Origin of the sequence: Paraburkholderia lycopersici (assembly GCF_900096975.1) — a bacterium.
GTDB classification, from domain to species: Bacteria; Pseudomonadota; Gammaproteobacteria; order Burkholderiales; family Burkholderiaceae; genus Paraburkholderia; species Paraburkholderia lycopersici.
On the sequence record NZ_FMYQ01000012.1, the window covers coordinates 114251 to 171470 of the forward strand.

General features: G+C 66.0%; 47 protein-coding genes, 2 pseudogenes and 2 riboswitches (1 of these 51 only partly in view). Of the genes and pseudogenes, 19 read left to right on the forward strand and 30 right to left on the reverse strand.

Going from position 1 to position 57220, the window contains the following annotated elements; all coding sequences use genetic code 11:
• Window positions 1-36: 36 nt before the first annotated feature.
• From capA to BLU17_RS15195, 10 genes are all read right to left on the reverse strand, one after another.
• Window positions 37-2136, reverse strand: coding sequence for a caprolactamase subunit alpha (capA, locus tag BLU17_RS15150; RefSeq protein WP_091997804.1), 2100 nt, complete (start codon window positions 2134-2136; stop codon window positions 37-39).
• A gap of 21 nt (window positions 2137-2157) precedes the next feature.
• A complete protein-coding gene (gene capB, locus BLU17_RS15155) occupies window positions 2158-3909 on the reverse strand; it encodes a caprolactamase subunit beta (protein ID WP_091997805.1) in 1752 nt (583 codons plus the stop codon).
• A gap of 248 nt (window positions 3910-4157) precedes the next feature.
• The gene (gene lhgO / locus BLU17_RS15160) at window positions 4158-5354 is read right to left on the reverse strand and encodes an L-2-hydroxyglutarate oxidase (protein ID WP_091997807.1); all 1197 of its coding nucleotides are present in this window, start codon (window positions 5352-5354) and stop codon (window positions 4158-4160) included.
• A gap of 11 nt (window positions 5355-5365) precedes the next feature.
• Window positions 5366-6310: a glutarate dioxygenase GlaH gene (glaH, locus tag BLU17_RS15165; protein ID WP_091997808.1), complete on the reverse strand. Its 945-nt coding sequence runs from the start codon at window positions 6308-6310 to the stop codon at window positions 5366-5368.
• A 235-nt stretch (window positions 6311-6545) separates the two neighbouring features.
• Window positions 6546-6908 carry a DUF3870 domain-containing protein gene (locus BLU17_RS15170; RefSeq protein ID WP_091997810.1) on the reverse strand — a complete coding sequence of 121 codons (363 nt, stop codon included), beginning with the start codon at window positions 6906-6908 and terminating at the stop codon, window positions 6546-6548.
• 192 nt (window positions 6909-7100) lie between these two features.
• A complete protein-coding gene (locus BLU17_RS15175; RefSeq protein WP_091997811.1) occupies window positions 7101-8231 on the reverse strand; it encodes an ABC transporter permease in 1131 nt (376 codons plus the stop codon).
• 23 nt (window positions 8232-8254) lie between these two features.
• Window positions 8255-9391 carry an ABC transporter permease gene (locus BLU17_RS15180; protein ID WP_091997813.1) on the reverse strand — a complete coding sequence of 379 codons (1137 nt, stop codon included), beginning with the start codon at window positions 9389-9391 and terminating at the stop codon, window positions 8255-8257.
• A complete protein-coding gene (locus tag BLU17_RS15185) occupies window positions 9388-10356 on the reverse strand; it encodes an ABC transporter ATP-binding protein (protein ID WP_091997921.1) in 969 nt (322 codons plus the stop codon). Before BLU17_RS15185 ends, BLU17_RS15180 begins: the two co-directional genes overlap by 4 nt.
• Before the next feature lie 44 nt (window positions 10357-10400).
• Window positions 10401-11339: an ABC transporter ATP-binding protein gene (locus tag BLU17_RS15190; RefSeq protein ID WP_091997814.1), complete on the reverse strand. Its 939-nt coding sequence runs from the start codon at window positions 11337-11339 to the stop codon at window positions 10401-10403.
• The gene (locus BLU17_RS15195; protein WP_342713828.1) at window positions 11336-12331 is read right to left on the reverse strand and encodes an HlyD family secretion protein; all 996 of its coding nucleotides are present in this window, start codon (window positions 12329-12331) and stop codon (window positions 11336-11338) included. The genes BLU17_RS15190 and BLU17_RS15195 overlap by 4 nt, the downstream gene beginning before the upstream one ends.
• A 164-nt stretch (window positions 12332-12495) precedes the next feature.
• On the opposite strand from BLU17_RS15195, the gene BLU17_RS15200 reads away from it, so the two are divergent.
• The 3 genes from BLU17_RS15200 to BLU17_RS15210 all read left to right on the forward strand — a co-directional run bounded on the left by BLU17_RS15200 (window position 12496) and on the right by BLU17_RS15210 (window position 15456).
• Entirely contained in the window at window positions 12496-12726 is a 231-nt protein-coding gene (locus BLU17_RS15200) for a hypothetical protein (RefSeq protein ID WP_091997818.1), read from the forward strand.
• Window positions 12681-14246, forward strand: a complete 1566-nt coding sequence (locus tag BLU17_RS15205) for an efflux transporter outer membrane subunit (protein ID WP_091997819.1) — start codon at window positions 12681-12683, stop codon at window positions 14244-14246. The genes BLU17_RS15200 and BLU17_RS15205 overlap by 46 nt, the downstream gene beginning before the upstream one ends.
• A gap of 64 nt (window positions 14247-14310) precedes the next feature.
• Entirely contained in the window at window positions 14311-15456 is a 1146-nt protein-coding gene (locus tag BLU17_RS15210; RefSeq protein ID WP_091997821.1) for an alkene reductase, read from the forward strand.
• Window positions 15457-15668: 212 nt separating this feature from the next.
• Here the strand turns inward: BLU17_RS15210 and BLU17_RS15215 are convergent, their stop codons facing one another.
• Window positions 15669-16184 carry a flavin reductase family protein gene (locus tag BLU17_RS15215; protein ID WP_245746876.1) on the reverse strand — a complete coding sequence of 172 codons (516 nt, stop codon included), beginning with the start codon at window positions 16182-16184 and terminating at the stop codon, window positions 15669-15671.
• Window positions 16185-16553: 369 nt separating this feature from the next.
• Here BLU17_RS15215 and BLU17_RS15220 point away from each other — a divergent pair, with 369 nt between their 5' ends.
• The 7 genes and pseudogenes from BLU17_RS15220 to BLU17_RS15250 all read left to right on the forward strand — a co-directional run bounded on the left by BLU17_RS15220 (window position 16554) and on the right by BLU17_RS15250 (window position 25025).
• A complete protein-coding gene (locus BLU17_RS15220) occupies window positions 16554-17054 on the forward strand; it encodes a universal stress protein (RefSeq protein WP_091997824.1) in 501 nt (166 codons plus the stop codon).
• A 226-nt stretch (window positions 17055-17280) separates the two neighbouring features.
• On the forward strand, window positions 17281-17649 hold the full coding sequence (locus BLU17_RS15225) for a DUF2784 domain-containing protein (protein ID WP_091997825.1): 369 nt from the start codon (window positions 17281-17283) through the stop codon (window positions 17647-17649).
• Window positions 17650-17743: 94 nt separating this feature from the next.
• A pseudogene (locus BLU17_RS15230) lies at window positions 17744-18094 on the forward strand (arginine-ornithine antiporter); the annotation flags it as partial.
• 552 nt (window positions 18095-18646) lie between these two features.
• On the forward strand, window positions 18647-19627 hold the full coding sequence (locus tag BLU17_RS15235) for an HlyD family secretion protein (RefSeq protein ID WP_091997829.1): 981 nt from the start codon (window positions 18647-18649) through the stop codon (window positions 19625-19627).
• 3 nt (window positions 19628-19630) lie between these two features.
• The gene (gene rbbA, locus BLU17_RS15240) at window positions 19631-22426 is read left to right on the forward strand and encodes a ribosome-associated ATPase/putative transporter RbbA (RefSeq protein ID WP_091997831.1); all 2796 of its coding nucleotides are present in this window, start codon (window positions 19631-19633) and stop codon (window positions 22424-22426) included.
• Between the two features lie 3 nt (window positions 22427-22429).
• Window positions 22430-23557 carry an ABC transporter permease gene (locus BLU17_RS15245; protein WP_091997832.1) on the forward strand — a complete coding sequence of 376 codons (1128 nt, stop codon included), beginning with the start codon at window positions 22430-22432 and terminating at the stop codon, window positions 23555-23557.
• Window positions 23558-23564: 7 nt separating this feature from the next.
• Window positions 23565-25025 (forward strand): efflux transporter outer membrane subunit, encoded by a 1461-nt coding sequence (locus tag BLU17_RS15250; RefSeq protein ID WP_091997834.1) that lies wholly within the window; start codon window positions 23565-23567, stop codon window positions 25023-25025.
• A 24-nt stretch (window positions 25026-25049) separates the two neighbouring features.
• Here BLU17_RS15250 and scpC read toward each other — a convergent pair whose 3' ends face one another.
• The 6 genes from scpC to BLU17_RS15280 form a co-directional block, all read right to left on the reverse strand.
• Complete coding sequence (scpC, locus tag BLU17_RS15255; RefSeq protein ID WP_091997836.1) at window positions 25050-26558, reverse strand: succinyl-CoA:acetate CoA-transferase ScpC; 1509 nt, start codon at window positions 26556-26558, stop codon at window positions 25050-25052.
• A 213-nt stretch (window positions 26559-26771) separates the two neighbouring features.
• Window positions 26772-27839, reverse strand: a complete 1068-nt coding sequence (locus BLU17_RS15260; RefSeq protein WP_091997837.1) for a purine-nucleoside phosphorylase — start codon at window positions 27837-27839, stop codon at window positions 26772-26774.
• A gap of 319 nt (window positions 27840-28158) precedes the next feature.
• Window positions 28159-29991 carry an allophanate hydrolase gene (gene atzF, locus BLU17_RS15265; RefSeq protein WP_091997839.1) on the reverse strand — a complete coding sequence of 611 codons (1833 nt, stop codon included), beginning with the start codon at window positions 29989-29991 and terminating at the stop codon, window positions 28159-28161.
• Complete coding sequence (gene uca / locus BLU17_RS15270; RefSeq protein ID WP_091997841.1) at window positions 29988-33572, reverse strand: urea carboxylase; 3585 nt, start codon at window positions 33570-33572, stop codon at window positions 29988-29990. The genes atzF and uca overlap by 4 nt, the downstream gene beginning before the upstream one ends.
• Window positions 33569-34228: an urea amidolyase associated protein UAAP2 gene (locus BLU17_RS15275; RefSeq protein ID WP_091997843.1), complete on the reverse strand. Its 660-nt coding sequence runs from the start codon at window positions 34226-34228 to the stop codon at window positions 33569-33571. Before BLU17_RS15275 ends, uca begins: the two co-directional genes overlap by 4 nt.
• Window positions 34229-34237: 9 nt before the next feature.
• Window positions 34238-34999 (reverse strand): urea amidolyase associated protein UAAP1, encoded by a 762-nt coding sequence (locus tag BLU17_RS15280; RefSeq protein WP_091997844.1) that lies wholly within the window; start codon window positions 34997-34999, stop codon window positions 34238-34240.
• A gap of 60 nt (window positions 35000-35059) precedes the next feature.
• A riboswitch (guanidine-I (ykkC/yxkD leader) is annotated at window positions 35060-35202 on the reverse strand.
• Between the two features lie 211 nt (window positions 35203-35413).
• Here BLU17_RS15280 and BLU17_RS15285 point away from each other — a divergent pair.
• Window positions 35414-36106, forward strand: a complete 693-nt coding sequence (locus tag BLU17_RS15285) for a cysteine hydrolase family protein (protein ID WP_091997846.1) — start codon at window positions 35414-35416, stop codon at window positions 36104-36106.
• Between the two features lie 24 nt (window positions 36107-36130).
• On the opposite strand, the gene BLU17_RS15290 is transcribed toward BLU17_RS15285, so the two are convergent.
• The 6 genes from BLU17_RS15290 to BLU17_RS15315 all read right to left on the reverse strand — a co-directional run bounded on the left by BLU17_RS15290 (window position 36131) and on the right by BLU17_RS15315 (window position 41612).
• Window positions 36131-36973 (reverse strand): ABC transporter ATP-binding protein, encoded by an 843-nt coding sequence (locus tag BLU17_RS15290; protein ID WP_091997848.1) that lies wholly within the window; start codon window positions 36971-36973, stop codon window positions 36131-36133.
• Window positions 36970-37827, reverse strand: coding sequence for an ABC transporter permease (locus BLU17_RS15295; protein ID WP_091997849.1), 858 nt, complete (start codon window positions 37825-37827; stop codon window positions 36970-36972). Before BLU17_RS15295 ends, BLU17_RS15290 begins: the two co-directional genes overlap by 4 nt.
• On the reverse strand, window positions 37814-38698 hold the full coding sequence (locus tag BLU17_RS15300; protein WP_091997851.1) for a hypothetical protein: 885 nt from the start codon (window positions 38696-38698) through the stop codon (window positions 37814-37816). The genes BLU17_RS15295 and BLU17_RS15300 overlap by 14 nt, the downstream gene beginning before the upstream one ends.
• Window positions 38699-38721: 23 nt before the next feature.
• Window positions 38722-39507, reverse strand: coding sequence for a creatininase (locus tag BLU17_RS15305; RefSeq protein ID WP_091997853.1), 786 nt, complete (start codon window positions 39505-39507; stop codon window positions 38722-38724).
• 84 nt (window positions 39508-39591) lie between these two features.
• Window positions 39592-40602: a fatty acid desaturase family protein gene (locus BLU17_RS15310; RefSeq protein ID WP_091997855.1), complete on the reverse strand. Its 1011-nt coding sequence runs from the start codon at window positions 40600-40602 to the stop codon at window positions 39592-39594.
• 5 nt (window positions 40603-40607) lie between these two features.
• The gene (locus tag BLU17_RS15315; protein ID WP_091997857.1) at window positions 40608-41612 is read right to left on the reverse strand and encodes an ABC transporter substrate-binding protein; all 1005 of its coding nucleotides are present in this window, start codon (window positions 41610-41612) and stop codon (window positions 40608-40610) included.
• A gap of 57 nt (window positions 41613-41669) precedes the next feature.
• A riboswitch (guanidine-I (ykkC/yxkD leader) is annotated at window positions 41670-41782 on the reverse strand.
• 286 nt (window positions 41783-42068) lie between these two features.
• Here BLU17_RS15315 and BLU17_RS15320 point away from each other — a divergent pair.
• The 3 genes from BLU17_RS15320 to BLU17_RS15330 all read left to right on the forward strand — a co-directional run bounded on the left by BLU17_RS15320 (window position 42069) and on the right by BLU17_RS15330 (window position 45203).
• Window positions 42069-42836: an SDR family NAD(P)-dependent oxidoreductase gene (locus BLU17_RS15320; protein WP_218137015.1), complete on the forward strand. Its 768-nt coding sequence runs from the start codon at window positions 42069-42071 to the stop codon at window positions 42834-42836.
• A gap of 55 nt (window positions 42837-42891) precedes the next feature.
• Window positions 42892-43809, forward strand: coding sequence for an NAD-dependent epimerase/dehydratase family protein (locus BLU17_RS15325; RefSeq protein WP_176929107.1), 918 nt, complete (start codon window positions 42892-42894; stop codon window positions 43807-43809).
• Between the two features lie 269 nt (window positions 43810-44078).
• Window positions 44079-45203: a hypothetical protein gene (locus BLU17_RS15330; protein WP_143189261.1), complete on the forward strand. Its 1125-nt coding sequence runs from the start codon at window positions 44079-44081 to the stop codon at window positions 45201-45203.
• Between the two features lie 117 nt (window positions 45204-45320).
• Here the strand turns inward: BLU17_RS15330 and BLU17_RS15335 are convergent, their stop codons facing one another.
• Window positions 45321-47465, reverse strand: a complete 2145-nt coding sequence (locus tag BLU17_RS15335) for an EAL domain-containing protein (protein WP_091997863.1) — start codon at window positions 47463-47465, stop codon at window positions 45321-45323.
• 518 nt (window positions 47466-47983) lie between these two features.
• Between BLU17_RS15335 and BLU17_RS15340 the strand changes: the two genes are divergently transcribed.
• Together BLU17_RS15340 and BLU17_RS15345 are read left to right on the forward strand one after the other, a co-directional pair.
• Window positions 47984-49573, forward strand: coding sequence for a sensor domain-containing diguanylate cyclase (locus BLU17_RS15340; RefSeq protein ID WP_091997865.1), 1590 nt, complete (start codon window positions 47984-47986; stop codon window positions 49571-49573).
• 340 nt (window positions 49574-49913) lie between these two features.
• Complete coding sequence (locus tag BLU17_RS15345) at window positions 49914-50870, forward strand: LysR family transcriptional regulator (RefSeq protein ID WP_091997867.1); 957 nt, start codon at window positions 49914-49916, stop codon at window positions 50868-50870.
• Window positions 50871-50922: 52 nt separating this feature from the next.
• On the opposite strand, the gene BLU17_RS34255 is transcribed toward BLU17_RS15345, so the two are convergent.
• Window positions 50923-51057, reverse strand: a complete 135-nt coding sequence (locus BLU17_RS34255) for a hypothetical protein (protein ID WP_281247827.1) — start codon at window positions 51055-51057, stop codon at window positions 50923-50925.
• Window positions 51058-51100: 43 nt separating this feature from the next.
• Between BLU17_RS34255 and BLU17_RS34545 the strand changes: the two genes are divergently transcribed.
• On the forward strand, window positions 51101-51466 hold the full coding sequence (locus BLU17_RS34545) for a DUF3331 domain-containing protein (protein ID WP_425434094.1): 366 nt from the start codon (window positions 51101-51103) through the stop codon (window positions 51464-51466).
• Between the two features lie 542 nt (window positions 51467-52008).
• On the opposite strand, the gene BLU17_RS32395 is transcribed toward BLU17_RS34545, so the two are convergent.
• Complete coding sequence (locus BLU17_RS32395) at window positions 52009-52194, reverse strand: hypothetical protein (protein ID WP_143189262.1); 186 nt, start codon at window positions 52192-52194, stop codon at window positions 52009-52011.
• A 187-nt stretch (window positions 52195-52381) separates the two neighbouring features.
• Here BLU17_RS32395 and BLU17_RS15355 point away from each other — a divergent pair, with 187 nt between their 5' ends.
• A complete protein-coding gene (locus BLU17_RS15355) occupies window positions 52382-54013 on the forward strand; it encodes a GGDEF domain-containing protein (protein WP_091997871.1) in 1632 nt (543 codons plus the stop codon).
• Between the two features lie 39 nt (window positions 54014-54052).
• Here BLU17_RS15355 and BLU17_RS15360 read toward each other — a convergent pair whose 3' ends face one another.
• From BLU17_RS15360 to BLU17_RS32400, 3 genes are read right to left on the reverse strand one after another with little or no spacing between them, the layout of a single operon-like run.
• Window positions 54053-54418 (reverse strand): glycosyltransferase, encoded by a 366-nt coding sequence (locus tag BLU17_RS15360; RefSeq protein WP_218137016.1) that lies wholly within the window; start codon window positions 54416-54418, stop codon window positions 54053-54055.
• A 1-nt stretch (window position 54419) separates the two neighbouring features.
• Window positions 54420-54674 carry a hypothetical protein gene (locus BLU17_RS33510; protein WP_218137017.1) on the reverse strand — a complete coding sequence of 85 codons (255 nt, stop codon included), beginning with the start codon at window positions 54672-54674 and terminating at the stop codon, window positions 54420-54422.
• A 42-nt stretch (window positions 54675-54716) separates the two neighbouring features.
• The gene (locus BLU17_RS32400; protein ID WP_143189263.1) at window positions 54717-54863 is read right to left on the reverse strand and encodes a hydantoinase B/oxoprolinase family protein; all 147 of its coding nucleotides are present in this window, start codon (window positions 54861-54863) and stop codon (window positions 54717-54719) included.
• On the opposite strand from BLU17_RS32400, the pseudogene BLU17_RS15370 reads away from it, so the two are divergent.
• Window positions 54842-55117, forward strand: a pseudogene (locus BLU17_RS15370) (acyl-CoA thioesterase); the annotation flags it as partial. The gene BLU17_RS32400 and the pseudogene BLU17_RS15370 sit on opposite strands and share 22 nt — an antisense overlap.
• A gap of 127 nt (window positions 55118-55244) precedes the next feature.
• Here BLU17_RS15370 and BLU17_RS15375 read toward each other — a convergent pair.
• Window positions 55245-57220 carry the 3' portion of a winged helix-turn-helix domain-containing protein gene (locus tag BLU17_RS15375; protein WP_091997876.1) on the reverse strand. It continues 667 nt past the right edge of the window, so the window shows 1976 of its 2643 coding nt (coding positions 668-2643); the start codon falls outside the window, past its right edge — the gene reads right to left on this strand; its stop codon occupies window positions 55245-55247.

The window sequence follows — 57220 nt, forward strand, 5'->3', positions numbered from 1 at the left end:
GACCGCGCGGCGCACGGTCCGCCAGGCCGTTACGCGTCAGGCCGCGTCGCCCGCGTCCGTCAGCACGTAGACGCCCGTCGAGTCGAGACGCGCACTCCACCGCGGCGGCAACACGATCGACGTCGTCACTTCCTCGATGACCGCCGGCCCCGCAATCACATCGCCCGCGCCCAGCAACGTACCGTCGTATACCGGCGCATTCACCGTTTCGATGTCCTGCCCCCGCCCGAAGATCATCTCGCGCCGCGCCTTGACCGCAATCTCAATGTCGCCGGACCCGGCTTCGATGGTTTGTTCCGGCGGCTGGTCGAGCACGCCATACACGGTGCTTTCGATGTTCACGATCTCCACCTGGCTTTCCGGCTCCGCGTAAGTGAAGAGCTGCTTGTGGCGATCGTCGAACAATTCGCGGATGCGGCCGATGGTCTCGCCGCTCACCTCCATCGCGCCGATGTTGACCGAGCACTCGTGCACCTGCCCGCAGTAGCGCATGTCGAGTTGACGCTCGACCTGAATGCGATCGCGCGGGAAGCCCTCGCGCTCGAGCGCGGCCACCGCGTCGGTTTCGAGCCGCTCGAACTGCCGCTGCACACGCTCGAACGACGTGTGCGGCTCGATGCGCATCGGGCACGCTGCCATGTAGTTGTATTTGACGTCGGAGAGCAGTTGTCCAAACGCGCACAGCCCGGAGGCCAGCTTCGGCACCAGCACCGTCTTCACGCCGATCTCGCGCGCGAGGCCCGCGATGTGCAGCGAGGTTGCACCGCCGGCGGCAATCAGGACGAAGTCGCGCGGATCGTAGCCGCGCTCGATCGAAACCCGCCGGATGCCGTTTATCATGTTCACGTTGACGATGTTGTAAATGCCGTATGCCGCCTTGCCCACGCCGAGCCCGAGCGGCTTCGCGATCTGCGTTTCGATTGCGGCGTGCGAAGCCTTGCCGTCGATCTTCACGCGGCCGCCGAGCAGCGACTCCGGGTTCAGGTAGCCGAGCACCACGTTCGCGTCGGTCACCGTCGGCTCCACACCGCCGCGCATGTAGCACGCGGGGCCCGGCACCGCGCCCGCGCTCTGCGGGCCGACCTTCAGCAGCCCCATCGCGTCGATCCACGCGATCGAGCCGCCGCCCGCGCCAAGCGTCTCGACCTGGATCATCGGCGTGCCAATGCGGTAGCGCAGAAAATCGATGTCCTTGCTCACGTTCGTCGCGCCGTCTTTCGTCAGCGTGATATCGAAGGACGTGCCGCCCATGTCGACGGTGATGAGGTTGCGATAGCCGAATGGCCTGGCGACGAACAGCGCCGCGCGCGGCGCGGACGCCGGCCCCGAGTTGATCGCATTGACGGCGCGCGAGGCCATCGCGGTCGGCGACGCCATGCCGCCGTTCGATTGATAGAAGCGCACGGGCGAGGCAACGCCGTTATCGAGGTAGAACCGTTCGATACGGTTCACGTAGCGCGACAGCACGGGGCCGAGGTAGGCGTTCACGACGGTCGTGGAGGTGCGCGTGTACTCGCGCATCTGCGGAAATACCTCAAGGCCGGCCGATACGTAGACATCGGGCAGCATTTCGCGAACGATCTGCGCCGCGCGCCGTTCGTGAGCGCCATTGGCGACGGACCATACGAACGAAATCGCGACGGCTTCCACGCCTTCGCGGCGGAAGAGTTCGCACGCGGCGCGCACGTCGTCCTCGTTTAGCGGCGTATGCACGGTGCCGTCCGCCAGGACCCGCTCGCGGATCGGCCTGCGCAAATAGCGTTCGACGAGCATTTTCGCGGCCGGATAGCAGGCGTCGTAGCGGTGTCCTTCCTCCTTGTGCCCAAGGCGAATTTCGAGAGAGTCTTCATGGCCCGCCGTGCAGATGAGGCCGGTCTTCACGCCCTTGTGCTGAATCAGCGCGTTCAGCGCGACAGTCGTGCCATTGACGCACAGGTCCAGATTCGAAAGGATTTGCCCGACCGGCTGGCCAAGCGCCTGCGCGATCTGTCCGAGGCCGTCGGCAATGGCGCGGGTGCCGTCCTCGGGCGTCGAGGTGGCCTTGAACAGGCGCATCTGGCCTGCGCCGTCCGCGAGAACGAAATCGGTAAATGTGCCGCCTGCATCAACGCCCAGGCGATATTGCTTGCTGTTCATGTCGTCTCCTTCGTCTTGCGGTTAGCGGCGGCTGGCGCGCAGCACGTCCGTGGCGGCGTGGTCCACGCGCAGGCCCTCTTCGTCGATCACCACGCCGTACTCGGCGCGCGCCGCGCCGACCGACACGATGCCGTTGCGCACGTCCGCCGCTACGCGCTCGGGATCGCGCAGCAGCGGCGAGCCCCAACCGCCTCCACCGGGGTTGCAGGTGGCGAGGCAATAGCCGTCGCGCACGGTCATCACCGCATTTTCCTGATGCGATTCGATCACCTTGCCGTGGCGCTTCAGATCGACCCGGCCAAGCTTGGTCTCCGGCAAGGCGCTCGATGCACCGTTGGCGCCGATCGCGGGCAGCTTGCGTCCTTCCCCGAAGCTCACGACCGTCATCTCATGGCCGATCGGCTCGACTTCCCAGACCGTGCCGCAGCCGCCGCGGTACTGGCCCGCGCCGGCGCTGTCCGTGACCAGCCCGTAACGATGGATCAGGATCGGATATGAATATTCGAGCGTCTCGATGTCTCCGGAATAAAGCGCCCCGAAGCAGGACTGCGGACCGCACGCGTGCCAGCCGTCCATGTAGCCGGTCGCGCCGGCACCCGACACCAGCGACGCCAGCACCATCGTGACGTACTCCTCATCGTTTCTCTGATCGTGACCTGCGATGTTCACCCCGCTGGAATGCCCCCACGAGCCTACCGCACGCTCGGGCTGCGCCTTTTCCAGCGCGAGACGCACCGCGTCGGCGAGCGTTTCCATCGGCGTCGTCGTGCAGTTCACGTGCGGCGCGGGTTCGCGTGCGTTGCACAACGTCCCCTGCGGGCCGAGATCGACGCTCACGCAGCGATACAGCCCCTCGTTATAGGGCGGATCGAGCTGGGCGAACATCATCAGGCCAAGGTAGACGCCCGAAATCGAATTGCCTTCGTAGGAGTTGATGAAGTAGGGAATCTGCGGCGGACTCTCGATACGGATATGGCATGTATCGGCCATGATGTCGACGGTCGCCTTGATCTCGATCTCGCCGAATCCGTGCCCGGAGTCTTCCAGCGTCGCACGCGCCTCATAGGTGCCGTCCGGCACCGCGCGGATGATCTGGCGCATGTGGCGATCCGCCATGTCCATCAGCTCGTCGATACACGCACGCACCGTCTCGACACCGTATTTGTCGAGCAGTGCGATCAGGTTGCGCGCGCCGACGTTGACCGCGCCGAGCTGCGCCTTCAGATCGCCCTCCTGGTCGCGACGCGAACGCATGTTGCTCAACATGAAATTGATCATGTCGTAGCGCTCCACGCCGCGGTCCCAGAGCTTCACCGGCGGTATGCGAAGGCCTTCCGCGTAGATCTCTTTCGCGTCCGGGTTGTAGCCCGCGGGCACCGGGCCGCCGATGTCGGTCACGTGGCCCTTGCACACGGTCCAGAACGCGAGCTCGCCTTTGTAGAACACCGGCTTGTACATACAGCAGTCGACGATGTGGCTGCCTTTGTAGACGGGGTCGTTGTGGTAAATGATGTCGCCGTCGTGCAGGTCGTCGCCGAAGAAGCGCGCGACTTCCTTCATGGCAGGAATCAGCCCGCCGAGGTGAATCGGAATATCCTGGCCTTGCAGGACCATCTCGGGACGGTCGTTGAAGATCGCATTGCTGTAGTCGTGTGCAACATTGAACACACTCGAGCGCGCGGTCTTCTCCAGCGTCATGGTCATCTCGCGCTGCGTGGTCTCGAGCACGCCGCGCACGACGGCAAGCGTAATCGGATCGACATCTCGTGCCATTACTCTCTCCACTTGATAAGCGTTTGTCCGGACGCCTGGCGAGGCGCCCGATCCGTAACGGATGGAACGAGAGTAGGCAGGCAAAATTGGCACCACAATGCACAGCGCCGCGGCTACGCGCCCATGCTGTGTTGCTTCCTGGGGCCATACACGCGCACTGGACGGCCGGCACGCGCGGGACGGCCCGAGGGCCGCCGGGGCACGGCGGCACACGCGGCGGCCCGCCGTGCCCCGCCGGAACAACGCGATCACACCGCCGGCACGCACTGCGCGATATGCCGGCCGATAGCGATGGACGCCGTCGCGGCTGGCGATGGCGCATTGCAGACGTGCAGCGCGCGCGGCGTCTGAACGAGCCGAAAGTCGTCGACGAGCCCGCCATCGGACTGCAATGCCTGCGCGCGCACGCCCGCCGCCGCCGGCTCGAGATCGTCGCCGCCGATTTCGGGAATCAGCCGTTGCAGGCTGCGCACGAATGCGCGCTTGCTGAACGAGCGATGCATTTCTTGAGCCCCTTCGCGCCAATGCTTCGCACACAGTCGCCAGAAGCCCGGAAAGGCGATCACCTCGGACAGGTCGCGCATGCTGACGTCGCGTTTGGTGTACCCTTCGCGCGCGAACGCCAGCACCGCGTTCGGACCGGCCTCCACCCCGCCGCCGATCATCCGCGTGTAGTGCACGCCGAGGAACGGAAACGCCGGATCCGGCACCGGATAAACGAGGTGCCTGACGAGATGCTGCCGCTCGGGCCTGAGCATGTAGTATTCGCCGCGGAACGGCACGATCCGCACTTCGGGATCGACGCCGGCCAGCCGCGCGACGCGATCGCTGTGCAAGCCCGCGCAGTTGACGAGATAGCGTGCGAAGTGCGCGCCGCACGGCGTCTCGACCACTACGCCGTCACGCTCGCTCCGGATGCCTGTGACACGCGTTTCGAGCCGCAGCGTCACGCCATGCTCCGCAAGCTGCCCGGCGAAGCTCTCGCAGACGCGCGCGTAATCGACGATCCCCGCGTCCGGCACGCGCAGCGCGCGCAGACCGAGCACGTGCGGCTCGATTTCGCGCAGCGCCTGCGGACCGATCGCTTCGACGCCAAGGCCGTTCTCGCGGCCGCGTGCCGCGAGCGCCTCCATGAGCGGCACTTCCTCGGGCTGCGTGGCGACGATCACCTTGCCGCACAGCTCGTATGCAATGCCGCGCCGCTCGCAGTAGTCGATCAACGCACGCCGCCCCTCGCGCGCGAACTTCGCTTTCAGGCTGCCCGGCCGATAGTAGATGCCGGAATGAATCACGCCGCTGTTGTGGCCGGTCTGGTGGCGCGCCCAGGCCGCTTCTTTTTCGAGCAGCAGGATCGAGGCGTCGGGAAACCGCCCGGCCAGCGCGACACCCGTTGCCAGCCCGACGATGCCGCCGCCCACGATCGCAAAGTCGTACGTCTCGCTCATCGCCGCCGCCCTCACTGCGATGAAAAGCGGCCGCGCTGGCGCATCAGTTCCCGATGCAGTTGCGCATCGGGCTCGAACGGCGCGCGGCCGTGCAGCCAGAACTGATTGTTCAGCACGACGAGGTCTCCCGCCGGCAGCGGCAGTGCCGCCGTGCCCGCGGAAGTCTCCATCGAATCGGAGAGCGCCTGCAGCCACGCGGCGTGCTCGATGCTTTCGGGACAAACGAACTGATCGATATAGCAGATGCACTCGCGGTCGTTGACCTTGAAAAACGTCGGCCGGGCAACGCACTGCGCGACGTTCTTGCTCGCAGGCGAGCGGTAGGTGAACGGATACGCACCGAGCGGATGTTCGCTGAAACGCTTGAGGTCCCGCCAGTCATCGAGATGCAGCAGCCTCGATTCGCCACCGCGCGCATGATGCTCGGAGAACTTCATCATCAGCAGCCAGTCCGTTGCTTCGTCGACGAACGTGCCGTCGGTATGCAGCGTGAAGAGGCGATAGGCCTGGCGAAGATACGAATCGCTGGCGTCGGTGGACTTGACCACGAAGCGCGCATAAAACGTCCCGGACATCGCGTCGTGATTCGCGGGACCGATAAGGTGGCCGATGGCCGTGCCGAACTTCACGTAGTCCTCATGATCCGCCGTCACGCCCTGAACGCCGATCGTGAAGCCGCCGGTGTCGCGCTCGTGCAGGATCGCGCGCAGCGTCTGCCTGAAACCGATGCCCAGGCGCTCGTCCAGCGCCTGGGCGAGCATGAAGCGCGCGGTCGGCACGTATTCCAGATGCTGGCTGCTCATTTTCCGGTGCGACTCGAAGAAATCGGCAAGCACGTGCTCGTCGATCTCGATGTGATGAAGCCGCTGATGGTGCGCATGAGCGTGGATGCGAAACCCGGCGTCGCCGGCAACGTTGCTGAACGCGGGACGCGTGAAAAGCTGCTCTCGTTGCATGATCTGTCCTTGAGTGACGGTGCTGGACGAGAGCAGACGAAATGGCGCCCGTAACGGTGTTCGTCCCTGCCGGCTCGCGCCGGATGGCGCGTCACGACAGCTCGCAGCGAATGGCGATGGGAGAACCTGTGCTGTCGGTGCAGGCGAGAGCCCGCGCGGAGCAAGGTGTAGAGGCGGCGGCGGCGCGCATGCGAGGCGAGCCGCCGCGGCACAGGCAGGACGCCTGTGAACTGCGTTACCTGTCCTGGGACAAAACACTGCCCAAGCGCGGTTCTGGCGCTTCGGACAGGCTGCGTTCGTACTGGAGGTGCAAATCCTTGAGCGCCGCGACGAGCGCGAGCCCGGCGCGGCCAATGTAGCATCGCTGAACGCGCTCGACGACCGGCGCCGCGCCGTCGCGCAGGCTGTGCCCGCGCAACAGGTCGCGAATGAAGGTCCGGCCGTGTTCCGTAGCTAGCGTGCAGGACGCTTCGAGAATGACCGCATATTTCGCGTCGATCTCAACCGTCACGCTCAGCGACTCGAAGAGGTGCTGCGCCGCCATGCCTTGGGGCAGCCGCGCATGCCCCGCCACGAAGCGTGTCTGTGCCCGGCTCATGACCGGACGTCCCGCGTCGCGGCGGCAAGGCTGCGTGGTTCATTGTCCTGCATCGCTCGCTCCGTTCGATATCCGGAATCCAGTTTAGGAACCGCGATATCGCAGGGCAACGTACAGCCGGCAGCGAGCGGTTCCGATACTGTCCTGCATCTGCGGGCAGTACAGGTCGCGCCGCGCCACGCTTCGCTTTCCTCAATCAAGCGACTTGCGAAACCGCAGGATGCTGAGGCCCAGCAGAACCGTGCCGAGCACAGCCAGGGCCGCGAGTTGCTGCCACAGCACCTGAGCATCGACGCCCTTGAGGAATTCGGCGCGCAACACGACAAGAAAATAGCGCAGCGGGTTGAGGTAGGTAAGCCATTGCAGAACGGCCGGCATGGACGAAATCGGAAAGGCGAACCCGGAGAGGATGAAAATCGGGTTCACGAAAAAGAAGTTCAGCGCGAACGCCTGTTGCTGCGTGCGGGAAAACGTCGAGAGCAGCAGGCCGAACCCGAGCGTGGCAAGAAGGAAGAGCGACACGCCCGCCAGCATCACGAACCCGTTTCCGACGAACGGCACGTGGAACCACCACACGCCGACGGCGGTCACGATCGCAACGTCGCCGAGCCCGATCAGAAAGAACGGAACGGTCTTGCCAAGAATGAATTCGTACGGCCGGATCGGGCTCACCATGATCTGTTCGAGCGTGCCGATCTCGCGCTCGCGCACGACGGCAAATGCCGTGAGGCTCACGACCTGGATCAGCGTGAGCGTGCCCACCACGCCGGGAATGAAAAACCATCTGTCGTCGATGTCCGGATTGAACCATGGCCGGTCCCGCAGCGTAACCGTGACCGAAGGCGGCGCGGCGCCGGCCGCGACGGGCCATGCGCGCGACATCCAGTCGCTCTGGAACTGCGCGACGATCTGGTCGACGTAACCGAGCGCGATCAGGGCCGTGTTCGAATTGGAACCGTCCACGATCACCTGGAGCGGCGCCGTCTCGCCGTCCTGCAGGAATTGGGCGAAGCCTGCATGGATGACGAGCGCGAGCGTCGCGCGGCCGGTGTCCACGTCGTGCGCCATCTCGCGCTCGGTCGCGGCTTCGTCGACGAGCTCGAAGCGGCCCGTGGCGAGGAAATGGGAAACGAGGTCGCGGCTTGCCTCGCTGCGGTCGAAGTCGAGCAGCACGACGGGAACGTGATTGACCGTGAAGGTCGCGGCGTAGCCATAGATCAGCACCTGAATGATCAGCGGCACGACGAGCCGGAACATCGCCCACCGGTCCCGCTTGAGCTCGAGAAACTCCTTGACCAGCATCGACCGCACGCGTTCGGACATTGCGCTCCCCTCGGCCTCGTGGCTCAGTCAAGACGCTTCCTGAACGCTCGCACGCTCAGGACGACGATTACGAGCGCGTAGAGCGCGAGCGCGCCAAATGGCGCGGCGATATCCGCCAGCGGACTGCCCTTGAGAAACACCGCGCGCAGGATCGTCACGTAGTAGCGCGCATAGACGAGCAGCGTAATGGACTGGACCGCGCGCGGCATCTGGTCGATCGCGAACGTATAGCCCGAAAGCATCGTGGTCGGCATCATCGTGAGCAGCAGCGCGACCTGGCTCGCGCCGACCTGGCTGCGGATATGCACCGACATCAGATAGCCGATGCCGAGCACGACCAGCGTGAACAGCGCGGTCGTGACGAGGAGCGTCGGGATGCTGCCGCGAAACGGCACGTGAAACCAGTACACCGCGCCGAGCAGGCAAAACGACGCATCCGCGAAACCGATCACGAAGTAAGGCACCAGCTTGCCCAGCATGACTTCGATCGGTTTGACCGGCGTGGAGATCAACTGCTCCATGGTCCCGCGCTCCCATTCCCGCGCCACGGTGAGCGACGTGAGCTGGGCGCCCACGAGCGCGAGGATCACGGCCACCACGCCCGGAATGATGAAGTTGCGGCTGTCGAGCCCCTCGTTGTACCAGACGCGCGGCTCCAGATCGACGGCGCCATACTGCTGCGGCAGCACGCCATGCGCGCGGGCCCAGCGCGTGGCAAAGTCGGCCGCCACCTGCGCGACGATCCCCTGTGCGTAGCCGATGGCGATGTTGGTCGTATTCGTGTCGCTCGCGTCGGCGATGGTCTGCACGGGCGCCGTGCCCGTCGTCGTGAGAACGCGCGAGAAGTCCACCGGGATCGTCACCGCCATCCGGCAGAGGCCGCGGTTCATCGCGTCGCGTACGTCGCGCTCGCTCCCGCTCAACGCGACCGCCGAAAACCAGCCCGACGCGACGAAGCTCTGCACGAGCTCGCGGCTCGTCTGACTGTGCTCTTCGTCGTGCACGCAGAGCGGCACGCGCTTGATGTCGAGGCTCACGCCATAGCCGAGCAGCGCCATCTGCATGAGCGGCATGAGCAGCGCGATGGCGAGGCTGCGCCGGTCGCGCCAGATCTGCAGCGACTCCTTGTAGGCCATCGCGATCAGGCGCCGCAGGCTCATGCGTGCCCCCGCTCGCGCGCGGTGCGCGTGACCAGTTGGACGAACACGTCTTCGAGCCCTGGCTCGATCCGCACAGGCGCGGCTGCCTCGATGCCTGCGCGAGCGAGCAGCGCCGGCAATCGCGACGCATCGCCGCCATGCGCGATCAGAACGTGCAGACGATCGCCGAAAATGGCCGCCTCCAGCACGTCCGGCGCGGCGCGCAGCACCGCGACCGCTTCGCCGGGCGCCGCGCACGAGAGCTCGTAGAGCGTGCCGCCCAGTTCGCGCTCGCGCAGGTCGCCGGGGCTGCCGATGGCGATCAGGCGCCCCGCGTCGATCAGGGCGATGCGGTTGCAGTATTCGGCTTCGTCCATGTAGTGGGTGGAGACGAGCACCGTCACGCCTTGCGCGGCCAGATCGTGAATGAGATCCCAGAAGCGCCGGCGCGCCTGCGGCTCGACGCCGGAGGTCGGCTCGTCGAGAAACAGCACCGGCGGCCGGTGCAGGATCGCGCAGCCGAGCGCAAGGCGCTGCCGCCAGCCGCCCGCGAGCGTGCGCACGAGCGCATCCTCGCGGCCTGCCAGCCCGGCCATGTCGATCACGAAGCGGATGCGCTCTTCGAGCGACGCGTGCGGCACGCGGTAGATGCCGCCGAAAAAGCGCAGATTCTCGCGACAGGTCAGGTCGCCGTACAGCGAGAACTTCTGCGACATGTAGCCGATATGGGCGCGCAGGTCTTCCGCTTGCGTGGCGACGTCGAAGCCCGCGACGCGCGCCGTGCCGGCGCTCGGCGTGAGCAGCCCGCAGAGCAGGCGTATGGTGGTGGACTTGCCGGCGCCATTGGGGCCGATGAAGCCCACCACTTCGCCGCGCGCGATGGCGAGGTCGAGCGAATCGACGGCCGTGAACTTGCCGAAGCGCTTCGTGAGCCCGCGCGCCAGCACGACCGGCTCCGCCGCCGCGGCGGCGCTCGCAGCGGGCATCGGGGCGGGCGCCGGGCCCGGATCGTCGCGCATGGCGGGCGAGCTCACACCGTTGCTCCCACGAGTGCCACGAAGACGTCTTCGATGCCGGGCTCGACCGGCACGACCGGCGCATGCGCCAGTCCGCGCTCGTCGAGCCGCGCCGCGAGTTCGTCCTTGCGCCGTGCCGCCTCGTCGACACGCACGTGCACGCGGTCGCCCATCAGCAGCACGCCGGCGACGCCGGGCGCGTCGGCCAGCGCCGCGCCGTTGCTGCGCGGGTCGCCGCCCGCCACCGAGAGCAGCGAGCCGCGCACGATGTCCTTGAGCCGCTGCGGCGTGTCGCACCGGCGCACCTGCCCTTCGTGCAGCAGTGCGAGCCGCGAGCAGCGCTCCGCCTCGTCCATGTAGGCCGTGGACATCACGATCGTCACGCCCTGCTCGCGCAGCCGGTACAGGATCGCCCAGAAGTCGCGTCGCGACACCGGATCGACGCCCGTCGTCGGTTCGTCGAGCAGCAGGACGCGCGGCGTATGGATCAGCGCGCACACGAGGCCGAGCTTCTGCTTCATGCCGCCCGAAAGCTGCCCGGCCAGCCGCCTGCGGAACGGCGCGAGCCCGGCGGCTTCGAGCAGCTCCGTGCTGCGCTGGCGAAACTGCGCCCTCGGCACTTCGAACAGTTCGCCGTAGAAAAAGATGTTCTCGTCGACCCTGAGGTCCTCGTAGAGGCCGAAGCGCTGCGGCATATAGCTGAGCACGGCCTTCGCGCGCTCGGGCGCTCCCACCACGTCGATGCCGTCGAGCGCGATCGTGCCGGCATCCGGGCGCAGCACGCCGGCCAGCATGCGCATGACGGTGGTCTTGCCCGCGCCGTCCGGCCCGACGAGCCCGAAGATCTCGCCGCGCGCCACGCTCATGCTCACGTCGCGCACCGCCTCGACCGCCCCGAAGCGGCGCGCGAGACCTTCCGCGGCAATTGCCGGCTGGGCGGACGGCGTGCTCATTTTCCGCTGGCCACGAGGGGAATCGACGCATCCGCGGGCATGCCCGGCAGCAACTCGTGCGTGGGATTGTCGATGTCGATGCGAACCCGGTAGACGAGCGTGACGCGCTCGGCGTGCGTCTCGACGGTCTTGGGCGTGAATTCGGCCTGCGGGGAGATGAAGCTCACGCGCCCGCGATAGACGCGCGACGGCCAGGCGTCCGTGGTGACGTCGGCCGCTTCGCCGAGCCGGACGCGCCCGATGTCGGGCTCGTTCACATAGGCGCGCAGCCAGACGTGGTCCAGCTCGTCGAGCGTGAACACGGCGACGCCCGGCCCCGCCAGTTCGCCCAGTTCGGCCTCCCTCACGGCAATCACGCCGTCGAACGGCGCGCGCAGCTCGGTGTAGGAGAGCATCGTCTCGTCGAGCTGCAGCTTCGCGCGGGCGGCTTCCACGTTGGCCTGCGCGAGCGCCACGGCGTTTTGCGCGGCCACTTCCATGGCGTGGTCGTGGGCCAGCGTCGCCGCGGACTGGCGCTCCGCGGTGCGCGCGAGGTCGCGCGCCTGCAGCGAAACCGCTTCGTGCTGCGCAAGCACTTCGGCGCGCCCGTAGTCGGTTTTCTTCTCAGCGAGATCGAACTCGTCGCTCTTGACGCTGTTCTGCGCGGCGCTCTGGCTGTTGATGTTCGCCTGCACCTGGGCGAGCTGCACGTTCAGGTTGGCGCGGTCGATCTCCGTCTGACGCTGGTAGAGGCGGTCGTCCACGCGCGCGAGCACGGTGCCGCGCTTGACGTAGGCGCCTTCGTCGAAGGGCAGATAAACGATCGGCGCCTGCACCTGGGTGACGCTCAGCACGCTCTGATGCGCCTCGATATTTCCCGAGACCATGACGTGCTCCGCCACCTGATGCCGGCCGAAGAGCGAGGGCAAGCGCAACGCGGCGAAGCCGGCTGCGGCCACGCCGAGCAGCACGCATCCGAGCGCGATCCTGATCCGCATTGATTTGCTTGCCATGGTGTAAATGCGTGCTCCGCGATGAACATCGCCACTGTAGGAGCCGCCTTCCCAACTCGATTGACACATATCAATCGGGAGGCATCCGTGCCGGCCGAACATGACTCGGAGCGCGGTGCGGGCGTCGAGATCGCGCGCCGCCCCATCGCGAGGAGATTGCAGCCGTGCCAGATACCGTCGTCGAGCCGAACGGCAAGCGGGCCGCGGCAACGTGGAGCGCGCCGTTGCCGCGGGGCACCGCCGGTCTCCGCTACGCAAAGCTCGCGTCCGGCCGCGACGGCATGCTGCTCGAACGCGGCATCGTCTCGCAGGACACGGACGGCGCCGCGCGCAGCGCCTGTAACGAGGCGTGCGCCGCCTGCGCGTGCCGCTGCGGTTTCCCGGCGAGGCCGTGATGCTCAACGTGAACGGCGGGCAAGCGGGCATTCTCTGCGGCGTCGCCGTTTCGGCCACGGCACGCCGCATCGTGCCGCTCCTCCTGGTTTTCCTGAGCATGCTCGGCGGCTGCGCGGTCGGCCCCGACTTCGCGAGGCCCGCCACGTCTGCCGAGGCCGGTTACCGGACCGCGCCCGTCACGCTGCCGTCCGCCGGCTCCACGGACCCGCAGCAGCATCTGCAGGCCGGCGGCGAGATCGTCAGCCAGTGGTGGACGCTCTTCCGCTCCGACGAACTGGACTCCACGCTTTCGCTCGCCATCGCGCAAAACCCGACGCTCGACACCGCGCGCGCCACCCTCGCGCAAGCCCAGCAGGCGATTCTCGTTGCGCGCGGCGGCTACTTTCCCCAGGTCGATCTCGGGGCCGGCGCGGAGCGCGCTCGCGTGAGCACCGGCGCGTTCGAGAAAGCCGTGCATGCAAGCGGCACGCTGTTCTCGATCGGTCCCACTGTTAGCTACAGCGTGGACCTGTTCGGCCGCGTGCGGCGCGAGGTCGAGGAAAACACGGCGCTCGCGGACGTGCAGCGCTACGCGCTCGCCGCCGCCTGGCTCACGCTCACCGGCAATGCGGTCAACACGGCGATCACGAGCGCAAGCGCGCGCGAGCAGCTTCGGGCGGTGCAGGACATCATCGCCGTGGATCAGCGCAACGTCGATCTCGTCGAGATCGAGCGCAGCGCCGGCAAGGCCGCGCGCACCGATGTGCTGGCCGCGCAGAGTCAGCTCGCCGCCGACGTCGCGCTGCTGCCGCCGCTCAAACAGCAACTGAGCGCCGCTCACGACGCGCTCGCGATCCTCGTGGGCAAGACACCGGCGCAATGGGCCGCGCCGCGTTTCGACTTCGACATGCTGGCCTTGCCCGTGGCGGTGCCGGTAACGCTGCCGTCCGACCTCGTGCGGGCGCGACCCGACATCCTCGCCGCCGAAGCGCAGCTCCACGCGGCCAGCGCCGCGATCGGCGTCGCGACCGCGCAGCTTTATCCCAGCATCACGCTCAGCGCATCGTGGACGCAGGAGGCCGGCAGCATGGGCCCGCTCTTCGACGAAGCGAATGGCCTGTGGAGCGTGGCGGCAGGCCTCACCGCGCCGCTCTTTCACGGCGGCGCGCTGAAGGCGCAGCGGCAGGCGGCCGTCGACGCATTCGACGCCCAGCTCGGCATCTACCGCGAGACCGTGCTCGCGGCGTTCGGCCAGGTGGCCGATACGCTCAAGGCGCTCCAACACGATGCCGAGGAACTCGCGGCGCAGCGCACCGCGCTCGATGCGGCGCAGGCCTCGCTCGCGCTGTCACAGGAAAGCTACAAGGTAGGCGCGGCGAGCCTGCTCGACGTGTTGCAGGCCCAACGCCTCTATGCCCAGGCGCGGCTCGGATACGCGAAGGCCAGGGGACAGCGTTACCTCGATACCGCGCAACTTTTCGAGGCCACGGGAGGCGGATGGCAAGCCTCGGTGGCAAGCAGCACCGCACCCGCGCCATGACCGCCGCAGCCGAAGCCGCGGGCGGTTCGCGCCATTTCTTCACGTCAGTCAGGAGAGCCGATCCATGTCACCTGCCAACCCTTCTTCCTCTTCGCTCGCCACCCGGGAGCGCGGCAGCCTCTTCGAACCTGTGCAGCTCGGCGCCATCACGCTCGCGAACCGCATCGTGATGGCGCCGCTCACGCGTTGCCGCGCGCTGCCCGGCGGCGTGCCTGGCCCGCTGATCGCCGAACACTATGCGCAACGCGCGAGCGCGGGGCTCATCATCACCGAAGGCGTGAACATCTCGCCGTCCGCGCGCGGCTACGACCTCACGCCCGGTCTCTACACGGACGAGCAGGCCGAAGGCTGGCGCCGCGTCACGCAGGCCGTCCATGCGCGTGGCGGGCGTATCTTCCCGCAGCTCTGGCACGTGGGGCGTATCTCGCACCCGGACCTGCAGCCCGGCGGTGCGCTGCCGGTCGCGCCCTCGGCAATCCGCGCCGAGGGCGCCACGTCCTATACGCCCTCCGGATTCAAGCCGTGCCCGACGCCGCGCGCGCTCGGCACCGACGAAATTCGCGGCATCGTCGAGGACTACGCGCGTGCCGCGCAGCGCGCGCTCGACGCCGGGTTTGACGGCGTCGAGATTCACGCGGCCAACGGCTATCTGCTGGAACAGTTCCTGCGCGAGCACACCAACCGGCGCACGGACTGTTATGGCGGCAGCCTCGAAGACCGCGCACGGCTCGTGCTGGAAGTGGCCGGGGCGGTGGCCGCCGTTTGCGGCGCGGGGCGCACGGGCATCCGGCTTTCGCCGGTGAGTCCGGTCAATGCCTCCGAGCCCGATCGCGACCCGATGAAGACCTATCGCCATGTCGTCGAGCGGCTCGATGCGCTCGATCTTGCGTATATCCACGTCATCGAAGGCGTCACGCAAGGACCGCGCGACGTGCCGGGCGACTTCGACTACGCCGCGTTGCACGAGGCGTTCCGTGGCCGCTATATCGCCAACAACGGCTACGACCGGGGCCTCGCCATCGAAGCCTGCGCGCAGGGTCGCGCCGATCTGGTCGCTTTCGGGCGGCTCTTCATCGCGAACCCCGATCTGGTCGAACGGCTGCGGCTCGACGCGCCGTTGAACGAACCCGATCCCGCCACGTACTTCGGCGGCGGCGCGGAAGGCTACAACGACTATCCGCGTCTGGCCGCGCATCAGGCGCTCAAATGAGACGGCGCGACTGACGGACATGGATCGGCCAGCGCGCCGCGCCCCGATCCATCGGGCCTACGGGCGTCGCGTTTCCGCGCATTCAGGCGGTCGCGGCGGCGCGAGGTCGTACCTGCTTACGCGGCCGTTCGACGTGGCGGCCGTCACCGCAGGCCCGCCGGAACGGGTATCGACACCGGGCGTTTGCGGCATGCTCCGCTCCCCGGCAAGATTCAGCGTTTTCCGGATTCGAGCCGCAACTCCTCCCCGTCGACGACGAAGACACCGTATCCGCAGTGGTGCAGCAGCCTGGGCGTCCGCCTGGCGCGCCGGCCCCATGCGCACACGACCTCCAGCACGAAGAGTTCGTGGCGCGGCACGAGCCGCGTATCGATCACCCGGCATTCGAGGTTCGCGAAACACTCGGCGACGACAGGCGCGTCGACTTCCTGTGCGGCGAGAGGCGTCAGGCCCGTCAGCGCGAACTTGTCGACGTCGCGACCGGAACAATTGCCCACCTCGACCACTTGCTGCGCGAGCGACACGTCCGGCACCGCGATCACGCATTCCCCGCTCGAGCGCAGCGCGGCGAAGCTGTAGTCGGCACGGCTCACGACGCAGGCGATGCGCGGGGGCTCGAACTCGACCATCATGTGCCACGACATCGTCATGACGTTGCAACGCCCTTCGCTCGACGTTGTCAGCAACACCACGGGACCGGGCTCGATCAACTGATAAACGTCGGACATCGGGATCGGCTCGAAACCGGCGGTCCGACGAGCACGCGCCGATTGCGCACCACGCTTCAGCTTCATATTCCCCGTTGCCATAGTCACGACCCCTCCTGGTGTTCTGTGAGCCTCGCGTCAGCCCGTTGGTGCCGAATCCCGCGCACGGAAACCGCCGGCCGTGCGTTGAAGTGCCCGGACCGGAAAAGCAGCAGCCCTCGATGCGCGACAACGGCAGTCCGGCACAATGGAATCGATTTTCCGGCGAGCAGAGGCCGGCCGTTTGACATGTATCAAGCCCCGTCTCGTCTGCGGCGACAGGATCTGAAATGCGCGCTGAGTCCCGTTGAACAACCGCAGATCCAACCCGCATTGAGGCCGGAGGACACCATGTATTCCCGTATTCTCGTCGCACTCGACGGCAGCGAAACCGCCGCCGCCGCGCTCGATGCCGCGATCCGGCTCGCGCACGGCACCGGCGCGGAACTGCTGCCCCTTTACGTGATCGACATCCCGGCTATCGCGTACGAAGTACCGGGCTTCGATCCTTCGATCGCACGCGATGCGTATGTCGAAGAAAGCCGGATCGTCTGCGCCGATGCGCAAACGCGAATGACCAGCGAGGGGGTGAAGGGCACACCGCGTTCGGCCGAAGTCGAGCTGGGCGGCGAAGACGTCGCGCAGTGCATCGAGCGCATCGCCGCTGACTGGCGTGCGGACCTGATCGTCATGGGCACGCACGGTCGCCGCGGCGTGCGCCGGCTCGTGCTCGGCAGCGTGGCCGAGCGCGTGCTGCGCAGCGCGCGGTGCCCGGTGCTCCTGATCCCGTTACGGGCGGCGGCGTTTCAGCAACGAGCCCCCGACGATCGCCCCGCCAGCATTCCGGCCTGACGCCCCGCAACGCTGCGCGCCGCGACCGGGCCCGCCGATCCGGCATTGGCGTTGGCAGGTGCGGCAAGCGCTCCTCGTGCAGCGACTGGCGCCCGATTGGCGCTCGACTGGCGCCGATTAGCGCTCGACTGGCGCCGATTAGCGCCGCCAGCCGCTCGCGCGAATCGTTCTACGGGCAGTCGAAACCCGGCCGAAGTCGCCCTCATGATCGCTCAGGCGGACACCCATGCTCTGGCTCGCCAACGTGGTACTCGTGTTGCACGCTTTGATCGTGGTGTTCATCGTCGGCGGACTGATCGCGATCTGGATAGCCGCCGCACTGAAACGCGCATGGGCACGCAATCGCGCGTTCCGCACGGCGCACCTCGTCGCCATCGGCATCGTCACGACCCTAGCCGTGCTCGATGTGCCGTGCCCGCTCACCGTTATGGAAGACTATCTGCGCACCGGAACGGCAGGCCCGCAAGGCTTCGTGCAGCGCTGGGTGAGCGCCTGGCTGTATTACGACTTTCCCGGCTGGGTATTCACCGTAGCCTATGTCGTGTTCCTCGCGGCCGTGATCGCTACCTGGCGCCGTGTTCCGCCACGGGCGTAAGCATGCCCGGTCCTCGACAGACGCTGATCCAGATCAATCTCGCCGTGCGATACCGTGACGTAATGAGCGGACGCTCGTTTACGAGGAGTTCGTCATGGGTCACCCCGCAGGATATTTCCACGAAGCCCGGCAGCCGTCGAAGGACGGGACCAGGGCTTCGTCCGGGCCGCGTAAGCTGTGCCTCGGGCTGCTGAGCACGCTCGTCGTCGGCTTGATGATCGGCGGCATCTTTTCCCTTCCGCAAAACATGGCATCCGGCGCGGAGGCCGGCGCCGCCGCGCTCGGCTGGCTGATTGCCGGCATCGGCATGCCGATGCTCGCGCTCGGCTATCAGACGCTCGTGTTGCGCAAGCCCGCGCCCGGCAACGGCGTCTACGCGTATGCACGGGTCGGCGCGGGCGAATTCGCCGGCTTCCGCTCCGCGCGGGGCTATCGGGCCAGCGCGCGGGTCGCCGCCGCGACACGCTGATCGGCGCGCTCGCCACCGACTACCGCGCCTCGCTCCAGTACGCAGTCGGGCCGAAGCCTCCGCTGCCGGGCGCCCGGCTTCATGTGCCCGGCTTCATGCGCCCGGCGTGTTGCTGCATGGCCCGGCGCGGCGCGTGCAGCGCGCGATGGTGCAAGCCACACGAAGCCCACGTGCTGCCCGGCATCGCCGTGCGCGCGGCATGGCCGCTCGTCACCGGCCGCCCTGGCCTGCGGGCCGCGCGAAAGCATGCGGGTCGCGGTCCGCGCCACGGCAGGCGACCTGCGCAAGATGCCCGTTTCGCGACCGGGCGCTCGCGGGCGCGTCCCATGCGCGCCGGACGCCAGCGTTGCTGCTCGACATCGCGCCCGACGTCTCGCCCTCTCCGACTGCGACCGGCGCAGGTGCCGCCTGCCTGCCCCGATCGGGACGTGTCGCGCGTGCGCGCACCAGCCGCGCATCTTGCCGCTCTCCTGCGGCGGGCCGATGCAGGAACTCGCGGCAAGCCTTGAAGTGAACAACAGGTCGAGAATGAAAAAAAAGCTCATCGGGATCGGCGCCGTAGCCGCCGCCGTCGCGCTGCTCGCAGCGGGCGGCGCCTGGCTGCACAGCCGCGAAGCGGCATTGCCCGCGAACGTCGCGCATGCAAACGGAAGGCTCGAGATGACGCGCGTCGACGTGGCGGTGAAGTACGGCGGCCGCATCGTCGCGTTGCCGGTACACGAAGGCGATCTGCTCGCGGCGGGCGCCGTCGTGGCGCGCGAGGACGATGCCGAACTGCGCGCCCAGCTCGACGCGGCCAGCGCCGCTCGCGAGCGTGCCGCGGCCGCCCGCCAGCGCGCGCAGGATGAAGCCGACGCGAGCGCAACACAGGTGCGCCTTGCACGCCTCGAATGGACCCAGGCGTCGAATCTCTTCGCCGCCGGACAGATATCGGCTGTCGAGCGCGAGCGCCGTCAGCTCGCACTCGACGGCGCACAGGCAACGCAGGACGCCGCGCGCGCCGCACAAGGCGAGGCGCTTGCCGCCGTCGCGGAAGCCGACGCGCAGATCGCGCGTCTGCAAACCGTGATCGCGGAAACGACCATTCGCGCGCCGCTCGCGGGCCGGGTGGAGTACCGCGTCGTGGAAGTCGGAACGGTGTTGCCGGCGGGCGGCCGCGTCGTCTCGATGCTCGATCCCGAAGACATCTACTTCACGATATTCCTCCCCGGCCCGCAAGCGGGCCGCCTCGCGATCGGCGAAGAAGCGCGCATCGTGCTCGACGCCTTTCCCGGCGAACCGGTCCCCGCGCGCGTGGGCTACGTGGCAAGCGACGCGCAGTTCACGCCGAAGTACGTCGAGACCCAGGGCGAGCGCGCGAAACTGATGTACCGCGTGAAGCTGCAGTTGTCGCCCGAGGTGGCGCGCCGGCTCTCGCCGCGCCTGAAGGGCGGCATGACGGGCGAGGGCTATGTGCGCCTCGATGCGTCCCAACCGTGGCCGCACGGCCTCGCCGCGCGCGGAGACTGAGCGATGCGCGATCAGGAATCCGAAGCGGCACCCGGGACGAACGCGGACGCGATCCGTGTCGAAGGCCTCTCGCACCGCTACGGCGCGGCCCTCGCGCTCGACGATGTCTCGCTCTCGCTGCCCGCCGGCACCACGATCGGCCTGATCGGTCCCGACGGCATCGGCAAGTCCACGCTGCTTGCGCTCATCGCGGGCGTGAAGCGCATTCAGGATGGCGAAGTCGTCGTGCTCGGCGCCGATCTGCGCATACGGAGTGCGCGCGAACGCATGCTGCCGCGCATCGCCTACATGCCCCAGGGGCTCGGGCGCAATCTCTACGCCTCGCTCTCCGTCCATGAGAACGTGGATTTTTTCGGCCGTCTGTTCGGCCTGCCGGCGCGCGAACGCGCCGCGCGCGTGGCGCGGCTGCTGGAGGCGACCGGCCTTGCGCCCTTCAGGGAGCGCCCCGCCGGCAAGCTCTCGGGCGGCATGAAGCAGAAGCTCGGCTTGTGCTGCGCGCTGGTGCACGATCCCGACCTGCTGATCCTCGACGAGCCGACGACGGGCGTCGATCCCCTCTCGCGCCGCCAGTTCTGGACGCTCGTGGACGACCTGCGCGCCTCGCACGGCGCGATGACCGTGCTCGTGGCCACCGCCTACATGGAAGAGGCGCAGCGCTTCGCGCATCTGGTGGCGATGGACGCCGGGCGCGTCCTCGTGAGCGAGCGCACCGACGCAGTGCTGCAGCGCGCGGGCACCACCAGTCTCGAAACGGCCTACGTTTCCCTCTTGCCGCCGCAACGGCGCGGCGACGCGGGCCAGTTCGCGATCGGACCGCGCATCCGGACGGACGGCGCGCCCGCGATCGAAGCGCATGACCTCACGCGCCGCTTCGGCGCGTTCGTCGCGGTCGATCACGTGAGCTTCCGGATCGAGCGCGGCGAAATCTTCGGCTTCCTCGGCTCGAACGGCTGCGGCAAGACGACCACGATGAAAATGCTGACCGGCCTGCTCGACGCCAGCGAAGGCACGGCCACGCTGCTCGGCCAACGCGTCGATGCGGCCGATATGCGCACGCGCATGAGGATCGGCTACATGTCGCAGTCGTTCTCCCTCTACGAAGAACTGAGCGTGCGCCAGAACCTCGACCTGCACGCGCGGCTTTATCGCATGGAGGGCGAACGGGCGCGGCGCGCCGTGCGCGAGGCGCTCGCGGGCTTCGACCTCGAAGCCTGCGCCGACGAGCGCCCCACGAGCCTGCCGCTCGGCATCCGCCAGCGCCTGCAGCTCGCGGCGGCCTGCCTGCACAGCCCCGAGGTGCTGATCCTCGACGAGCCGACTTCCGGTGTCGATCCCGCCGCGCGCGACATGTTCTGGCGGCACCTCGCGCGGCTTTCGCGGGAACAGGCGGTCACGCTGTTCATCTCCACGCACTTCATGAACGAAGCCGAACGCTGCGACCGCATCTCGCTGATGCATCGCGGGCGCGTGCTCGCGCTCGGAAGTCCCGAGGCGTTGCGCGAAGCGCGCCACGCGCCGACGCTGGAAGAGGCGTTTATCGCGTGGCTGGAAGAAGCGCAGGTGCAGGACACGCCGCCCTCGCCGCCCTCGCCGCACGAGTCGCACGAGCCGCGCGATGCGCCCGCCGCCATGACCGCCTCCACGACAGGCGCGGCCAGGCGCGCATGGTCGCCGGTGGCCGCGCTGGCGCGCGTATGGGCGTTCACGCGGCGCGAATCCATCGAACTCGCCCGCGACCGCCTGCGGCTCGCCTTTGCGCTGCTTGGCCCCGTCGTGCTGCTGCTCGCGGCCGCGTGGAGCGTCTCGTTCGATGTCGAGAACGTGCGCTTCGCGGTGCTGGACCGCGACCAAAGCCTCGCGAGCCGCGAACTCGTCGAGCAGTTCACGGGCTCGCGCTACTTCGAACCGGTGGGCGCCGCGCAGAGCGAGCGCGACGCCGACCGCCTGCTGCGCGCGGCACAAGCGCAACTCGTCGTGGAGATTCCGCCGGATTTCGGACGCAACCTGCTCGCGCAGCGCCGCCCCGAAATCTCGTTTCACGTCGACGGATCGAGCCCATTTTCCGGCGCGACGATCGCGACCTACGTGGACGCCGTGCTGCTCGGCTTCGTGCAGACGTTGCAGGCGCGCGCGCCGAGCCCCCCACCCGCGCTGCCGATGCGCGTGGAGACGCGCTTCGTCTACAACGAGTCGTTTCGCAGCATTTACGCGATCACGCCCGGCATCGTCATGCTCGCGCTGATCCTGATCCCGGCCATGCTCACGGCGCTGGGCGTCGTGCGCGAAAAGGAGATGGGCTCGATCACGAACCTGCACGCTTCGCCGGCCAGCCCCGGCGAATACCTGCTCGGCAAGCAGTTGCCCTACGTCGCGCTCGCGATGCTCAGTTACGCCGTGCTCCTGCTGCTCACCGTCAGCGTGCTGCGCGTGCCGCTCAAGGGCTCGCTCATCGCGCTCTCATTGGGCGCGCTGCTCTTCGTATTCGCCACGACGGCGCTCGGCCTGCTCGTCTCCACGTTCGTGCGTTCGCAGGTGGCGGCGATCTTCGGCACCGCGATCCTGTGCCTGATCCCGTCCGTGAACTTCTCCGGCCTGCTCTATCCCGTCTCCACGCTCACGGGCAGCAGCTACTGGGCCGGGCTCGCATTTCCGTCGTCGTGGTTCCAGCTCGTGAGCCTCGGCGCCTTCACGAAGGGGCTCGGCGCGGGCAGCTTCGGCGCGATGTACGGCGCGCTGCTCGGATTCGCGTTCGTCTACCTGGTCGCGGCGTACTGCCTGCTGCCGAAACAGGAGGCCTGAACGATGACGCAATGGCTCAAGAACGTCGCACGCCTCGCGCGCAAGGAGCTGTTCAGCCTCCTGCGCGACGCCACGCTGATGGCGCTGATCGGGTTCGCCTTCACGCTCGCCGTCTACTCGGTCGCGAAGGGAATCAAGGCCGAGGTGTCCAACGCGTCGGTCGCGATCGTCGACGCCGACCATTCCGACCTGTCGCGCCAGTTGCGCGCCGCGATCCTGCCGCCATACTTCAAGCCTCCTGTCGACGTGGACCGGCGCGGCATCGACGCCGCCCTCGATCGCGGCGCGTATATCTTCGCCCTGGAGATTCCGCCGCGCTTCGAAGCCGACGTGCTCGCCGGACGCGCGCCGGCCATCCAGGTGCTCGTCGACGCGACCGCCATGACCCAGGCGGGGCTCGGCGCCGCCTATCTGCAGGCGATTTTCACGCGCGAGACGCTTGCCTTCCTGCACGCGCGCGGCGTCGAAACGGCCATGCCGGCGAACGCCGTCGTGCGCGTGCTGTTCAACCCGAACATGGAGTCGTTCTGGTTCAGCTCGACCATGCAGATCGTCGTGAACATCACGGTGCTCTCGATCATTCTCGTCGGCGCGGCGGTGATCCGCGAGCGCGAGCACGGCACGATCGAGCATCTGCTGGTCATGCCCGTGCGCGCGAGCGAAATCGCGGCCGCGAAAATTCTCGCGAACGGCTTCGTCATCTTCGCCGTCTCGCTCGTCTCGCTCGCGCTCGTCGTCCATGGCTGGCTCGGCGTGCCGCTGCAAGGCTCGCTCGCGCTTTTCGCCTTCAGCACGGCGCTCTACCTCTTTTCCGTGACGGCGCTCGGCATGTGGCTCGCGACGCTCGCGCCCGCCATGCCCCAGTTCGGACTGCTCGCGGTCCCGACCTACGCGGTCGCCTATCTGCTCTCCGGCGCGGCCACGCCGGTCCAGAGCATGCCGCAGGCGATGCAGCCCGTCGTGAAGCTCTTGCCGACCACGCAGTTCGTTTCGTTGACCCAGGCCATCCTGTTTCGCGGCGCGGGGCTCGATATCGTCTGGCCGCAGCTTGCGGGCGTGAGCGCGGCGGGCGCGCTCTTTCTCTTGCTGGCGTTGACGCGCTTTCGCTCCATGCTCGCGCAACAGGACTGATCCTCCGATGAATCGCACTTCCGTTCCCATGCGCCCGGCGCGTCTCGCTTCGATACTCCCGATCGTGCTCGCGGTGGCTGCCTGCACGTCGCTCGTCGAAGTGCCGGTCCCGCCGCAGCGCGACGTGCCCGCCGCCTTCACCGAGGTTCCCGTCGCCGGCGCCCTCGCCGCCCCGGATCTCGCGCATTGGTGGCGTGCGTGGCAGGACCCCGGGCTCACCGGCTACGTCGAGCAGGCCCTGCTCGCCAATACCGATCTGCGCATCGCCCAGGCACGCGTGCGGGAAGCCCGCGCGCTCGCAACTGTCGCGCAGTCGGCACGCTATCCCACGCTCTCCGCCCAGGCAGGCGCCGCACACGCGTTTGGCGACCTGCGCGAGCCCGCCATCGCGCCGGACCACTCGCCGGACCTCGATGCCTACGCGGGCGGCGTGACGGCCGCGTGGGAAGCGGACCTGTTCGGCGGGCGCGCAAGCGACGCGCAGGCGGCCTCGGCCCTCGCGGACGCCGCGCAGGAAAAGCTGCGCGGCACGCGTATCGCGATCGCGGCGGACGTCGCGCAGAACTATCTCGAAGCGCGAGGACTCCAGCGGCGGCTGGCCGTGCTCGAACGCAGCCTCGACACCTTGCACGCCATGGAGCGCTATGCGGCGGCCCGTTTCGACGCGGGCCAGGCGCCGCGCGCCGACGTCGAGCGCGTGAGCGAGCGCATCGCGCAACGCGAGGCGGAACGCGGTGGGCTCGTGAGCCAGATCGAGGTACGCGAGCGGCGGCTTGCCGTGCTGAGCGGCAAGCCCGCCCAGGAGGCCGAACGGCTTGCCCCGCCCGGCCCGCTGCGCCTGCCGGCGCCGCCTTCGGGCGAAGTGCCGTCGGGTGTGCTGGAGCGCCGCCCGGACGTGCGCGCGAGCGCGGCGCTCGTGCGCGCGGCAGCGGCGCGGCTTGGCAGCGCGAAAGCCGACCTGCTGCCGCGCTTCTACCTCACGTTCGTCGGCCTCGACGGCCATCTCCGGCTCGACGGCCTGCCCGGCCTCGGCGGCACGGGTGGCCTGGTCGGCATTGGCGCCGATCTTCCGCTCTTCAACGCGGGACGCCTGCGCGCAAACGTGGACGCCAACGACGCGCGCCTGCAAGCCGCGCTCGCGCTGCACGACAAGACGCTGCTCCAGACGCTCGAGGAAGTGGACAGCGCCTACGGCGTGCGCTGGGGACTCGACCAGCGCCGCGCGCAGCTCGCCGCCGCGCACGAACTTGCCATGCGCCATGCCGCGCAGGTCCAGCAGCTTTACGAAGGCGGTCAGCGCACGCTGCAAGACGTGCTGGATGCGCGCGTCGACACCATCGCGCGCGAAGACGAACTCGAAGCGTCCTCGACCGCCGCCGCACTCGCGACCGTGCGGCTCTATCTTGCGTTGGGCGGCGGCTGGTCGGCGGACGACACCGCGCCGCTCAACGCGAATGCGAGTCCATGAGCGCGCACGCGCGCGGCGTCCGGCTCACCGCATGCTTCCGCTCCGCACGAAGCGCTGGTGCCACGACAACGCTTCGTCGAGGAGATGCGGCGTGTGTTTGCCCACGCTCTCGCGGCAGGCGCGCTCGAAATAGTCTTCGAGCAGCGGACGATAATCGGGATGCGCGCATTGCGCGATGACGGCCCGGGCGCGCTGCTTGGGCGAGAGGCCGCGCAGGTCCGCGAGACCCTGCTCGGTCACGATCACGGTCACGTCGTGCTCGGTGTGGTCAACGTGGCTCGCCATGGGCACGATGCACGAAATGGCGCCGTTCTTCGCGATGCTCGGTGTCACGAAGCACGCCAGGAAGCCGTTGCGCGCGAAATCGCCCGACCCGCCAATGCCGTTGATGATCGACGTGCCCGCGACGTGCGTGGAATTGACGTTGCCGTAGATGTCCGCCTCCACCATGCCGTTGATGGCGATGCACCCCAGACGCCTCACCAGTTCCGCGTGGTTCGAGATTTCCTGCGGACGCAGCACGATGCGGCTGCGATAGTGGGCGATGTTGCGCTGGAATTCATCGACGCCCTCCGGGCTCAGCGAGAGCGCCGTGGCCGAAGCCACGCGCAGCGTGTCGGTGCGGATCAGGTCCAGCATGCCGTCCTGGATCACTTCGGTGAATGCGCTGAGTCCTTCGAAGCCCCCGTCGCGCAGGCCACCGAGCACCGCGTTGGCGATATTGCCCACGCCGGACTGCAGCGGCAGCAATTCGGGCCGCAGCCGGCCATGCGCGATTTCGTGCCGGAAGAACTCCACGAGATGCCCGGCGATACGCGCGCTGATCTCGTCGGGCGCCGCGAAGCGGCCGAGGCGGTCCGGCGCGTGGGTTTCGACGACCGCCACCACCTTCGCGGGATCGACCCGCAGATACGGCTCGCCGATGCGGTCCCCGGGGGCGACGAGCGGTATCGGCTTGCGCTCGGGCGGCAGCGCCGTGCCGTAGTAGATGTCGTGCATGCCGTCGAGTCCGGCGGGCTGATTCGAGTTCACCTCCAGGATCACCCGACTCGCCAGATCGAGCCACGTCTTGTTGTTGCCCACCGACGTCGAGGGAATCAGGCGGCCGTCGGGCAGCACGCCGGCGACCTCGACCACCGCCATGTCGATATTGCCGAGAAAGCCGAACCAGGCATACTGGGCCACCTGACCGAGGTGGATGTCCATGTACTCGATCTCGCCCCGATTGATGCGCGCGCGCAGTTCGGGGTCGCTCTGGTACGGCAGGCGAAAATCGATTCCGCCTACTTTGGCGAGTGCCCCGTCGAGTTCCGGCGCCGTGGACGCACCGGTCAGCACGCGTATGGCGAACCGTTCGCCCCGCGCATGCGCGCCCTCGATCAGCCGCGCGAGTTCGAGCGGCACGGCCTTCGGATACCCCGAGCCGGTGAATCCGCTCATGCCCACCGTCATGCCCGGTTGAATCTGTGCCGCAGCCGCGCTGGCCGGCATCACTTTCGAAATGAACGACGCGTTTTGAATCCGTGATTTCATATCCGCTCCTTGCCATTCCCCGTGCTACGGACACGTTTGAGACGCAGCGGGACGACCTGGGCTTCACGCCTCGCCGCCCCGTTCCTGCACTCTACGCGCATCCTGTCCCGAGCTGCGGATTCTGTGCACAGGCGCGTGTCCCGTCCCACAAGCCGCGGGCGAGCGCGGCCCCCGGACCGGCAGGCGGTACGCCTGCCGCCCGCCGCGAACGCACTACCGCTGCGGTACGCCGTCGCGCCACTCGCCCCAATGCGTGACGATGTCCTGCACGAGCGGATTGCCCGCGAGAAACAGATTGTCGATCGCGATCGTGAAGCCGCCCTGCGACGCGTAGTTGAGCAGATTGTCCGCGCTCGACTGGCCCGCGGCCGGCCGGTCGAAGTCCGAGCCGGCGCGCAGCACCGCGACACGGTTCAGGTCGACGCGATGCACGGCCGCCGCGCGCGTCAGCGCCTCGAAGGTGGCATTGTCTTCCTGCTGCGTCGTGCAATAGGTGCCCTTGCCGTCGGTCAGGATCTTCGTCCATTGCCGCGCCCGCTCGCCGAGGTCGGTGCCCGACCACCAGGTATCGCCCGCCAGGGTATCGCACTGGATCACGGCCGGCGAACGGTTCGCGGGCGCATAGCCGTATCTGGCACGGGCGGCCTGCGCCTGGGCGTCGTCGGTCAGCGTCACGTTGCGCGACAGCGCGAACGCCGCGTTCGAGAGCGCCGGATTGAGCTGGAACACCTCCGTGCGATAGTCGAGCGGCGGCTTCTGCGTCGGGCCCGTCGTGTTGATGCCGAGATTGCCGGTGTTCCAGCCGGGCGGAATTTCGCGTCCGTCGATTTCCCACTGAATGCCGAAGTCGACCAGCCAGTTCGCCCAGGCCGCGGAACCGACGGTCCCCTGAAGCGGATCGATGCCGGCGATGCCCGCCACCATGAAGTACGTATGACGCAAGTCGAAACGCGGCGAGAACGTCAGCGCCATGATCGACGCGGCGGCATTCGCGTGCCCCATGCCCGTCGTCATCACGCAGACGTCCTGGCGATTGCAGTGCACGGCCGGATAGTCGGGAGACAGGCCCGCGACGGCGATGTCCTGCCACGGTCCGAGATGATCGAGCCACACCTGGCCTTCCGGACCGAACATCGAAACGATCATCACCTTGACCGGACGGCCATGCGACGCGCCGTCGTCCTGCGCAAAGCCGTCGTCAGCCTGCGCGATGGCCGGTGCAACGGCCGCGCCGGCCGCGAGCAGCGATGAAATCACTGCTCCAAAAGCACGATTGAGCATAAGCGGTCCCACCTGTCATGTAAGAACGGAGGTTGCGAAACGTGAATCGCATGCCGTTTTGTCGACTGACGTCGTGGTTTTTCTGTCGGCGTGCAGCGTGGGACCTGGGCGCGAGCCGTTCAGGCGACTGTGAGTATAAGCGGAGAAAAAAGGGCACTGGCGAGCGTCCGCGGTTTGCCGGCCGGCCGATGACGACCCGGCTTCCTTTGCACGCCGGCAGGCCGGACAGCCCTTGCGCGAAGGTCCAATCCCGAGCGCCCCCTGGATCGCGCTGGAGCCGCCGGCGCGACCCAGGGGGCATGCAATTGGGCGCGGGCGCCTACGGCTGCACGTCGGCCGTTTCGGAACGCCTCCCGACCCATGCCCGCCACCCGCCCGCATCGCTGATGTCGATCGCATCCGCCAACGCCGCGCTCTCGCACAGAAAGCCCTGCACGAGCGCCCCGTCGGCGAGCTTCAGCGTGCCAATGCCGAGAGGCGGCGCAATCCCGGCCACGAAACTCCCATACGCGGACACCGGCATTTCCCAGACTTCGACCTCGATCGCCATGCCGCCCTCCGCCGTGCGCACCAGCCCCGGTTTGCTCACGGCGCCGGGCGCGGCGGGCAGCGCGTAAAGCCGGTACTCCGGCGCGGTGCGCGCGGTGCAGACGAGTCGCGCGCCGCGCTGCGTGAGTTGCCAGTTGAGCGGTTGCCCGGCCAGATGCGCGCCGACCACGGCCACGCGCGCGCGCGCGTTCGCGTCCTCGCCGGACAAGACGGCTTCGCTCCGCGCCGCGCCGTCGCCGAGCCATGCGTTCGCAAGGCCGAGCAGCGAGGCGTCTTCGTGGGCGCGCGCGACGAACGTTACGCCGAAGGGCAGGCCCGCGTGCCGCCCCTGCGTGCAGTGCCCGGCCGGCACGGCGACCGCGGAAAGGTCGAGCAGATTGACGAAGTTCGTGTAGTAGCCGAAGCGGGAGTTCACGCGAATCGGATCGGCTTCGAGTTCGTCGACGGTGGCCGTCGTCGCCGATGTCGGCATGAAGATCGCGTCGATCGAGGACCAGACGCGTTCGCTCTGCAGCCGCAGCGCGGCGAGGCGGTCGAAGGCCTCGAACACGTCCGCCGCGCTCCACCGCGCCGCGCCGCCGATGATCTCCCGGATCACCGGGTGAAGCGCCTCGGGCTTCGCCGCATGGAACTCGCGAATCGCCGCGAGCCGTTCCGCCACCCACGGCCCTTCGTAGAGCAGGCGCGCCGTGGCGAGGAACGGCTCGAAATCGATTTCCACGAGTTGCGCGCCCGCCGCCTTCGCGCGCGCGAGCGCGGCGTCGAATGCGGTGCGATACGAGTCGTCGCCGAAGAACTCGAGCTGCGCGGTACGCGGCACACCAAGCCGCACGCCCGCCAGCGAGCGTGCTTCGCGCGGCCCTGCCGCGCCCGCGAGCGGCGACCACGCGCGGCCATAGGGATCATCTTCGGCCACGCCGCGCGCGGCATCGAACACGATGCGCGCGTCGCCGGTCGTCTGCGCGAAGATCGTCACGCAGTCGAGCGATTTGCAGGCGGGCACGACGCCCTGCGTGCTGAGCACGCCCTTGGTGGGCTTCAGGCCGATCAGCCCGTGGAACGCGGCGGGCACGCGGCCCGATCCCGCCGTGTCGGTACCGAGCGAGAACGCGACCACGCCCAGCGCCACGCTCACGGCCGAGCCGGAGCTCGATCCACCGGAGGCGTAGCGCATGTCGAGCGCATTGCGGCACGCTCCGTACGGCGAGCGTTGGCCGGACAGGCCGGTGGCGAACTGGTCGAGATTGGTCTTGCCCACCGGAATCGCGCCGGCCGCGATCAGCCGGGCGACCACGGGCGCGCTCGTCTGCGGCACGTAGGCATAGTCGGGGCAGCCGGCCGTGGTGGGAATGCCGGCGAGATCGATGTTGTCCTTGATCGCGAACGGCACGCCATAAAGCGGCAAGCTCGCGGGATCGCGGTCCTTCAAGGCGTCGGCGTAGCGCATCATCTCGTCGCGCGTGAGCGGACGGATCCACGCGCGATGAGGGTCGCCCGCGGCGAGGCGCGCGGCGATCGAATCGACGAGCTGTGCCGGAGTCAGCGTGCCGTCGCGATACTGCGCCCGCAGTCCGGCTATCGTCATGGGTTGTGCTGCGTTCATGCCTGGGATTCCTCCTGAAACGTGGCGCTGCGAGCCTCGACGCGCAGCACCATGAGCCGTTGACCGTTGACGATGGCCGCCCCTTCGCTGCAATCGACCGATTCGATCGTGCCGGCTTCGGCCGCGCTAACGGAGACTTCCATCTTCATCGATTCGAGAATGGCGACCACCTGCCCTTTCTCGATCGCATCGCCCGCTTTCACGAGCAGCTTCCAGACGCTGCCGGAAAGATCGGCCGTCAGCGCGAGACAACCTTCGTCGAGCGCTTCGCCGTCGCCGCCGGCCGCTGTGCCTGCGCTCTCCTCGTCCGCGCCGTATTGCGCGTGGCCCGCCGCGCGCCAGCGTTCGCGCTCGGCTTCGAACGCGGCCTGCTGGGTCGCCTTGAACGCCGCGATCGAGTCGGCCTCGTCGTGGAGGAAGCGGCTGTAAGCCCCGAGATCGAATACCGATTCCTCGATCTGAAGGCTTGCGCGTCCGGCGACGAAGTCGGCGCGCAGTTGCGCGAGCTCCGCTTCGCTGACTTCGTGGAAACGGATCTCGTCGAAAATACGCAGCAACCAGGGCTTGCCCGCCTCGAACTCGCGCGTGGTGCGATAGCGGTTCCACATCTGCACCGTGCGGCCCACGAACTGATATCCACCCGGCCCTTCCATGCCGTACACGCACAGATAAGCGCCCCCGATGCCGACGGCGTTCTCGGGCGTCCATGTCCGGGCCGGGTTGTATTTGGTCGTGACGAGCCGGTGGCGCGGATCGAGCGGCGTGGCGACCGGCGCGCCGAGGTAGACGTCGCCCAGGCCCATGACGAGGTAGCGCGCGTCGAACACGATGCGCTTGACGTCGTCGACGCTCGCGAGCCCGTTGATGCGGCGGATGAACTCGATATTGCTCGGGCACCACGGCGCGTCGGGCCGCACCGATTGCATGTACCTTTCGATCGCGACGCGCGTGGACGGGTCGTCCCACGAGAGCGGCAAGTGCACGATGCGGTTCGGCACGCGCATTTCGGTGACAGGCGGCAGCTCGCGCTCGGCGCGCTGCAAATGCTCGATGAGCTTGTCGCGCGCAAGCACCCGCGGATCGAAGTGCACCTGCAGCGAGCGGATGCCGGGCGTGAGATCGATGATGCCCGGCATGCGCTGCTGCTGCAGCCACGTCATCAGCGCATGCACGCGAAAGCGCAGATGGAGGTCGAGAACGAGCGGACCGTATTCGATCAGCAGATTGCCGTCGCCCGAACGCCGGTAAGCGACGCCGATACCCTCGCCCGCCCCGGCGTCGCGATACAGCACGCACTCTCCGGCGGCGGCCGGCGCCGATGCTTGTCCTTTTTCGGCCACGCGCGCGAACTGAACCGTATCGCCCGGACGCAACTGCCCGAGCTTCCAGAGTTCCTCGCGCACCACGGTGACGGGGCAAACGAAGCCGCCGAGGCTCGGCCCGTCGGGCCCGAGGATCACGGGCATGTCGCCCGTGAAATCGACTGCGCCGATCGCATAGGCGTTGTCGTGGATGTTCGACGGATGCAAGCCCGCCTCGCCGCCGTCGGCACGCGCCCATTGCGGCTTCGGGCCGATCAGGCGCACGCCCGTGCGGCTCGAATTGTAGTGAACGGTCCAGCGCGTGCCGTACAGCATGTCGATGTCGTCGGGCGTGAAGAAGTCGGGCGCGCCATGCGGACCGTCGAGCACGCCGAGCGTCCACTGGCTCGTCAGCACGGGAGCGCGGTCCGCCGCAAGCGTGGCGCCCGTTTCGCCCGAGCCGGCGTCTTCGGCGAGATGGAGCACGTCGCCGCGCCGCAACGCGCGGCCCGCGTGGCCGCCGAACTGACCGAGCGTAAACGTGGCCTTGCTGCCGAGATAGTCCGGCACCTGCAGGCCGCCCTTCACGGCGAGGCACGCGCGCACGCCCGCGCCGGTCACGCCGCCGAGCTTCAGCACGGCGCCGGGCGCGGCGCGCTGCACCTGCCAGAACGCGACCGGCGCGCCGTCGAGCGTGGCCGCGAGCGGCGCGCCGCCGAGCACGAAAAGCGCGGCGGTGTTGAAGCGCAGCGTCGCGCCGACCATCGTGAACTCAAGGCCGGCCGCATCGGGAGCGTTCCCGACCAGCTCGTTGGCGAGATCGAACGAGAGATCGTCCATCGGGCCCGAAGGCGGCACGCCGACGTCCCAGTAGCCGAGCCGGCCAGGCGTCTGCTGCACGGTGGTCTGCACGCCGCCGTCGAGCACCTCGATCGTATGCGGCGCGAACGCGAAGCGCGACAGGAAGCCGGTGGTCTGCTCGCCGCGCACGAACGTGCTCGAACCGGCGACGGCACGCAGATAGTCGAGGTTCGTTTCGATCCCATATAACTGCGTGCGCGAGAGCGCATCGCGCAGCGCGGCAAGCGCGTGCGCACGCGTTTCCCCCTTGACGATCAGCTTCGCGAGAAGCGGGTCGTAGAACGAACTGATTTCGGTGCCCGCCTCGACCCAGGTGTCGACGCGGGCATCGGACGGAAATTCCACATGGGTCAGCGTGCCCGCGCTCGGCTGGAACTGCTTGTGCGGATCTTCGGCATAGAGGCGCACCTGGATGCTCGCGCCGACCGGCGCGCGCGCGATCGTCTCCAGCGGCGGCAACGTGCCTTCGGCCTGGCGAATCATCCATTCGACGAGATCGAGCCCCGTCACCGCCTCGGTCACGCAATGCTCGACCTGCAGGCGCGTGTTCACTTCGAGAAAATAGAAGCGCCGCTCCAGCGTATCGAACACGAACTCCACCGTCCCCGCCGAAGCATAGGCCACCGCCTGCGCGAGCCGTACCGCGCTCGCATGCAACGCCGCGCGCTCCGCGTCGGTGAGGCCCGGCGCGGGCGTCTCCTCGATCACCTTCTGGTTGCGCCGCTGCACCGAGCAGTCGCGCTCTCCGAGCGCAATCACGCCGCCCTTGCCGTCGCCGAAAATCTGCACCTCGATATGACGCGCGTGCTCGACGAACTTCTCCAGGTAGACACCGGCGTTGGCGAAATTCGCCTCGCCCAGACGCGCGACCGAAGCAAACGCGGCTTCGAGTTGCCGCGCGTCGTGGCACAGCGCCATGCCGATGCCGCCGCCGCCCGCCGTGCTCTTGAGCATCACCGGATAGCCGATTCGCGCGGCCTCGACCTGCGCGCCGGCGAGGTCGGGCAGCAGGGCCGTGCCGGGCAGCAGCGGGACGTCGTGAACGCGTGCGAGCGCGCGCGCCGTATGCTTGAGGCCGAACGCGCGCATCTGCTCGGGGCGAGGGCCGATAAAGCGGATGCCCGCCTCGTCGCAGGCCTGCGCGAATGCTGCGTTCTCCGAAAGAAAGCCGTAGCCCGGGTGCACGGCATGCGCGCCCGTCTTGCGCGCCGCGTCGAGAATCGCGACGACGTTCAGGTAGCTCTGCGCCGCCGGCGCGGGGCCGACGCACACGGCCTCGTCGGCTTCCCGCACGTGGCGCGCATGCCGGTCCGCCTCCGAATAGACCGCGACCGAAGCAATGCCGAGCCGGCGCAGCGTGCGGATCACGCGGCACGCAATCTCGCCGCGATTCGCAATCAAGACCTTGCCGAAGCTCATGACGCACCCCAGATGGTGAGCCGCACGGGCGTCGGGTTATAGCCGTTGCACGGGTTGTTGAGCTGCGGGCAGTTCGAGATCAGCACGCTCACATCCATGTGCGCGCGCACTTCGACGTATTTGCCGGGCGCCGAAATGCCGTCCTCGAAGGACAACTTCCCGTCCGGCGTGACCGGCACGTTCATGAAGAAGTTGATGTTGCTGACGATGTCGCGCTTGGTCAGGCGCGCATGGGCGTCACAGCCGCAATGACGCGTGATGGCGTTCAGAAAGCTGTCGCGGCAGTTGTGCATGTAGCGCTTCTCGAGCGCGTAGCGCACGGTGTTGCTCTCCGCCGCGCAGGCGCCGCCGAGCGTATCGTGCCGGCCGCAGGTATCGGCGACGATCGTCAGCATCGGGTTGCCGAAGTTCGACATCAGGACGCTGCCCGCCGTGAGGTAGAGATTGCCTTGCTCGCGAATCGTGTCCTGTGCGCTATAGCGTTCGAGCGGGTCGGCACTGTTGTAGAACAGCGTATCGACGGCCTGGTTGCCTTCGAGATCGAGAATGCGCAGCACGTCGCCGCGCTTCAACGGGTGAAGCCACGGCTCGCCCGCAGGCAGCGTGTAGTCATAAGACGCGCGTTGCGTCTCCAGTTGGCTTTCGACGATAGGCATGACGGTTCCTTACGCAAACAGGCGGTCGGTATTGATGAACCCTCGGGTGTTCTCGGGGCAGGCGCTGCGACAGGCGTCGTCGTCGGGAACGCGGGCGTCGCCGGCGTACGCCCGGTAGGCGATGAGCGTCACGGGCTTCGGCTCATAAGCCGGGTTGGCGTCGAGCGGATGGGGCGCCGTGGAAAACGCGGCGAGCGTGTTCATCTCGAAGCGCAGGTCGACGCTCGCCCCCGCCCTCGAATGGCCCGGCACCCAGGCGAGCGAACCGTCCTCGCCATAAGCGACCTTGCTGAAGAAGTTGACGTTGGCGACCAGATCGCGCGCGCCGAGGCCATGCTTCGCGAGTTCGAGCACGAGGCTGTCGCGCCCGTTGCGGATCATGTCGTTGCGCTGCGCCTGGTAGGTCGTCTTGCCGTAGCGGCGCTCGAACAGCTTCGCATCGCCGACACCGCCGACCGGGTCGTGCCAGCCCAGCGTGTCGTGCGTGATCGAGGCCATCACGCGGCCCATGTCCGAGTACAGCACGCAGCCGCGCGTCAGATGCGCGGTGTGCTGCGCCTTGAGCGTATCCGCCATGTTGTAGCGTTCGAGCGGATCTTCCCGGCGATAGAAGACGGCGGAGAGGTTGGCGCCGCCTTCGCTATCGACGAGGCGCAGCGCGAGGCCGCGGCGCAGCACGCCTGACCAGTGCGTACCGGCGGGTATGACGGTTTCCCACAGAACCTGGGACAAGGGCAAGGGAATGGGTTCGGCAACGCTTTGCGGCGACATGGCGGCTCCTGATATCGGGAATGACAAAAGCAGTGAGAGGGCGATACCGACGACATCGCGACCTCCCGGGCTTTTATCCCTCCGTGGAGCCTTACCGCCGCCTTCGATTCGCGCTACGAGGCAGGCAACAAGACCGGATGGCTCTCGGACCAGCCATCGCCGCGCTTTGCGGCGCGACGACCGGAACCCTAGCAATCCTAAGATGATGCAAATTGCTTCGCACCTCTCGATTCAGGATTAAGCGAATTGCGTGCCAGTCAAAACTGCGCCAACGCCGGGGAAAGAAGCACCACTTCGGACGGCTTCGCACCATCCTCATGCCTCGCGCGACACGGCAAGCTTCAGTTCGGTGCCCGCGTGCCCCGCGCAATATTGTCGACCTACACTGGCGACCCGGTCATTGCGCACACAACCATGAAGATCACCGCCCAGCCTTACGATTTTCCGCTCACCGGCCCGCTCACGATCGAGTCGGCCGCTCTCGTCATCATCGACATGCAACGGGACTTTTGCGATCCGCGCGGGTACATGGGCGCGCGCGGCGGCGATGTCGGCCCTGCCCGCGCCATCGTGCCGCGTATCCAGCGCGTGCGAGAGCGCGCGGCGGCGCTCGGCATGAAGATCGTGCATACGCGCGAGGGGCATCGCCCCGACCTCTCCGACCTTCCCGAAAGCAAGCGCCTGAAGACCGCGCGCGCGGGCGCTGAAATCGGCAGCCGCGGTCCGCTCGGCAGGCTACTGGTACGCGGGGAAGCGGGCTGGCAGATCATCGACGAACTCCAGCCGCGCGAAAACGAAGCGGTGATCGACAAGCCCGGCACCGGAGCCTTTCACGCGACGGATCTTCATCACGTGCTGACCGTATCGGGCATCTCGCGGCTGATCCTGACCGGTGTGACGACCGCCGTTTGCGTGACCAGCACGGCGCGCGAAGCGAGCGACCGCGGCTATGAGGTGCTCGTACTCGAAGACTGCTGCGCCGAGCCGTGCGCGAGCGACCATGACGACGCCGTGCGGCTGCTGCGCATCGAGGGAGGTTATCTCGCCGCCACCGCACGCTCGGACGATCTGCTTGCCGCGCTGGAGAAGTTTGCGCCGCGCGCATGAGCACGCGGGTCGCCGGTGCGCGGCTCAGGCTACCGTGCGCGTGAGCTGTTCGAGCATCTCGAGGTCGGTCTTCATGCCCGAGGTCTCGCGAATGCGCGCCAGAATTTCACGTTTGAGCGCGTTGAATTCCGGTGCGAGCTTCATCTCGGGATTGCGCACGGCGGGCAGCGGCACGTCGTAGATCGTGTCGATGCGCCCCGGCCTCGGCGCCATCAGCACGACGCGATGACCGAGGTAAATGGCCTCTTCCACGTCGTGCGTGACGAACACGACGGTGGACTTCTCCAGTCCATGCACATGCAGGATCAGATCGTGCATCACCTCGCGGGTTTGCGCGTCGAGCGCGCCGAACGGCTCGTCCATGAGCAGGATCGACGGCCGGCCCTGCAGCGCCCGCGCAATCGCCACACGCTGCTGCATGCCGCCGGAAAGCTGGTTCGGAAACGCGTCGGCGACGTGCGTGAGCCCCATCAAGCGCAGCAGCGCGTCCGCGCGCCCGCTCGCCACCTCGACCGCGCTCGAAGTCAGGTCGCGCCGGTTGGTCTTGAGACGCCGGGAAAACTGGATGTTCTGGCGAACCGTCAACCATGGGTACAGGCTGTAGTGCTGGAACACCATCGCGCGGTCCACGCCGGGCCCGTCGATCGCTTGCCCGTCGACGCGAACCGCGCCGTCGTCGATCGTTTCGAGCCCGCCGAGAATGCGCAGCAAGGTGGACTTGCCGCAACCCGAGGCCCCCACCAGCGTGATGAACTCGTTTGGCTGCACGTTGAGTTCGACGCCGGCGAGCGCGCGCACCTGGTCGCTGCCGCGCCCAAAGTACTTCGATACCCGTTCGATGGAGATTTTCGAGGAAGTATTGATCATCGCTTGGCCATCCATTTTCCAAAACACAGCCGGTGAACGAGCCGGAACACCTGGTCGATCATGAGCCCGATGAGGCCGATCAGCAGGATTCCGCCGAAAATGCGATCAGTCTGCAAATAGCGCTGGGCCTTCAGGATCGCATAGCCGAGTCCCGAGTTGGCCGCCACGAGCTCGGCGACCACGAGGTAAGTCCAGGCCCATCCCATGGTGATACGCAACGTGTCCACGATAGCCGGCCGCGACGACGGAAAGATCACGAGGCGGATCATTTCCTCGCGCGTCGCACCCATCGTTTGCGCGGCTTCGATCTGCGCGATCGGCACCGCGCGCACGTTCTCGGCGATCATCAGCACCATCTGGAAGAACGTGCCGATGAAGATGATCGCGATCTTCGATCCTTCGTCGATGCCGATCCATAGCATCACGAGCGGAATGAACGCGACGGCGGGCATGTAGCGGATAAAGTCGGTCAGCGGCTCGAGCAACGCCTGCACCGGGCGGAACGTGCCGATCAGCAGGCCGAGCGGCAGCGCGAACACGGCCGAGAGCGCCCAGCCGCCCACCACGCGGTAGATGCTGATGCAGATATCGTCCGCGAGGCCGTCGTCGGTCCACCAGCTCACGAGCCGATGGACGACGGCGCCGGGCCCCGGCATGAAGGTCGGATCGACGAGCCCCGAAAGCGACAAGGCCCACCACGCGAGGAGCGGCACGATCAGACCCGTCAAGGCGAATCCGATATAGGCGCGGCGGCTGATTTCGCCGCGTACGACCCACAGCGGCACAGGCCGGCTTTTGGCCGCGACGGGTGGGGCCAGCATTTCGCGCGCCGGCGCATGTTCAGTCGTCGACATGGTTGCTCCTTGAGTCAGTGATTCCAGCGGGTTCGGCAGCTTCAACCACCGGGGCGAGTTCGAAGGGCAACGTGTGCCCTTCGCGCCATGGATGCGTCGACAACGCAATGACAGGACGCATGCCAGGAGACGCCGCCACATGCCCCAGCGAAATTTCGAAATCGAGCAGTGCGCGGGCCTGCTCGAGCGAGACCGACGGGTCTCCGACGACCTGCGCCAGCGTGCGTCCGCGATGCTGCGCAAGCCATGCCGTCGCCGCCGGAGAACGTGCGCGCGCAAACATGAAAAAGCCGCCGGCGCGCGCGAGAAAGCACGTTGGCCGGTCATCGGGTACGTGCGCCGTCGATCCTCGCAGCGCGTCCGAGGGCGGCAACGCCGCCCACGTCGGGCCATCCGAAGCCGGCTCGCGCTCCCAGCGCTCGTGGTAATGGGCGTCGATGCCGTCTTCGAGCAGCACGTCGGGCGACTCGAAGCACATCATGCCCATATCGCGCGTGTCGGCCGGCGGGCTGAAGTCGATCTGGCGATGCCAGGTGCAAACCTCGGGTACGCCGGGTTCGATCGCGGTGAAGCCCGCAAAGCCCTGCTGCCGCGCCAGTTCCGTCAGCAGGTCGCGCGGCAATGCGTCGAGGCCGCTTACGCCCTCGAAACCGGAGCGGTCCGCGCTCACGCGCAGGTCCACGTGCACGCGCGCCGTTTGCAGCCAGAACACGCGCGTTGCACGGTCCTCGCGCCCCGCCGCGTCGCGCAACAGCGTGCGCCGCCACAGCCCGCGATAGCGCTGCGGAACACGCGCAGCCGCGGCGGGACGGTCGAGCCAGGCGCCTGGGTCGACGACGCTTGCGTCCGTCTGGTTCATCAGTTGGGTCATATCCGGTTCACTCGCGCCGCACGTCAGGACAGGTCCGAGAATTCCGCGCGCAACGCGGCGGCTACCCGTTCCGCGACTTCGCGCGCGAGCAACGCCCCCTTTACCGCGCTCGATCCGCGTGCCGACGACAGCACGCCCGAGAGCGGCACCCAGCCCGTGCGGGTCGGGTAGGTGTCGTAGGCGGGAAAGTCCGCGGGGCCATCGTCGGGGATCCTGTCGATCGAGACGAGGTTCGGGTGGTAGTGCAACATCATCGACGTTTCCATCACGGCCGCATGCTCGAGCGCGAAACCGGGAAAGCCTTCCGGAAACACCTTGGCGAGCGTGGGCGCGGTCAGGAAGTCCCAGTACTCCAGCCGCACGACACGCAGCGGCGGCGTGCGCGTGCCTTGCTGGGACAGGTCGCGCATCGCAAGCTCGATGCCTTCCGTGAGGAACCACTGGTTCTCGTAGTGGCCGTCGATCAACGCGAGCCGCCGTACGCCATGGCGCGCGAATTCGCGGATCACGTCGCGCGTCATCTGGCTCAGGTTGTTGCCGTCGAGACTCGTCGTGCCGCAGAAGTGCTGGCCGCCGCCGCATTTCGGCTGCGAGCGATAGCCGTAATTGAATGCGGGCGCAACGATCCCGCCAACTTCGCGCGCAACGTCGAGCGCCACCGCGCTCGAAAGGAGCGCATCGGTGCCGAGCGGCAGATGCGGACCATGCTGCTCCAGCGCGCCGCAGGGCAGCAGCACGATGGCCTCGTCGTCGAGGATGCGCTGGCGGTAGTCGACCCAGCTCAGATGCTGCATCAGATGAGAATTCATTGGGCGATCCTGTGATCGGGTAGCGCGTGCGTTGTAGTCGAAGGGGGCACGGCGCCGTCATGCGAGCCGTGCGCCGCTCGCCTGTCAGACCGCGGTGAGAAACGACACGCCCACCGCGCCGTAGAAGTCGTCTATTTGCTTGTGCGTGACATCCATCGACCCATAGTCGGCCGAGAGCAGGCGCGTCACGCGATGCCGGTGAAAGCCGCGCAGCAGTCGCGACATCGGAATGACCTGGCTGGCGTCGTCTCCATAGAGCTGTCGATGCGCGCGCGGCAGCCGGTACCACGGCTCGATGGGCCGGTCGTGATGCGCGTTGTGATACGAGAAGTTCAGCAACAGCAGATTGAGCGCCGGATAACGTACCGAAACGAGGTTCGAGTAGGTATTGCGCTGCTCGTAGGCGCGGTCGCGCACCTTGTCGTCGGGGATCGCGGCGTTGCCTTCGAGCACGGCGAATGCGTCATACGTGTGCTGATAGGCGTCCGCAAAGCGCAGGACGGTGAGGCAGACGAGCCACGCCAGCAGGTAAAGGAGCACGGCCTTCGGCGACACCCAGCCGAGCACGCCGAAAAGCGCGACGCGAACCATCGTGATCGCGACGACGCGCCGCCGCTGAGCGCGCTGGTCCGCGTGAAGGAAAGGCATGGCCATGACGTAGCCGTGCATCACGAGCTCGATCGCCGGCACATAGAGCCATTCGAGCAGCACGATGGCGCGCCGCACGCAGGCGGGCAGCTTCAGCAGGAACGCCTTCGCGTCGAACGTCACGATGTCCGCGCGATCCACGTGATGGCGCATATGCTTGTGGCGCAGCGCGCTGAACGGCGCATAGCAGGCGCCGGTCAGCCACGCCATGACCGTGCCCAGACGCGCGTTGGCTTCAGGCGTGCGGAAGATCGCCAGGTGGGCGGCGTCGTGCAGCAGATAAGCGCTGACGATCATCGCGTGCGCCAGCAGCACGACGCCAGCGGCCGCGACCCATGCGGCGTGCGAGCACAGCATCGCGACGCCGAGCGCGTAGCCGCCGACCGCGTAGGCGATGGCGGCGCTATTGGGCACCAGCGCGTCCCGATAACGGTAGATCGCGGCCATGGCGCTTACCTCGCGAGCTGATTGACGAACTGCGCGTCGATCGTCTTCTCGGTGGGCGGCAGCGCGCTGATCTGCCCTTTCTTGAGCAGAAGATTGCCGATCACCGCGCCGCTCGTGTAGTAGGACCGCGTGGTCGGCCCCTTCACGAAGCTCTGCGGCATTTCGGCGACGGGAATGTTGTACACGCCGGCCATTTGCGCCTTGACGTCCGCGGGCGTGACGCCGAGCACCTTCGCGATGATCTTGTCGGCGTCGTCGGGGTGGCTCTTCATGTAGGCGAGGCCGTCGGCGTAGGCCTGCAGAATGCCCTTCACTTCAGCCGGATGTGCGTCGATGAACGACTGGTCGAACACCAGCACGTCGGCGATCAGGCCCGGCGCATTGCGCGACGAATAGACCACATGGAACTTGCCTTTGCCCGAGTTGACGATCTGCGAGACATTCGGCTCGTAGGTCACGCCGACCGGCAGGCTGCCCGAAAGCATCGCACCCGGAATGCCTTCGGGCGTCATGTTCACCGAGTGAATGTCCTTGTCGCTCAGCCCGCTCGTTTGCAGCGCGTAGCTAAGCAGGAAGTCCGACGGCGAGAGCGGGTTGAAGGCGACCTTCTTGCCCTTGAAGTCCGCCACCGACTTGATGTCTCCCGAAGCGACGATCGCGTCCGCGCCCGCGGAAAAGTCGATGGGCATGACGACCTTTTCGGAGAGCCCCTTGGCGACCGAGCCGACGACCTGATCGTAGGTGAGCATCACGCCGTTGACCGAATGACTGGTCAGCGCGGCGGGCAGCAGGCCGGGATCGGTGAAGTACTGGAGCTTGACCGAGAGGCCGTACTTCTTGTAGAGATCGAGCGCTTCGGCGACGTAGAACGGCCCATAGCCGATCCAGACGACGGTGCCGATCTTGAGCGGCTCGGCTGCGTGGACTGCCGGCGAACCGAACAGTGCGGAAGCGACTAGAGTGCTGGCGACAGAGAGCGTGCGCAACGCTTTTTTCAATCCGGACGGCATACCTGAGGCTCCTGATCATGAAGGGAAAATGGACACGGGAGGCGCGCTGTCTTGCGCATCTCCCGGGCTTTTATCCCTCCGTGGAGCCCCCTGAAGCTGGAGCCGGAAAACTCTCGGACCAGTCATCCGCCTCGTGCATCCCGCGGACCGGAACCCTAGTTTTCCTGTCAATAGCTGAACTCAACGCTCATCCCGTGACGCCTTGTACTAAGCATGAAGCTTGCCAGCTCGTCGAAAACCCTTGCGCACGGGGTTTGTGCGTGAAAAGCCGCTCATCGGCCTCGCACGCCGCGTATGCACGATCGCGCGTCGCCGCCCAATTGCGGTGCAGCATGCGCTCTTGATGGGGCAACGCACGCGCCAGTGGTGACCACGACGCGCGACCCACGCAAGTGCTGGTCGCCAAAAAAAGGCCGACCTAGAATCGCCCGCATCGCAACCTCAAATCTCCCGTTGATGATGCAACCAGCCGAATCGTTCGACCCGGCGCGCGACAGCGCCATGACGTGCCTCGTGACGGGCGCGGGAAGCGGCATCGGCCGCGCGATCGCGCTCGCGTTCGCACGCGAGCGCGCCCACGTGATCGTCAACGACCTGCCCTCCAGCGCCGCGCTATACGAACTGCGCGAAGACATCGAAGCGCTGGGCGCGCGATGCACGATTGCAGCGGGAGACGTGGCCGACCCTGAGTGCGTGCGCCAGCTATTCGCAGGCATCGAATGGCTCGACGTGCTTGTCAACAATGCTGGCATCCTGCAGGAGTCGCCGGTGACCGAGATCACCGATGCCGCGTGGGACAGGATGATCAAGGTGCATCTTTACGGTGCGTTCCATTTCTCGCGCGAAGCCGCGCGTTTGATGAAGCAGCAGCGTCACGGAGCCATCGTCAATATCGCGTCCGACCTCGGCCAGCTCGGCTGCGAGAACCTCAGCCATTACAGCGCCGCGAAAGGCGGCATCATCGCGTTCACCAAAAGCCTCGCGCGCGAGCTTGCGCCGCATGGCGCGCGCGTGAACGCGGTCGCGCCCGGCGGCGTGCTCACACCGATGGTCGAAGCGCTCGGCGATCGCTATGTCGAGGCGGAAGCCGCACGTTACCCGCTCAAGCGGCTGGGAACGCCTGACGAGATCGCCGAGGTCGTGCGGTTCCTGAGCTCGGACGCAGCCAGCTTCATGACGGGACAGATTGTCGGCGTGAACGGCGGCGGCGTGATGAACGGTTGAGCGCGGCCGCAGCATGACGGCCCGCTCGCAACCCACACGGACAGGAGAACACGGCATGGCAATACTCGTGACGGGCGGCTGCGGCTTTCTCGGCAGCACGCTGATGCAGACGATCGCGGAACGCGGACGCGTCGCGGTCAGCTACGACCGCCGCACAGCCGCGACTGACACGGCGAGCGGCATCCACTATGTGCAAGGCGATCTGAACGATCTGCCCCATCTGCTGGAGACGATCAACCGCTTCGGGATCGAGGCGATCATTCATGCGGCGGCGATCTCGCATCCGTTCTTTTCACGCGAGATTCCCTATCAAACGGTTGTGACCAACGCGCTAGGGACAACGAACGTTTTCGAAGCGGCGCGTCTGACGTCGGTGCACCGTGTCGTGAACTTCAGCTCCGAATGCGTCTACGGCAACAACGACCATCTCGAAGCGACACAGGAAGACGCGCCGCTCGATCCCACGACGCCATACGGCGCCACGAAGGTTTTCACGGAGAAGCTGGCCGCGGTCTATAGCCGCCTCTACGGCATGCGGATCGTGTCGTTGCGGCCCGGCTGGATCTATGGGCCCGGGCAATTCATGCAGTGCTACCTGCACACGCTGCTGCGCAACGCGATTGACGGCCGGCCGACGCGCGAGCCGGCCGGCGCCGACTACCGCTTTCAGTACGTCCACGTCACGGACGTCGCGAGGGCAAGCCTGCTGGCGCTCGCCGCGCCCCATGCCGCGGGCCGCGCAATCAACATCACGGGCGGCGACCAGCGCACCTACGCCGAGGTGGTCGCTCTGGTGCGCAAGCGCTTTCCCGCTGCCGAAATCGAAATCGGTCCTGGCACCATCGACGTGCTCGATCGTAATGCGCCTTTCGATCTCTCGCTCGCGAAACGCGAACTCGCGTATGTGCCGCAGGTTAGCCTGGAGGACGGGATCGACTCGTACGCGCGGTGGTTATCTACGCACGCCTACTAACGCGCGCTCGGCGCGGGATCGAATCCCGGAGTCGTCATACGACGCTTGCCGCTCGCCATCGCCAGTTTCTCTACGTCCTGATGGCATCGCGTTTCGTCGTACTCGATCCGCGCAGGCACGGCGTTGTCGCGATGACGCGTTCGCACCGCGATGACCGGCCAGAACCGCGCCGATTTGAGCAGATCGCGCTTGCTTAGCCGGACGCCTTCGCGAAGAAGTTTGGGTGCTGTTTTCTACAAATTTCGGTTACCTAAGCATTTCTTGTCGACATGCAGGCAAAAGCAAAAACCACGCGCCGGACAAAACAACAAGCGTGGAAAAAGTGCAAAATACCGGCCATGGACCCGACGACGATACGTCACGCAACACAGCCGATAGTCTACGCGAGCACATCGCAGGGCCAACGCCTGCCCGTCATAGACATCACCCATCCACGCTTCGCCCTGCCCGCCGATTCCAGCGCAATTTCGGCGCTCTTCGCATCATACGAAGCCAACGAACGCCGTCGGGCGAGGGTCCCTGCGTTCATCAATCGCATGGTGCTCGCATTCGTTTCCCGGCGCGCTCCGCTGCTCCGCTCAGTCGCGAACCCCAAGGCCAGCTTTCTGGACGGCCTGAGCACCTATCTGCTAAAACTCGGCCCACAGAATCTGCCACCGCCCTTCAATGGCGATATTGATCGCAAGTTCGCGGCATCCCCCCATGTCGTGGCGATGCGATTGCGGCTACAGCAGGTCGCCTGCCTGCTGGCGCAGTCGTTAATATCGGATCTCGACGTTGCCGGCACGGTGCCCCTGCATCTGGTCAACATCGGCGGGGGCACGGCGATCGATTCGCTCAATACCCTGATTCTGCTGAACCGGATGCGGCCGGGGGGGCTGAAGGCGCGACGCATCACGATCAGCGTCCTGGACATGGACCGCGACGGTCCGCAGTTCGGCGCCGATGCCTTGCGGGCGCTGTGTGCGCAAGGTGCTGCGCTTGATGGGCTCGACGTAACGTTCGCCCACTACGTGTACAACTGGAACGAGCCATGGCGTCTTGCCGGAATCCTTCGGAATGCGACGATGTCCGGAGCCATCGTCGCCGCTTCTTCGGAAGGCGGCCTGTTCGAATACGGTACGGACGAGGCCATTCTCGCGAACCTGCGCGCGCTGTACCAGTCCGCTCACGGCCAAAGAATCGTGGTCGCCGGCTCCGTAACGCGCGACGACGAGACCAGACGCCGATCTATTTCCGCGCATCGTTTTGCGCTCGTGCCGCGTGGTCGCGCGGAGTTCGCGGCGCTTGCGTCACGCACGGGTTTCGTGGTCGAGCACGTGGAAACCACGCCGCTTAGCGATCAGGTTCTGCTGGTTCCGGTCGCCACCCATGACTCACTGCGATCACAGTAAGCTGGCAGAGCTGCACAGCCAGGCAGGCATCGTCATCGATCGCCCTCCCCACAGCGCATGATAGGTGTCGGTCTGCCGGCCCCTGCAGGCCTCTCACACATGAAGAGTCACAAGAAGCTAGGCGAATTCCGCAGCGATCCGGTCACGCGCCGTTCGGTAGTCCGGACTCTGCATGCCGCACCTCAACGCGAGACGTGCGAGATCGCGTTGCCATTGTGCCTCGAAAGGTCGGTGGCCGAGCGGCTCCTGGGCATCCGCTAGCGTCCCGGCCCGCGCGGAACCGTCGTGCTCGTCGACCGGCAGGGAAGCACTGTCCGGGTTCGCATCCGCGTTCCTTAGCCATTGAATACTCGCGGGATCGCGCACCTGCAGTGCAAGCCGCTCTTCCCAGAGAATCAGTTTTGCCAGTTTCACATAACTGTTCGACAGGCATTCGGTAGCTGGAGTGCCGCTCCGCGCCTGCATCCAGGTGGTGAAATTCGCCGCGGGCATGGGGCGGGAGATTGCGTATCCCTGCACTGCGTCGGCGCCAAGAATTTGCAGCGCCGGCAGAAGGGCGGCATCTTCAACGCCTTCCGCGACTACCGACATTCCGAGGGAATGACCGAGGCGGGTCAATTGATAGACGAAACGCAGCGGATCCAGGGCACCACGGTTCGCAAACCCAACGATCGAGCGGTCGATCTTGACGAAGTCGAATGGAAGCTCATTGAGCCTTGCGAGACTGCTGTGTCCCGAGCCGAGGTCGTCCTCTGCCAGCAGGACGCCCATATCCTTGAACTTGCCGAACTCGTCGCGTGTCCCGGCGCCAGTTGGCACGCGCTCGGTCTCCAGAACCTCGAGCGTCAGGTGCCGGGCGGCGCACGAGAATTCCTCCAGCGCGTCCTGTGTCGCCTGAAAATAGCGCTTGTCCTGCAGCGCCTCCGTAGGGAGGTTGACGCTCAATCCTATGTCAAAGCCCGCTTGCAGCCAGCGATTTCGCTGGCCGAGCGCTTGCTTGAGCCCGCGGACATAGAGGGTGAAATAGTCGTCGGCGGACAGTACGCCCAGAAATTCGCCCGGCGTGACGAGCCGGTCGCCATCGCGCAGCCGCGCCAATACCTCGACCTTGTTGATCGAACCGCTCGCCAGATCCATGATGGGCTGATAGTACATCTCGAGCCCATCCGAACGCATCAGCGCGATCCACCTTTGCCGGATGCCGAACGGAACCGTGCGGGCAGCCCCTTCCGCTGCCTGGATTCGCGCAATCGCAAAGCCCAGCACGGTTTGGAGCAGGTCAACGAAAAGACACTGACCAGCGCCGCTATACCCTCCTGGAAACGGGCTATAGAGGGACAGTATCGCCAGCGGATCGTGTCCTGGATCGCGAATCGGTATGGAAACACTGGATCGAAAACCCTCGCGACGCGCTGCGTCACGCCATATTGCGGCACAAGGATCCGTCTGGAAGTTCAGCACGCGCTCAGGCTTGCCACTCCGCCATCCACGTCCTGCCGGACCTTGACCTGTCACATCCTCGCGAATCGAAATTGAGTAATTCGATTGCTCGCCCGCAGCGAGATACCGGGCCATTCGCTCACCCGATACCGCCTCAAACCGGAGAATGCCCATGTGATCCGGCCGGCCGATGGCACATGCCGCCACTTCCTCCAGTGAACCCAGAATCCCGACGAGTCGCCGGATAAGTTCGGAGTAACTCTGTGCCGCCCAAGCCAACTGAGTCACCTCGAGTACGACGCGTTGACGTGCCTCCTGAAGTTCCTCGTATGCTTCCAGTTGACACGCGAGGTCCCGGTTCAGCCGACGCGACAAAACGGACAGCGCTTCGCGGCAGATCGATCCGTCGATGCAATCCTGAAGCGCGCCGAAGAGAACGCCACGGCTGCGGACCAGTTCCTGCCGGCTGAGTCCGACAATGGCGTGCGTGCGCCCTACCCTGATCGCCCTGTCGTAGTGTGCTTCGTAGGTCAATTCAGGACTGGCGAGCAGTTTCAGATTTTCGATCTGCTGCATATGTAGCCGGTTGAGCTCGCTTTCCGGCAGCATGTCCAGCAGTCGCCTTGCGACGTCGAGGCGCCCAAGCCGGCTGTAAAAGAGCGCGATAACGTCAGGAATGCGCTGCTCGAGCACATTGTGGACAGCGCCGATCAGGCTACGAGCGCGCGGACCATAAAGATCGGAAAATCCAGTGTCGGTTGCATGATCCGGCTCGCGCGAGATCGCGGGAGCGTGGTTATTTGGTGCATGTAGTTCGTTCATGGGCCGTTTGCCGCGCCGTTCGTTTTCGTGTTCAAGTTTTCCTGGCAGGCATCACCGCCTCGGACCTGGCATTCGCATTCAGTCTGGTGGAAAGCGCCTATGGGTGGCTTGACATCGGTCAAATGCCGGAATCGGCGATGCGATACGCCCCGTACTCGGCGACGCCGCTGCATGCTTTCACGCGCAGATGCTGCGCGTCACATCCATATGGGACGTTGTCCTGTGCCTGATGCGGAATGGTCCGATATCAACACCAATGCACGTTAGAACACTGGCGCATGGCTGGATAGAGTGGCCCCAGCGGACATCCATGACGGGACCCAAATTTGATGCGAATCACATACCTATTTTCGAAAGGTTACGGTACGAGATCATCCCAATTATGCTTTTTTAAAACAAGAACGGACGCCTTACATGAGATGGATATCGTGGTTGTCCGCTGACCAGAGAATTCGATTTGGAGTCAGGTCAGCTTCAACCGGGAAAACGAATTAAAACGGCGTTCCAGGGTGGTTGCCATGCGGGTTCTATCGAGGTTCAAGGCGTCAACGATCCGTCGCTGGCTGTTAGCGGTCGGCGCCGCAGCGGTTGATCCGGCGGGCGTCCTGGTCTGCGCGGTCCTGCTGTGGCTCGGCACGGCAGGTCTGTGCATCGCGATGCTTCTGGTGTCACGGGAAGACGCCTATCACCAGGCCATCCAGGTTGGCCGGAACCTCACGCTCGTGCTCGAGCGCGATATTGTGCGCAGCGTCGAATTGTATGACCTTTCCCTTCGTGCCGTAGCCGAAGGCGCGGCCAACCCGAGCGTCATGTCACTGCCGAAGGAATTGCGCAATCAGGTTCTCTTCGAACGTCCCACGACGGCAAGGTACCTCGGCCCCATCACCGTGTACGGACCCGATGGCACGGTGCAGGCGTGCTCCATCGAAACGTCCATACGCCGAACCCACCGTCCGGACGTACGATGGTTCATCACTCAGGCCGAAAAAACCGACGCAGGCTTGTACGTCAGCGCGCCCTACGCTTCCCGGACCGCCGGAGGAAAAATAGTCCTGGCACTTGGCCGGCAAATTACCAGTCCCGACGGCAAGTTCGCCGGGGTCGTAGTGGGAAGACTGAGCATCGACTATTTCCGCGAGTTGCTTGATGGCCTGTCCGTGGGCAAGCAGGGCGGAATGGCCGTGATCGAGACAAACGGGATCTTGCTCACCCGGCTTCCCTACAACCGGAATGACGTGGGCAAGGACTTCAGTCACTCGCCGGTGTTCGTACGGTTCATGAAAGACGGGGCAGGCTCCTTTGTCGGCACGGCCACCATCGACGGTGTGCGCCGACTATATGTCTACAGGCACATTCACGGCCTGCCGTTTGTGGTCGGTGTTGCACCGGCACTGAGTGAGGTCTACGCAGGCTGGCGCTGGCGCGCTTCGTGGGTCGCATTGCTGATGGCACTTTTCACGGTGGCCCTCGCTGCGGGCGCATGGTCGCTCATGAGCGAACTACGACGCCGTCAAGTGGCCCGAGCCCAACTGCAGAGAATGGCGCGTCGCGATGCGCTGACGGGACTGGAAAACCGTGGAACCTTCGATGAGGTATCGCGCCGCGAATTTCTTCGGGCAAAACGAAACGGCACGCCGCTGTCGCTGCTGTTCATCGACATCGACAATTTCAAGGCATACAACGACCACTACGGCCACCAGGCCGGCGACTATGTCATCAAGCGCGTCGCCAGCCGGATTGCATCGCGCGTATTCCGCCCTGGCGATCACGTGGCGCGATACGGTGGAGAAGAGTTCGTGGTGGTTTTACCGGAAACCGATGCGGGGAGTGCCGTCTTGATCGCCGAGGAAATCCGCCTGGCGATTTACGAACTCGATATCAAGCACGTCAAGAGCCAGTATGGCAGGGTCACCATCAGCATCGGGGCCGCTTCGTCGGGAGAGCCCGACACAGTCGACGAAGCCGCCTTGATCAAGGCCGCGGACATGGCCACATATGATGCAAAGTCGACCGGAAGAAACCGCGTTTGCTGGCACACGGCATCAAACGGACTCAATGCCGATGAGCACATTAAAAACACGGAGCCGGGAGACCAAGCTCATCCATGAAAACGTCTGTCATCCGAAAGGATTCCGGCATCCCGCTTGGTCACTGGAATGACGCTGTGTGACACGGGCCGCTCCCGGCCCGCGCATTCAACGTTTCGCTTCATAGGGCCGCTGCGAAAAAGCGTGCCAACTTACACCATCAGATGGCTGCTGCGACTCAAATGAAGTCGCACGGCTATCCGATCGCTCGCGACTGATACACATCAATCATTGCCGTGATTTCAGTGTGAAACTGAAACCGCTTTGCAAACGGCCATTCTGGAGTGATCCGACGGCCGGGTTCCACACGATTTACCGACGACCCCGCAGCGCTGTTCAAGGTTCTGGAGGAAATTTATGTATGGACACACTACAGAATATGCGCATCTTTACGCTGGTTGCAGAGCAGCGCAGCTTCACTGCAACCGCACGCGCGCTTAATCTGACAACCGGCGCCATTTCTCGAGCTGTCTCAGAACTGGAAAGCCGTTTGTCCATTCGACTGTTCAATCGCTCGACGCGTGTCGTGACGTTGACCCCATCGGGCGAACGTTACCGGCACCACGCGCTGCGCATCCTCGCTGCCATGGACGAAGCGGAACGCGAAGCCAGGAATTCGCAGGAGCTGGCGGCTGGCGAACTGCGCGTGACAATGTCTGAGGAAATCTCGCACCTTCGTATATTTGAAGGAATCCGAAAATATCGAAATCGGCACCCTGCCGTATCGATCGCCCTGACCCTGACCAATGGCATTCCGGATCTATATCGGGGAGAAGCGGACATCGCGCTCATCAACGCAACGAGCCTGCCCGACTCCGAGCAAGTTGCGCGCCACCTCACGACAACATTCAACGTACTTTGTGCTGCTCCAGGCTATCTAAAAGGAAAGCGCCTGCCATTGCGCCCTGACGATCTCGCGAACCATGAATGCCTGGCGCTTGACATGGTCGGCTGTCATTCTCGCGAGTGGACCCTCGATGACGGAAACGAGCGCTTTCAAATGCGCGCGAGCAGCATGTTACAAACGAACTGCGCGTCCATATTGCTGAACGCAACACTGAATGGCATGGGCATCGGTGCACTGCCACTTTCCACCGCCGTGCAAGGGTTGCAGCGCGGCGAACTGATACACGTCTTGCCCGGCTACAGGGTCAACGTCACGAACGTCTACGCGATGCTTGCGTCACGCCGTTTCATAGACGCCAAGGTGCGAACGTGGCTGGAATTCATGGTGACGTATTTGCGCACAGTCGTGGAAGCCGATAAAACCGCGCTTGCCCAGAACGCGTCTCCCGAGCAAGTCGGACTTTGCGCATGAGGTCAGATGGTCTACGGGTGCTCTGCGAAGCGATCTCACATGTGGGCATGAGTCACGCCAGTCCGATCTGGTCATCCCCTAATACCCCATCGTATTCGGCTATAGAACGCTTTTTCAGCTTGCCGCTTATCTGATCGAAGCTGTATCGCAGGAAAAAGCGAACTGCCGCGCCGAGAGTAAAAATCATGGCGAATATCATCGAAAATGACGCATGGCAATACACGCTTGCCATGCTGGCGCAGACACCGCCTGCCGAGCTCGTGAACGCAAGGGCGCTGGCTGCACCCTGCCGACATCAGGCTCGACGTTCTCATGGAAGCCGGCCGCCCCGGCAGTCGAGCGCGGCGCATATGGAAATCGTGGAACGGCATTCGGAATCGCTATTGTCGGTCTGCTGGTGCGATGCGACGTCGGGGCGTTACGGCGCGCAGTTATGGAAGTTGACGAAAGCGCGTTGCCGCGCGGTGTGCGCGTTGAGCGGCGCCCCGATCCGACGGGGAGATGCCGTGTACCGTCCGTGGGTCAGGGGTCATGCCCCCGCCAATGCGGACTGGGTCGTGCTTGCTTCAATGGTATGCGTGAGCGAGCCTGCCTGAAGCAGTGCCCGGCACGGGGCATGGGGCACTGTAGTCTGGCCGCAGCGACCAGTGCGGGCGCGCCTGTGCAATAAGAATCATTGTCTATGCCCGCCCAGGCGGCCGCCTGATGCATGTCAGTCGGCCGCTCGCAGCGGAGAGCGCTGCGATCCATCCTGACGTTCAAGCTTCAAGGTGGAAAAGCGGACGGTCGCCGAAAGCGCTTCTGTGGAATGCCCGTGCGGCTTCCACCTGGCTATCGCCTCACCAGCGCGAGTCTCGATTGCCTTTCCAGGCAGCGGTCACGACTGGTAAACAGTCGCGCTGAACCCGGCGACTCACCGCAACAAATACTGATTCGGATAATCACCGGCGATCCCACGATCGCTGCGCAACTGTTTTTCATCCGCATATCAGTGCCCACGCGATGACGCGCCGTTGTGAAGTTCGCGCCTGCACGCAACCGATGCGACTCCCCGTGCAGTCTCAATCACTACTGCCGGCGTCAGTTGCTGCTTCACCACTCACGAATTTGCCGCTGCCAGCACATTCGGCAGGACTCGCTACTGCCGATCCTGGTGCAAAGCGACCCTTCCCGGCGGCATATGGCCAACACCATCGGCAATGCGCTCGATCAGTGGGCCATTATCGTAGTGGGACAGCACACCCGCGCCCGCCGAACGCACCAGGGAGAGGCATGGTGCGAAGTGTTGTCGCAGCGTCAACTGGCCGGTGAGAATTTTTGACATGGATCCAATTGCAGCCCTCGATCACCTCATACCGTATAAGCATGCAGCATATATGCATATATAAAAGGGCGTTGAACCGCCCGTATGAATGCGAACGGGGAAGCAGTTGAGGTCGGAATCATATAAGTCGCGAAATGGCGCCGCGCTGTTGAAAGCGCATGCGGTTCCTGCAGGACAGGTGTTTGCGATGGCACGCCGGGTCTGCTCGGCGGCGGCGAGAGCCTTAGCGACTCCCGGAGGAGTGGTCCTTTGCAGTGCCATGCTGTGGCTGGGCACTGCCGGAATCGGCGTGGCCATGCTGCTGGCATCGCGCGCCGACGCTTATGATCGCGCAGTTCAGAATGCCAGCAACCTCACACTGGTGCTCGAGCGGGACATACAGCGCAGCATCGAACTCTACGATCTTTCTCTCCGGGCTGTCGCTGAGGGAGCAGCAGATCCAGGCGTGATGTCCCTTCCGCCAAGGCTGCGTCAGCAGGTTCTGTTCGACAGGGCTGCCACCGCACGTTATCTCGGGCCAATCTCGGTCCTCGGGCCCAACGGGGAACTCCTCGTTCGATCGGACGACGCGCAGGCAAGCGAACGGACCGACCGGAATTCGCTCGCGGTTCCTTCGAGCTTGACCGATGCAGGACTCCACATCAGCCGCCCTTATCTCTCTGCGTCGGCTCATAACACTTCGGTAATCGCGCTTAGCCGCCGGGTCACGCGCGCGGACGGCACATCGGCGGGAACCGTGGTTGGCCGGCTCAACATTGACTATTTTCGCGATCTCCTTGACGGCTTGTCCCTGGGTCCCGGCGGCACCGTCGCAGTCTTCGAGACGGATGGCACGCTGATCACCAGACTTCCGTATGATCCTGCCATGATCGGCAGAAGCCTCACGCACACGTCGGTGTACAAACAGGCCATGCTCGGGTCGCGAGGCGCCTTCGTGGGCACCGCCAGTACGGATGGAGTCCGCCGCCTCTACGTCTACAGGCACCTTCCAGGATTGCCAATCGTTGTCGACGTCGCGCCCACGACGGATGAGATCTTCGCCGACTGGTGGGCACGCACGAGGTGGTTTGCTGCCCTCATGCTCGTGTTCACCGCGATCAAGGCCACGGGAATCCGGTTGCTCGTCAGGGAATTGCGCCGACGCCAGCGCGCCGAAAGTGAACTGAAGCGAATGGCACAGCACGACGCGCTGACCGGTCTGGACAATCGCGGCACGCTCGACACGGTCACGGCGTCCGAGTGGCGGCGGGGTAAGCGCAACGGTCAGCCGCTTTCGCTTCTCTTTATCGACATCGACAACTTCAAGGCCTACAACGACTACTACGGGCATCAGGCTGGCGACGAAACACTGAAGGCCGTGGCGACCTGCATATTGGCTTCCGTCACGAGACCGGGAGACCATGTGGCGCGTTACGGCGGAGAAGAATTTGTCGTGGTCCTGCCGGAAACCGGTAGCGCCAGCGCGCTGTCAATCGCGGAAAAAGTGCGCCGCGCAATTCATGAATTGCACATTGAACACGTTATGAGCATTTTTGGCTTCGTGACCGCGAGTATCGGAGTTTCGACCACCGGCGTTCCTGGCATCACGGACGTCTGCACCTTGGTGAAAGCGGCAGACGACGCGGTGTACAAAGCCAAAGGGCTTGGCCGCAACAAGGTGTGCGCCGCCGCGACTGGCGACCCGGTGCCCGTCCCGGGTGACGCGAGCCGCCCCGCGGATCAACCCGTGGCCGAAGCATGCGATGACGCGCACACGAATACGGCGACCTCCGCCAGAACGGTGCCGTCCACGCCAGCAGAAGGCGCCGGCCAACGATGATGGGTCAGGATCAATTAAAAGGAATGAGCAGGCGACCCGTTACGCTCGTGTATCGATAGCTATCGCCGCCGCCGGTGAAACCGGCGGCGTGATTATTCGTCGTTTCCAGAGCCACCTCAACTCACTCGCCGTTCCATCGGTGGATCCGTCGTTGACTACGATGACCTGCAGCGGACCACCGTATTCCTGCTTTGCGATGCTTTCGATTGTCTGTGCAATACAGGCTTCTTCGTTGTACGCCGCTACCAGTATGGTCAAACCGGGCAACTGGTCGCCGACGCTACAAAACGGCGGCCGCCGATCCATCAAAAGACTTGCCATCAGGAAGGCATTCATGCCTCCAGGCAGAATCGCTATGCCGAACAGGATCAGATTTGCCGCGACTGCCCCAAGCAATACAGTCATCTCATGAAGCCATGGATGAGCAAGATAGAACGACAGACAGCTCCAAAAGACAGCGAAGATGAGCGCCAGCGTAAATCCGTTCCGAGATCCGCTCGTCGAGCACGTCGTCCAGCACGGCCTGCGCGTCGCGCTCCCACGGATGGCCGTAACCCGCGCCGCCCGCCGCGATGCGGCACACCGCGTCGCCGCGTATCAAGGCGGTGACCGAACCCGGCATGCTCGGCAGCAGCTTCGACGCGCCGTCACGCGAAAGCACGTTCAGCGAGGGCGAGCCGTCGAGCCCGTCGATAAAGTCCTCTTAGCGGTATTCGCCGTCCCGCATCGCGCGAATCGCCTGGCGCGTCACGCGGTCCGCGTAGTCGTGCAGCGCATCGACGAGTCGCGCGAAACCGTCCGCGCCGTACTTTTCGAACCGTTGCGTGAGTTCCCGCCAGCCAGCGCGCAAACGGGCGGGTCGTCACGGTCGCGGTCAACTCGTTCACGTTCCGGCAGCCGGTCTTCATCGGCGATCTGCTGAGCTTCTATGCGCGGATCGTCCGCGAGGGCAATCCGTCCGTCACCGTGAACGTCGAAGTGTTCGCGCAGCGGATGGGGCTCAACGAGGTGATCGTGAAAGTCACGGAAGCCACGCTGACGTTCGTCGCGACGGGTGCGGACCGCGCGCCGCGCAAGCTCCCCGAAGTCAACGACGAGAGCTAGCGCATACGAAACGGAAGCCGCAACCGGAAAGACGCCCCAATCAGCTCGCTCCCGGCAATTTCATTCGCACCTTGACCCACTGGAACGGTGGATTCCCACCACACCGGCTGTCGAACTGCCTCCCGCGTCACTGCGCGTCCGACTGCGCCTTGAGAATCGCCTGGGCACGATTCCTGACATCCAGCTTCAGGTACAGATTCTTCAGGTGGAACTTCACCGTATTCTCGGACAGAAACAGTTTCTCCGAGATCTCGCGGTTGGACACGCCGCTGCAAAGCAGCCGCAGAATTTCGTGCTCGCGCTGCGACAGCAGGCTCGACCATGCGGCTTTCTGCACGCTCGCCGGCGCATGCGGCGCCGCGCCCGGCCCGGTCGCTGGCTCGAGCAGCGCCACCAGCTCGCCGCCTTCGTCGAGCAGCGCGCGCATGCAGCCGCCCGCCCGTGCGGCGTCCTGCGCACCTTGCAACGTGCGCAGCGCGAGCCGCGTGTGCCCTTGCCGATGCTGCACCAGCGCGTGTAATACCTGCAGCTTGACCGACAGCAGCGGCCGCACCGGCACGATGCCCAACGCCGACTTCAGCAACGCGGACGCCCGGTCGAGCCGATGCTGCAGCAAGGCAAGACGAATGCGCCCAAGCAACGGGCCGCTCAGCATCTCCGTCACCTGAATCCATCCCGGATCGGGCGGCGCCGCGTCGTTCGCCACCTGCGACAGCAACGCGTCGATGCGCGTCGTCTCGCCGTTGCGTCCTGCCAGATACAGCCGCTCCCACGCAATCATCTCGCGTACGACCGGCCATCGATTCTGAAAGCTCAGGCGCTCGAGCGTGTCGAGCACGTCGCGCGCCTGAATCATCCGGCCGCGCGCAACATGAACGCGCGCGATCGACACCATCGACAGCGCAATGAACTCCGGCACCGCCGCCAGCGCGATGTCTTCCTCGAACTGCGCGGCGAGCCGCTCCACGGTGTCGAGCCGGTCGGCCTCGTAGCAGGCCCAGATGCGCGACGCGGCCAGCGCCGCAGCCGACATGCCGCGGTTCACGTACGGACTGCCGGCGTCGCGCCGCGTGCCGCGGGTCGCGTGCGGTGCATCGACGGCCAGCCGCGGCTGCGCGCCGACCACTTGCAGGATGCAGCGCAGCGCAAGCGTGTAGCCGTGGCTGAAGGCCGCCTGCGCGTGGTCGTTGTGGCTGTTCGCGAGCACGAGCAGGTGGTGGGCCTGCTCCTCGTCCCACGCCGCCATCGCGCTGAACGCGAGCAGGTTGGCCGCCGCGCCTAGCTCGAACGCCTCGAACAGTCCGGATGCGGGCTGATGCAGCGCGGGCACGTCGGCGAGCCGCCTGGCGTCGCGCAGATCGTTCTTGAACAGCATCGCCATCGCGAGCACGACATCGGCATCGTGCCCGTCGCGCGTATCGGCGAGATACGACAGCAGCGGATGCGTCGGCCCGCCGCGCCGCAGGAACACCAGCGCCCATGCGATCTTCACCGCGAGGCTCCGGCAGCCGAGCACCTGCTGCAACGGCAGCCGGTCGAACCAGTACGCGACCGTCACCAGCTCGGCGCTTTCGACGAGCCGCGACGCCCAGTCGTCCAGCGTCGTGATCGCGAGTGCGTGTTCGCGGGCCTCGACCGCATGAAACATCGCCTCTTCGGGGACGCCGTGGCGCACATACCAGTGCGCGGCGCGGCGATGCACGTCGATCACGCACTCCGCATCGGCACGCGCCAGCCGCTCGGACAGGAATCGCGCGAACAGGCCGTGATAGCGATACCACCCCGGGCTCCCGTCGAGCGCCTCGACGAACAGTCCGTCCCGCTCGAGCTGCTGCAGCACCGCGTCCGCGCGCGCGAACCCCGTCACTTCCTCGCAGAGCGCCCCGTTGAGGCGCCGCAGTTGCGAGGTCTTCAACAGGAACGTCTGCACGTCGGGCGGCTGCAGCGCCAGCGTGTTCTCCGACAGGTATCGGACCAGTTCGAGCGGCGTGCAGTCGCGCATCTCGTCGAGCGCGTGCGGGATCTCGTCGCGCGCGAGCGCCAGCTTGAACAGTTGCAGGCCCGCCGGCCAGCCCTCGGTGCGCGACTGAATGAACGCCTCCG

What these genes read in the sequence shown, in the direction of transcription:
- BLU17_RS15330 (WP_143189261.1), top strand. Translation starts at nt 44,079, where the DNA reads ATGCAGGCAAAAGCAAAAACCACGCGCCGGACAAAACAACAAGCGTGG.
- rbbA (WP_091997831.1), top strand. Translation starts at nt 19,631, where the DNA reads ATGCGCGATCAGGAATCCGAAGCGGCACCCGGGACGAACGCGGACGCG.
- BLU17_RS15190 (WP_091997814.1), bottom strand. Translation starts at nt 11,339, where the DNA reads ATGAGCACGCCGTCCGCCCAGCCGGCAATTGCCGCGGAAGGTCTCGCG.
- BLU17_RS15305 (WP_091997853.1), bottom strand. Translation starts at nt 39,507, where the DNA reads ATGAATTCTCATCTGATGCAGCATCTGAGCTGGGTCGACTACCGCCAG.
- BLU17_RS15295 (WP_091997849.1), bottom strand. Translation starts at nt 37,827, where the DNA reads ATGTCGACGACTGAACATGCGCCGGCGCGCGAAATGCTGGCCCCACCC.
- BLU17_RS15210 (WP_091997821.1), top strand. Translation starts at nt 14,311, where the DNA reads ATGTCACCTGCCAACCCTTCTTCCTCTTCGCTCGCCACCCGGGAGCGC.
- BLU17_RS34255 (WP_281247827.1), bottom strand. Translation starts at nt 51,057, where the DNA reads ATGATTTTTACTCTCGGCGCGGCAGTTCGCTTTTTCCTGCGATACAGC.
- capA (WP_091997804.1), bottom strand. Translation starts at nt 2,136, where the DNA reads ATGAACAGCAAGCAATATCGCCTGGGCGTTGATGCAGGCGGCACATTT.
- BLU17_RS15175 (WP_091997811.1), bottom strand. Translation starts at nt 8,231, where the DNA reads ATGTCCGAACGCGTGCGGTCGATGCTGGTCAAGGAGTTTCTCGAGCTC.
- glaH (WP_091997808.1), bottom strand. Translation starts at nt 6,310, where the DNA reads ATGCAACGAGAGCAGCTTTTCACGCGTCCCGCGTTCAGCAACGTTGCC.
- BLU17_RS15325 (WP_176929107.1), top strand. Translation starts at nt 42,892, where the DNA reads ATGGCAATACTCGTGACGGGCGGCTGCGGCTTTCTCGGCAGCACGCTG.
- BLU17_RS15345 (WP_091997867.1), top strand. Translation starts at nt 49,914, where the DNA reads ATGGACACACTACAGAATATGCGCATCTTTACGCTGGTTGCAGAGCAG.
- BLU17_RS34545 (WP_425434094.1), top strand. Translation starts at nt 51,101, where the DNA reads ATGCTGGCGCAGACACCGCCTGCCGAGCTCGTGAACGCAAGGGCGCTG.
- BLU17_RS15215 (WP_245746876.1), bottom strand. Translation starts at nt 16,184, where the DNA reads ATGTCCGACGTTTATCAGTTGATCGAGCCCGGTCCCGTGGTGTTGCTG.
- BLU17_RS15195 (WP_342713828.1), bottom strand. Translation starts at nt 12,331, where the DNA reads ATGGCAAGCAAATCAATGCGGATCAGGATCGCGCTCGGATGCGTGCTG.
- BLU17_RS15310 (WP_091997855.1), bottom strand. Translation starts at nt 40,602, where the DNA reads ATGGCCGCGATCTACCGTTATCGGGACGCGCTGGTGCCCAATAGCGCC.
- BLU17_RS15250 (WP_091997834.1), top strand. Translation starts at nt 23,565, where the DNA reads ATGAATCGCACTTCCGTTCCCATGCGCCCGGCGCGTCTCGCTTCGATA.
- BLU17_RS15285 (WP_091997846.1), top strand. Translation starts at nt 35,414, where the DNA reads ATGAAGATCACCGCCCAGCCTTACGATTTTCCGCTCACCGGCCCGCTC.
- BLU17_RS15260 (WP_091997837.1), bottom strand. Translation starts at nt 27,839, where the DNA reads ATGCTCAATCGTGCTTTTGGAGCAGTGATTTCATCGCTGCTCGCGGCC.
- atzF (WP_091997839.1), bottom strand. Translation starts at nt 29,991, where the DNA reads ATGAACGCAGCACAACCCATGACGATAGCCGGACTGCGGGCGCAGTAT.
- scpC (WP_091997836.1), bottom strand. Translation starts at nt 26,558, where the DNA reads ATGAAATCACGGATTCAAAACGCGTCGTTCATTTCGAAAGTGATGCCG.
- BLU17_RS15245 (WP_091997832.1), top strand. Translation starts at nt 22,430, where the DNA reads ATGACGCAATGGCTCAAGAACGTCGCACGCCTCGCGCGCAAGGAGCTG.
- BLU17_RS15235 (WP_091997829.1), top strand. Translation starts at nt 18,647, where the DNA reads ATGAAAAAAAAGCTCATCGGGATCGGCGCCGTAGCCGCCGCCGTCGCG.
- BLU17_RS15320 (WP_218137015.1), top strand. Translation starts at nt 42,069, where the DNA reads ATGATGCAACCAGCCGAATCGTTCGACCCGGCGCGCGACAGCGCCATG.
- capB (WP_091997805.1), bottom strand. Translation starts at nt 3,909, where the DNA reads ATGGCACGAGATGTCGATCCGATTACGCTTGCCGTCGTGCGCGGCGTG.
- BLU17_RS15300 (WP_091997851.1), bottom strand. Translation starts at nt 38,698, where the DNA reads ATGACCCAACTGATGAACCAGACGGACGCAAGCGTCGTCGACCCAGGC.
- uca (WP_091997841.1), bottom strand. Translation starts at nt 33,572, where the DNA reads ATGAGCTTCGGCAAGGTCTTGATTGCGAATCGCGGCGAGATTGCGTGC.
- BLU17_RS15185 (WP_091997921.1), bottom strand. Translation starts at nt 10,356, where the DNA reads ATGCCCGCTGCGAGCGCCGCCGCGGCGGCGGAGCCGGTCGTGCTGGCG.
- BLU17_RS15360 (WP_218137016.1), bottom strand. Translation starts at nt 54,418, where the DNA reads ATGACTGTATTGCTTGGGGCAGTCGCGGCAAATCTGATCCTGTTCGGC.
- BLU17_RS15315 (WP_091997857.1), bottom strand. Translation starts at nt 41,612, where the DNA reads ATGCCGTCCGGATTGAAAAAAGCGTTGCGCACGCTCTCTGTCGCCAGC.
- BLU17_RS15170 (WP_091997810.1), bottom strand. Translation starts at nt 6,908, where the DNA reads ATGAGCCGGGCACAGACACGCTTCGTGGCGGGGCATGCGCGGCTGCCC.
- BLU17_RS15180 (WP_091997813.1), bottom strand. Translation starts at nt 9,391, where the DNA reads ATGAGCCTGCGGCGCCTGATCGCGATGGCCTACAAGGAGTCGCTGCAG.
- BLU17_RS32395 (WP_143189262.1), bottom strand. Translation starts at nt 52,194, where the DNA reads ATGTCAAAAATTCTCACCGGCCAGTTGACGCTGCGACAACACTTCGCA.
- lhgO (WP_091997807.1), bottom strand. Translation starts at nt 5,354, where the DNA reads ATGAGCGAGACGTACGACTTTGCGATCGTGGGCGGCGGCATCGTCGGG.
- BLU17_RS15225 (WP_091997825.1), top strand. Translation starts at nt 17,281, where the DNA reads ATGCTCTGGCTCGCCAACGTGGTACTCGTGTTGCACGCTTTGATCGTG.
- BLU17_RS15220 (WP_091997824.1), top strand. Translation starts at nt 16,554, where the DNA reads ATGTATTCCCGTATTCTCGTCGCACTCGACGGCAGCGAAACCGCCGCC.
- BLU17_RS15280 (WP_091997844.1), bottom strand. Translation starts at nt 34,999, where the DNA reads ATGTCGCCGCAAAGCGTTGCCGAACCCATTCCCTTGCCCTTGTCCCAG.
- BLU17_RS15290 (WP_091997848.1), bottom strand. Translation starts at nt 36,973, where the DNA reads ATGATCAATACTTCCTCGAAAATCTCCATCGAACGGGTATCGAAGTAC.
- BLU17_RS15340 (WP_091997865.1), top strand. Translation starts at nt 47,984, where the DNA reads ATGCGGGTTCTATCGAGGTTCAAGGCGTCAACGATCCGTCGCTGGCTG.
- BLU17_RS15355 (WP_091997871.1), top strand. Translation starts at nt 52,382, where the DNA reads ATGGCACGCCGGGTCTGCTCGGCGGCGGCGAGAGCCTTAGCGACTCCC.
- BLU17_RS15275 (WP_091997843.1), bottom strand. Translation starts at nt 34,228, where the DNA reads ATGCCTATCGTCGAAAGCCAACTGGAGACGCAACGCGCGTCTTATGAC.
- BLU17_RS15335 (WP_091997863.1), bottom strand. Translation starts at nt 47,465, where the DNA reads ATGAACGAACTACATGCACCAAATAACCACGCTCCCGCGATCTCGCGC.